The 57,671-nt window shown below is 68.4% G+C and carries 45 protein-coding genes and 1 pseudogene (2 of these 46 running past the window's edge); 37 read left to right on the top strand and 9 right to left on the bottom strand.

The features are described from left to right. On the bottom strand, window positions 1-10 hold the 5' portion of the coding sequence (locus ABD798_RS17630) for a hypothetical protein (RefSeq protein WP_344876067.1). The gene continues 119 nt to the left of window position 1, outside the view; the window shows 10 of its 129 coding nt (coding positions 1-10); its start codon is at window positions 8-10; the stop codon falls past the left edge of the window. A 69-nt stretch (window positions 11-79) separates the two neighbouring features. On the opposite strand from ABD798_RS17630, the gene ABD798_RS17625 reads away from it, so the two are divergent. The 6 genes and pseudogenes from ABD798_RS17625 (at window position 80) to ABD798_RS17600 (ending at window position 4,606) form a co-directional block, all read left to right on the top strand. Beyond that, window positions 80-331: a hypothetical protein gene (locus tag ABD798_RS17625; protein WP_344876065.1), complete on the top strand. Its 252-nt coding sequence runs from the start codon at window positions 80-82 to the stop codon at window positions 329-331. Window positions 332-520: 189 nt separating this feature from the next. Continuing rightward, entirely contained in the window at window positions 521-1,165 is a 645-nt protein-coding gene (locus ABD798_RS17620) for an HNH endonuclease family protein (protein WP_344876063.1), read from the top strand. A gap of 443 nt (window positions 1,166-1,608) precedes the next feature. Beyond that, entirely contained in the window at window positions 1,609-2,721 is a 1,113-nt protein-coding gene (locus tag ABD798_RS17615) for a TolB-like translocation protein (RefSeq protein ID WP_344876061.1), read from the top strand. 28 nt (window positions 2,722-2,749) lie between these two features. After that, window positions 2,750-3,322, top strand: a complete 573-nt coding sequence (locus ABD798_RS17610; protein WP_344876059.1) for an SUKH-4 family immunity protein — start codon at window positions 2,750-2,752, stop codon at window positions 3,320-3,322. 384 nt (window positions 3,323-3,706) lie between these two features. Further along, window positions 3,707-3,934, top strand: a pseudogene (locus ABD798_RS17605) (UDP-N-acetylglucosamine--N-acetylmuramyl-(pentapeptide) pyrophosphoryl-undecaprenol N-acetylglucosamine transferase); the annotation flags it as partial. 18 nt (window positions 3,935-3,952) lie between these two features. Continuing rightward, complete coding sequence (locus ABD798_RS17600; RefSeq protein ID WP_344876342.1) at window positions 3,953-4,606, top strand: UDP-N-acetylglucosamine--N-acetylmuramyl-(pentapeptide) pyrophosphoryl-undecaprenol N-acetylglucosamine transferase; 654 nt, start codon at window positions 3,953-3,955, stop codon at window positions 4,604-4,606. A 105-nt stretch (window positions 4,607-4,711) separates the two neighbouring features. On the opposite strand, the gene ABD798_RS17595 is transcribed toward ABD798_RS17600, so the two are convergent. Both ABD798_RS17595 and ABD798_RS17590 read right to left on the bottom strand, forming a co-directional pair. Beyond that, window positions 4,712-4,948, bottom strand: coding sequence for a DUF397 domain-containing protein (locus tag ABD798_RS17595; protein ID WP_344876057.1), 237 nt, complete (start codon window positions 4,946-4,948; stop codon window positions 4,712-4,714). A gap of 2 nt (window positions 4,949-4,950) precedes the next feature. Beyond that, on the bottom strand, window positions 4,951-5,811 hold the full coding sequence (locus ABD798_RS17590; protein WP_344876055.1) for a helix-turn-helix domain-containing protein: 861 nt from the start codon (window positions 5,809-5,811) through the stop codon (window positions 4,951-4,953). Window positions 5,812-6,041: 230 nt separating this feature from the next. On the opposite strand from ABD798_RS17590, the gene fxlM reads away from it, so the two are divergent. The 4 genes from fxlM (at window position 6,042) to ABD798_RS17570 (ending at window position 11,828) form a co-directional block, all read left to right on the top strand. Beyond that, on the top strand, window positions 6,042-7,274 hold the full coding sequence (gene fxlM, locus ABD798_RS17585; RefSeq protein WP_344876053.1) for a methyltransferase, FxLD system: 1,233 nt from the start codon (window positions 6,042-6,044) through the stop codon (window positions 7,272-7,274). 50 nt (window positions 7,275-7,324) lie between these two features. Then, a complete protein-coding gene (locus ABD798_RS17580; RefSeq protein ID WP_344876051.1) occupies window positions 7,325-7,453 on the top strand; it encodes an FxLD family lanthipeptide in 129 nt (42 codons plus the stop codon). A gap of 92 nt (window positions 7,454-7,545) precedes the next feature. Continuing rightward, entirely contained in the window at window positions 7,546-10,599 is a 3,054-nt protein-coding gene (locus ABD798_RS17575; protein WP_344876049.1) for a lantibiotic dehydratase, read from the top strand. Further along, window positions 10,596-11,828, top strand: a complete 1,233-nt coding sequence (locus tag ABD798_RS17570) for a lanthionine synthetase C family protein (protein ID WP_344876047.1) — start codon at window positions 10,596-10,598, stop codon at window positions 11,826-11,828. Before ABD798_RS17575 ends, ABD798_RS17570 begins: the two co-directional genes overlap by 4 nt. Window positions 11,829-12,148: 320 nt before the next feature. Here ABD798_RS17570 and ABD798_RS17565 read toward each other — a convergent pair whose 3' ends face one another. The 3 genes from ABD798_RS17565 to ABD798_RS17555 all read right to left on the bottom strand — a co-directional run bounded on the left by ABD798_RS17565 (window position 12,149) and on the right by ABD798_RS17555 (window position 13,687). Further along, window positions 12,149-12,715: an SIS domain-containing protein gene (locus ABD798_RS17565; protein ID WP_344876045.1), complete on the bottom strand. Its 567-nt coding sequence runs from the start codon at window positions 12,713-12,715 to the stop codon at window positions 12,149-12,151. Window positions 12,716-12,828: 113 nt separating this feature from the next. Next, the gene (locus tag ABD798_RS17560; RefSeq protein ID WP_344876043.1) at window positions 12,829-13,107 is read right to left on the bottom strand and encodes a hypothetical protein; all 279 of its coding nucleotides are present in this window, start codon (window positions 13,105-13,107) and stop codon (window positions 12,829-12,831) included. Between the two features lie 268 nt (window positions 13,108-13,375). Next, window positions 13,376-13,687, bottom strand: coding sequence for a hypothetical protein (locus ABD798_RS17555; RefSeq protein ID WP_344876041.1), 312 nt, complete (start codon window positions 13,685-13,687; stop codon window positions 13,376-13,378). Window positions 13,688-13,910: 223 nt separating this feature from the next. Here ABD798_RS17555 and ABD798_RS17550 point away from each other — a divergent pair, with 223 nt between their 5' ends. From ABD798_RS17550 to ABD798_RS17540, 3 genes are all read left to right on the top strand, one after another. Further along, the gene (locus ABD798_RS17550) at window positions 13,911-15,161 is read left to right on the top strand and encodes a helix-turn-helix domain-containing protein (protein WP_344876039.1); all 1,251 of its coding nucleotides are present in this window, start codon (window positions 13,911-13,913) and stop codon (window positions 15,159-15,161) included. Continuing rightward, window positions 15,161-16,069: a phosphotransferase gene (locus ABD798_RS17545; RefSeq protein WP_344876037.1), complete on the top strand. Its 909-nt coding sequence runs from the start codon at window positions 15,161-15,163 to the stop codon at window positions 16,067-16,069. Before ABD798_RS17550 ends, ABD798_RS17545 begins: the two co-directional genes overlap by 1 nt. 311 nt (window positions 16,070-16,380) lie before the next feature. Further along, on the top strand, window positions 16,381-17,820 hold the full coding sequence (locus ABD798_RS17540) for an FAD-binding protein (protein WP_344876035.1): 1,440 nt from the start codon (window positions 16,381-16,383) through the stop codon (window positions 17,818-17,820). Between the two features lie 116 nt (window positions 17,821-17,936). Here the strand turns inward: ABD798_RS17540 and ABD798_RS17535 are convergent, their stop codons facing one another. Next, on the bottom strand, window positions 17,937-19,181 hold the full coding sequence (locus ABD798_RS17535; protein WP_344876033.1) for a LuxR C-terminal-related transcriptional regulator: 1,245 nt from the start codon (window positions 19,179-19,181) through the stop codon (window positions 17,937-17,939). A 387-nt stretch (window positions 19,182-19,568) separates the two neighbouring features. On the opposite strand from ABD798_RS17535, the gene ABD798_RS17530 reads away from it, so the two are divergent. Further along, the gene (locus ABD798_RS17530; RefSeq protein ID WP_344876031.1) at window positions 19,569-20,723 is read left to right on the top strand and encodes a class I SAM-dependent methyltransferase; all 1,155 of its coding nucleotides are present in this window, start codon (window positions 19,569-19,571) and stop codon (window positions 20,721-20,723) included. 9 nt (window positions 20,724-20,732) lie between these two features. On the opposite strand, the gene ABD798_RS17525 is transcribed toward ABD798_RS17530, so the two are convergent. Beyond that, window positions 20,733-24,788: an nSTAND1 domain-containing NTPase gene (locus tag ABD798_RS17525; RefSeq protein ID WP_344876029.1), complete on the bottom strand. Its 4,056-nt coding sequence runs from the start codon at window positions 24,786-24,788 to the stop codon at window positions 20,733-20,735. Window positions 24,789-25,413: 625 nt separating this feature from the next. Between ABD798_RS17525 and ABD798_RS17520 the strand changes: the two genes are divergently transcribed. Beyond that, the gene (locus tag ABD798_RS17520; protein ID WP_344876027.1) at window positions 25,414-26,673 is read left to right on the top strand and encodes a GGDEF domain-containing protein; all 1,260 of its coding nucleotides are present in this window, start codon (window positions 25,414-25,416) and stop codon (window positions 26,671-26,673) included. Here the strand turns inward: ABD798_RS17520 and ABD798_RS17515 are convergent. Beyond that, window positions 26,645-27,571: a GP88 family protein gene (locus ABD798_RS17515; protein WP_425549238.1), complete on the bottom strand. Its 927-nt coding sequence runs from the start codon at window positions 27,569-27,571 to the stop codon at window positions 26,645-26,647. The genes ABD798_RS17520 and ABD798_RS17515 overlap by 29 nt on opposite strands. A gap of 616 nt (window positions 27,572-28,187) precedes the next feature. On the opposite strand from ABD798_RS17515, the gene ABD798_RS17510 reads away from it, so the two are divergent. The 22 genes from ABD798_RS17510 to ABD798_RS17405 form a co-directional block, all read left to right on the top strand. After that, window positions 28,188-28,961, top strand: a complete 774-nt coding sequence (locus tag ABD798_RS17510; RefSeq protein ID WP_344876023.1) for a hypothetical protein — start codon at window positions 28,188-28,190, stop codon at window positions 28,959-28,961. Continuing rightward, window positions 28,958-29,449 carry a hypothetical protein gene (locus ABD798_RS17505; protein WP_344876021.1) on the top strand — a complete coding sequence of 164 codons (492 nt, stop codon included), beginning with the start codon at window positions 28,958-28,960 and terminating at the stop codon, window positions 29,447-29,449. Before ABD798_RS17510 ends, ABD798_RS17505 begins: the two co-directional genes overlap by 4 nt. Before the next feature lie 310 nt (window positions 29,450-29,759). After that, window positions 29,760-31,682 carry a S53 family peptidase gene (locus ABD798_RS17500; protein ID WP_344876020.1) on the top strand — a complete coding sequence of 641 codons (1,923 nt, stop codon included), beginning with the start codon at window positions 29,760-29,762 and terminating at the stop codon, window positions 31,680-31,682. A 73-nt stretch (window positions 31,683-31,755) separates the two neighbouring features. Further along, the gene (locus ABD798_RS17495; protein WP_344876018.1) at window positions 31,756-32,739 is read left to right on the top strand and encodes a L,D-transpeptidase; all 984 of its coding nucleotides are present in this window, start codon (window positions 31,756-31,758) and stop codon (window positions 32,737-32,739) included. Between the two features lie 58 nt (window positions 32,740-32,797). Further along, on the top strand, window positions 32,798-33,463 hold the full coding sequence (locus ABD798_RS17490) for a hypothetical protein (RefSeq protein WP_344876016.1): 666 nt from the start codon (window positions 32,798-32,800) through the stop codon (window positions 33,461-33,463). A gap of 251 nt (window positions 33,464-33,714) precedes the next feature. Continuing rightward, window positions 33,715-34,875, top strand: coding sequence for a hypothetical protein (locus ABD798_RS17485; protein WP_344876014.1), 1,161 nt, complete (start codon window positions 33,715-33,717; stop codon window positions 34,873-34,875). After that, the gene (locus tag ABD798_RS17480; RefSeq protein ID WP_344876012.1) at window positions 34,872-35,402 is read left to right on the top strand and encodes a hypothetical protein; all 531 of its coding nucleotides are present in this window, start codon (window positions 34,872-34,874) and stop codon (window positions 35,400-35,402) included. Before ABD798_RS17485 ends, ABD798_RS17480 begins: the two co-directional genes overlap by 4 nt. 72 nt (window positions 35,403-35,474) lie before the next feature. Next, the gene (locus ABD798_RS17475) at window positions 35,475-36,854 is read left to right on the top strand and encodes an MFS transporter (protein ID WP_344876010.1); all 1,380 of its coding nucleotides are present in this window, start codon (window positions 35,475-35,477) and stop codon (window positions 36,852-36,854) included. Window positions 36,855-37,181: 327 nt separating this feature from the next. Then, entirely contained in the window at window positions 37,182-38,006 is an 825-nt protein-coding gene (locus ABD798_RS17470; RefSeq protein WP_344876008.1) for an inositol monophosphatase family protein, read from the top strand. Between the two features lie 148 nt (window positions 38,007-38,154). Continuing rightward, window positions 38,155-38,970 (top strand): hypothetical protein, encoded by an 816-nt coding sequence (locus tag ABD798_RS17465; RefSeq protein ID WP_344876006.1) that lies wholly within the window; start codon window positions 38,155-38,157, stop codon window positions 38,968-38,970. A 251-nt stretch (window positions 38,971-39,221) separates the two neighbouring features. Further along, window positions 39,222-39,518 (top strand): hypothetical protein, encoded by a 297-nt coding sequence (locus ABD798_RS17460; RefSeq protein WP_344876005.1) that lies wholly within the window; start codon window positions 39,222-39,224, stop codon window positions 39,516-39,518. A gap of 961 nt (window positions 39,519-40,479) precedes the next feature. After that, the gene (locus tag ABD798_RS17455) at window positions 40,480-41,079 is read left to right on the top strand and encodes a hypothetical protein (protein ID WP_344876003.1); all 600 of its coding nucleotides are present in this window, start codon (window positions 40,480-40,482) and stop codon (window positions 41,077-41,079) included. A 23-nt stretch (window positions 41,080-41,102) separates the two neighbouring features. Then, the gene (locus ABD798_RS17450) at window positions 41,103-41,420 is read left to right on the top strand and encodes a hypothetical protein (protein ID WP_344876001.1); all 318 of its coding nucleotides are present in this window, start codon (window positions 41,103-41,105) and stop codon (window positions 41,418-41,420) included. A gap of 31 nt (window positions 41,421-41,451) precedes the next feature. Then, a complete protein-coding gene (locus ABD798_RS17445; RefSeq protein ID WP_344875999.1) occupies window positions 41,452-42,303 on the top strand; it encodes a hypothetical protein in 852 nt (283 codons plus the stop codon). Then, window positions 42,300-44,300 carry a hypothetical protein gene (locus ABD798_RS17440; protein ID WP_344875997.1) on the top strand — a complete coding sequence of 667 codons (2,001 nt, stop codon included), beginning with the start codon at window positions 42,300-42,302 and terminating at the stop codon, window positions 44,298-44,300. Before ABD798_RS17445 ends, ABD798_RS17440 begins: the two co-directional genes overlap by 4 nt. Beyond that, entirely contained in the window at window positions 44,297-45,787 is a 1,491-nt protein-coding gene (locus ABD798_RS17435) for an SCO6880 family protein (protein ID WP_344875995.1), read from the top strand. Before ABD798_RS17440 ends, ABD798_RS17435 begins: the two co-directional genes overlap by 4 nt. Window positions 45,788-45,911: 124 nt before the next feature. Further along, complete coding sequence (locus ABD798_RS17430; protein ID WP_344875993.1) at window positions 45,912-47,867, top strand: hypothetical protein; 1,956 nt, start codon at window positions 45,912-45,914, stop codon at window positions 47,865-47,867. A 343-nt stretch (window positions 47,868-48,210) separates the two neighbouring features. Beyond that, window positions 48,211-49,500 carry a hypothetical protein gene (locus ABD798_RS17425; RefSeq protein WP_344875991.1) on the top strand — a complete coding sequence of 430 codons (1,290 nt, stop codon included), beginning with the start codon at window positions 48,211-48,213 and terminating at the stop codon, window positions 49,498-49,500. Beyond that, window positions 49,497-51,374 (top strand): type IV secretory system conjugative DNA transfer family protein, encoded by a 1,878-nt coding sequence (locus ABD798_RS17420; RefSeq protein WP_344875989.1) that lies wholly within the window; start codon window positions 49,497-49,499, stop codon window positions 51,372-51,374. The genes ABD798_RS17425 and ABD798_RS17420 overlap by 4 nt, the downstream gene beginning before the upstream one ends. Continuing rightward, the gene (locus ABD798_RS17415) at window positions 51,371-52,048 is read left to right on the top strand and encodes a DUF4913 domain-containing protein (protein WP_344875987.1); all 678 of its coding nucleotides are present in this window, start codon (window positions 51,371-51,373) and stop codon (window positions 52,046-52,048) included. Before ABD798_RS17420 ends, ABD798_RS17415 begins: the two co-directional genes overlap by 4 nt. Window positions 52,049-52,129: 81 nt before the next feature. Then, on the top strand, window positions 52,130-52,390 hold the full coding sequence (locus ABD798_RS17410; RefSeq protein WP_344875985.1) for a hypothetical protein: 261 nt from the start codon (window positions 52,130-52,132) through the stop codon (window positions 52,388-52,390). Between the two features lie 206 nt (window positions 52,391-52,596). Continuing rightward, window positions 52,597-57,671 carry the 5' end (the start) of an AAA family ATPase gene (locus tag ABD798_RS17405; protein WP_344875983.1) on the top strand. It continues 10,762 nt past the right edge of the window, so the window shows 5,075 of its 15,837 coding nt (coding positions 1-5,075); it begins with the start codon at window positions 52,597-52,599; its stop codon lies off the right edge, out of view.

Below are 57,671 nucleotides of genomic sequence, written 5' to 3'. Positions count from 1 at the left end.
CTGCCAACACCAATGGCGCTGCCAAGTCTGCGGACTGCCATGCCCACCGCGCGCGCAAGTCTTGCTCGACGGACACAACGTGTACAGCGACGCGCCCCTGCACACCCGATGTCTGCGGCTGAGCCTGAGCACGTGCCCGCACCTCACCGACACCACGACCCTGCGAGTCGCCGCCGTCACCACCGACGACATCCTGGCCGACGGCCACCCCTGGGCCGACACCCTGGTGACCGAGTGGACACAGGACTGGAGCGTGCCCGACAGCGTCTACACCACCGCACCGGACGTCCACGAGGTCGTGGCGTGTCCGCAACGCCCATCACGCTCGTGACGCCGCCACCGAGCGCAACGCTTGCGCGGCACGTGGCCAAGATCAGGCACCTGCCCGAGCACATCGCCGAGACGGGGGGGACGTGGTCGTTCCGTCGGGTGCACCGACCAACCCAACCTTCCACCGCGCCACTCGCAGGCGGGAACCTGGGCAACGCCGGTATTGCCTGCTGTGCCAAGGAGAACCGCTGTGCAACGCATCCGACCTCGTGCCCTCGCCGCCCTCACCGCGATCCTCATCGCCGCCACGCTGACCGCCGCACCTGCGAGCGCCGCACCACGCGGACTCCCGGAACTCCCCACCCTCGACCTCGCCCGCACCCAGCTCGCCGAACTCACCAGGGCAGAGGAACACTCGATGATGGGCTACGACCGCACCCTGTTCCGGCACTGGGGAACCCACGCCGACAACTGCGACACCCGCGAACTCGTCCTCGCCCGCGACGGCGACAACGTCACCCGCGACGCCGCCTGCCGAGCAGTCACCGGAACCTGGATCTCCCTGTACGACAAGGTAGTCATCACCTCCGCCTCCAATGTGGACATCGACCACATCGTGCCGCTCGCAGCCGGATGGCGATCCGGTGCCTGGGAATGGGACGCCGCTAAACGCAAAGCATTCGCCAACGACCTCACCCACCCACAACTCCTTGCCGTATCAGCGAAATCCAATCGCTCCAAGGGCGACCAAACACCGGCAACCTGGCGGCCTCCAGCACGTGACAGCTGGTGCGACTACTCCAAAGCCTGGTCTCACGTAAAGTCGATCTACCGACTTTCCGTCACCGAAGCCGAACGTAGCGCGTTGACCGAGATGCTCGACACCTGCACGTAACCCTGCTGCCGCACCACCGCGGAAACAGAGTGGTGTGATCATGCTGGGCGCCGCCGCCCGCTGATCTGCCGCTGCTGAGCGCGCCGAACGCGGCGCTGTCCCCGCACGCCGGTGATGTCGCGCGCGAGCCGATGTTGTCGATCGCCCAGGCAGCGCTGCAGAACGTGCGCAGCTACGCCTCGAAAACCGCCATCGCAGGACGTGGTCGCGGTCTGAAACACGCCACAGCAGCGGATTCCTCGATCCCAGAGAACGTGCTCTCGGGGGGAACCTGCACCGAACAGCACGCGCTGTCACCGCCGTTGACTGAGGCGGATGCGACCCGTGCACTCAAAGCGACACACGACGAACTCGACTTTGTGGTGCGTGTCAACTGTTTTGAGCGTAGCGGAAGCGGCTGCTGCAGATCTGTCCACAGTGGATGGTGTCGGTAGAGTACGTGGATGACCAAGGTCAAGCTTTCCGCGGTGTTCGGCGGTGCCAGTTCCGCGCCTGTGGAGCGTGTGGTGTGTCATCCGCGGTTGCCGTTGGTGGCTGCGGTTGATGGTGGGCGTCGGGCGGTGCACGTCCTGGACTGCGGGCGCGACGAGCTGGGCCTGCTCGCCAGTATCGGTAGCGGGTCGGCTGCCTACGGCGAGGTCGAGCCTTGGGAGCGGGGGATGCGGGACGCGTTCGCGGCCTGGCATCCCGTTGAGCCCCAGTTGCTGGTGGCCACGAAGGCAACCGTGTGGTCCTGGACACCCACCGAACTGCGGGAGTTGACCGCTCTGCCAGCGGGTGCCGCCTACGAGGAGCTGCTGTTCAGCCCTGACGGCAGCACGCTGTGGGCTTCGCCGTCATCGACGAGCTCGCGGGACATGGACGCCATCGACCTCGCCACCGGCGAGGTGGTCGCCGTCGGTGCGTACCCGTGGGGTGGCGCGCACCCATCCGGTGCCGTGATGCTGACGACGTCCCAGGATCAGGGCAGCTCGCGCATCGACTTCCTCCGAGTCGAACAGGGTGCGCCCGCCGATCGTCGGTTGCAGCGCCTGATGGTCGTGCTCGGCAACGACGCCTACCAGCCGCCGATCTTCAGCTCTGATGGCCGCTTCTTCGCGATCCGGGGCAACGCCTACGGCGAGACGCTCACCGCCTTCGAGTTCCCCTCGCTGGAGAAGGTGCTGCACGAGGAGTTCGACGGCACCGAGGACGACGGCTGGTGGCGCAACGACATCACCTTCGGTGCGAAGCCCGGCGCGCTGTGGGTCGGCACCCCCACCGGCGCGCTGTGGTCCTACGACCTCGTAGCCGGAACCAAGACCGAACACGGAGTGCTGACCGGACATCAAGTGACAGCGATCGGGTGCACCTCGCTAGGACATCTGGTCATCGGCTGCGACAACGGCGAGATCCTGCTCGCCTCCATCAGCGATGGCGCCGCCGCCGACCACCCCATCGACCCCGACGCCGTGCGCACCGACGTCGCGGCATTCCTCGCAGCGACCGAGGACGTGCCGGCAGACATCGACGACGTCGAGTCCTTCCTCATCGCCGCCAACGACAACGACCGCTGACGACAGTGGCAGCACAGGGTCTCCGGCAGTGGAGGCTCGGCTGCCGTGGGAACGGCGCCGCGATGACAACTATGACGAGGTGATGGTGTTGGGCACGGAAGTGGACTTGATCGCCAAGATTCGCCTTCTGTGGCAAGGGAAACTGTGCCCTTTCCGCGTCGAGGCGCTGCACCCTGCGCTCTCGGAGCAGGACCGGGACTTCCTGGTGAACGTTGGGCTTCCGCAGTACGAGGATGTCGAGTACTTCTGCGACGGGCCAGCCCCGGACCTGCTGCACGAACACGGACGCACCCTCGTCGAGATCGGACTCTTCGAGCCACCGTCGGTGTCGCTGGTGGTGGACGCGGCCGAAGGGTCGGTGTTCTCCATCGCCCGGTGGGCACCGGAGCGGCTGACCTTCCGGAACTCGTCGCTGCCGCTCTATGTCTACATCGAGGGACGACTGGAACAGCTGTACACGATGCTTCCCAATCTGCCACGGGAACAGCAAGACCAGGCGATCGAGCAGACTATGCGGGACTTCGCTGAGCTGGATCCGCCCTCGATGCTCAACAACGCGACATCCTTGGCGCATTCGCTGCACGAGCTGCTGTGGGAGTGAGCAACAGGGACCTGTCGACGACGCCGAGAGCTCGCCGAGGAAGCCGGGATCACCGCCGACCTCCTGCCCGCCCCAGCCGCAGTGGCGGTCCGTTCCTTCCGAGCTGACTGGGAGCCCACGCTGAGCCTGTCCTACGGAGCCATCGGTGATCTCAACCCCCCGCTGGGTGGGGAGAGCGGCCAACCAGCGAGATGGATGAACCTCGACGTGCCGTGGGAGAGCGCGTTCCCACAAGACCGTGACCGCATCCGGCCCTACGCGTTCAGGCTCGCGACGCACTGACGACGATCGGGAGCTGAGACGTGATGTTGCGACGTTCGGAACCGTCGCACGGATGCAGCGCAGGCTAGGTAAGGCTTCCAAGAAGCATTCGAAAGTGGAGTCGCCGCGAAGCTGTGCCGTCGTCCGCTGGTGATCCATGAACAGACCGTGCGCTTGGGGTTGGCGAACCGGACCCTGGCGCACGCCGCGACGCGCGTGGCGGTGTCCTCGGAGCCCACGTTGCCGCTGCTGTCCGAGTCCGCGCAATGCATCGCGACCGTGACCGGTAACCCGGTGCGCCCGGAAGTGCTGATGGGACAGGCGGTGAAGGCCGTGCACGGGCTCGGGTAGCACGGCTTCGATTCCACGCTGCCCACCGTCTACGTCACCGGCGGGGCGCAAGGCGCCCAGCAGATCAACACGCTCGTGGCCGAGGTGCTGCCATGGATGCTCAGCCACGCCGACGTCATCCACCAGTGCGGCCCGACCGCGTTGGAGGCTCTGCGCGGGCACGCGGAGACGTTGCCTCCGGCGTTGCGGCAGCGCTATCTGGTGACCGGGTATGTCGGGGCGGAGTTGCCGGATGTGTTGGCGCTGGCCGATGTCGTGATCTCCCGCAGCGGCGCGGGCACGATCGCCGAGATCACCGCCCTGGGCAAGGCCTCGGTGTTCATTCCGCTGGCCAGCTCCGCCGGGAACGAACAGGCGCACAACGCCCTGCACCTGCAGGACACCGGCGCGGCGATCGGGTTGACCGGCTCGCCGACTCCGCAGGATCTGCAGGCTGCGGTCGCGCCGCTGCTGGGTGATCCCGCCCGCCGCGCCGCGATGGCCGGGCATGCTCGCGCCCATGGGCGTCCGGACGCGGCTGTCAAGCTCGTCGACGTCGTGCTCTCCGCCGTCGGCGAGCAACGGCTGAGGGAACGCTCAGAGTCTATGTCTCGATGTGGCAAGCCTTTGGCCTGCCACAAGTTCGCGCCCCGGCCATGTATACGTCCTGCGTTCCATGCTGAAGGTCGGTGAGTCTGGCCAGCGGGCCAACGCCTCGGTGATCGCCATCGCGGCGGCGTGGCCGAACTAACGCCCCCAGCATCAGTCCACAGTGGACGGTGGCGGTTGGACTCCTGTTCAGGCGTCGGTCTGTTGAGGTGGGCGTTGGTCCTTGAGGGTGTCCAGGAATCGGCTCCACTGGTGCGGGGTGAAGGCGAGGATCGGGCTGGCTGCACCGAGTTTGGAGTCGCGGATGCCGACCATGCCCATCGCGGTGCCGAACTCGACGCAACCGGAACCGTTTTCTTTGCTCGCGGTGGCGGTACGCCAGTTGGTGGAGGCGGCCAGGGCGCGCAGGACGTCGTCGTTGGTCATGGTCACCACTCCTGGGCTAGCTGGCGCAGCAGCGCCGGGGTCTCATCCGGTGGGCAGGCTCGGTGCTGGAGTTCGGTCAGCGCGGCGCGGTAGGCGGCGATCTGGTCGGGCTTCTCGTAGAGATAGGAGTCCACGAGCGTCTCGGCATAGACGCATCCGGGATAATTGCCCAGCTCTGGCGGGGACGACAGGAGGGTGAAGGACCCGTCGACGCCGGGGTGGGCGCCGGTGCTCAGGGGGAGGATCTGTAGTCGGGTTCCGGGGCGTTGCGCGGCTGCGGCGAGGAAGAGCAGTTGCTCGCGCATCACCTCGTCGTTGCCGACTCGCCAGCGCAGCGCGGACTCGGCGATCACGCGGTGCACGAGCGGTGTCGGGTTGCCGCTCAGGACGAGGTCGTGGCGGCGTCGGCGCAGGGCGACCAGATGTCGGACCTCGTGCTCCTTCAAGGTGGGGTTGGCGCGGGAGATGACATCGCGGGCGAAGGCCTCGGTCTGCAGCAGGCCGGGGACGATCTGGGAGTCCCAGCTCTCCAGTTGGGCTGCGGAGGATTCCAGGCCGAGGAAGAGCGAGAAGTCGCTGGGCATCTCGCCGGGGTCGAAGTCCTGGAACCAGTCGGTGCCCGCCTTCGCGCGCAGGCGCAGGCTCTTGAACGACTCGATCTTCTCGGGGGCGCGGTAGAGGGAGAGCAGCCGTTCCAGTTCCACCGGCTTGGGCAGCGAGCGCCCGTTCTCCTGGTGGGTGATGCCCGAGACGCTGACGCCGATCTCCGTCGCGACGTCTTCCCGGCTGAGGCCAGCATTCTCGCGGAGGTGGCGCAGCGCCCCGCCGAACCACCACTTCAACGCCGTCGGACTGTCCGCCACGCGTGGCTCCTCCTTGTGCTGCTCCGGCGATCCCACCGGCCGAGGGCGCGCGAGCCACCCGGACGGGGGATCACATTGTGACGATCGTCAGTTGTACCGTCGTCATTATGATCGGCGTCACGTTCTGGATCACGGTACCGGTCGTGTCCGCAACAGGCGCCGGCATTACCTCGTCACTGCGCTGCTGACGCGGCCTTCGTGACCAGCACCTCAAGTGGAAGAGTGACCGAGTGAACACACTGAGTGAAAACGGTGCGGCGACCGCCGCGGACCTCCGGGCGCGGATGGTCGGGCGACTGCGCGAGGAAGGCGACTTCCAGTCCGAGGCGATTGGCCGCGCGCTGGCCACGGTGCCGCGCGAGGCGTTCGCGCCGGATGCCCCGCTGGAGCGGGTTTACACCCGCGAGGCCGTGGTCATCACCAAGCGCAACGGGCGGGGCACGGTCCTCAGCTCGGTGAGCGCGCCGTGGATTCAGGCCGCGATGCTGGAGCAGGCTCGGATCGAGCCTGGTATGCGGGTGCTAGAGATCGGCTCCGGCGGCTACAACGCGGCGCTGATCGCCGAGCTGGTCGGGGAGCACGGTGAGGTCACCACCGTGGACATCGACAGCTTCGTCACCGATCGCGCCCGGGAGTACCTCGCCGCCGCCGGGTACGAGCACGTGCGGGTGCTGCAGCGGGACGCCGAGCACGGAGTGCCCGAGCACGCGCCCTACGACCGGATCATCGTCACCGTCGACTCCTGGGACATTCCTCCGGCGTGGATGGGCCAGCTGGCCGAGGACGGTCTGCTCGTGGTGCCGCTGCGCGTGCGCGGGCTCAACCGGTCCATCGCTTTCGCCCGCGACGGTGATCATTTGATCAGTACGGACTACCGGTTGTGCGGGTTCGTTCCGATGCAAGGCGAAGGGGCGCACGCAGACCAGCTGACGCCCCTGGCCGGCGAGGACGTCGTCCTGCGCGTGGACGGTCAGCTCGACGTCGACGCGCCTGGCCTCGTGGCCGCGTTGGCCACGCCCGTGCGGGTGCACGGCAGCGGAGTCACCGTCGGCGGTGTGGAGGCCTTCGACGACCTCGACCTGTGGGTGGCGACCCACGTCGAGGGTTTCGGCCTGCTCGTGGCCACGTCTCCCGTGATCGAGTCCGGGACGCTCGCCAAGTCCACGCGGCTGGGCGCCAAGACGATCGTCGAGGGTTCCTCCTTCGCCTACCGCGCCCCTCGGCCCATCGCTGAGTCGGAACTCTTCGAGGTGGCCATTCACGCCCACGGGCCTGACGCCGATCACCTTGCGCAGCGCTACATCGAGGCGATCCGCGAGTGGGATCGCCAGCAGCGAGGCGGGCCCGGCGTGCGGTTCACCGTGGTGCCCGCCAGCACGCCGGATGCCGAGTTGCCCGAGGGGCACGTGGTCGACAAGCGCCACGTGCGCGTCCTGATCTCCTGGCCCGCTTCCTCGTCCTGACCGGATCGGTCGGGTTGTCCGCACCACCGAACACGAGAACGGAAAAACATATGGAACTCGACTTCGACCTCGACCTGACCTTCGTCGAATCCAGCTCCCAGCAGGGGGTGCTGCTCAGCTACACCGACGACGGCTGCGGTCAGACGTGCGAGAGCGCGTGCTCCAACAGCACCTGCTGACCCAGACCAGTCCTCGGTGGCCTGGCGACGAGCGTGCAATCACCTCGGTGCCAGGCCACCGGTCTGTCCTCACCCGTTCCGGGAGGCTCGTGATGTACACCGTGGTCGATGCTGCCCTAGCCCGACTCGCCACCTCGCAGTCCTCTGAGGACGGTGCTGAGTGGCCGGATCTCACCGCCGCCGACGGTCCTGGGCGGGTTCCGGGGTGGCGTGCGTGGCTGCGGCGCCGGTGGTCACAGCCGGAGTTCGCCGCCGCCGTCACCACCGCCAGCCCGGACCTGGCACGCCGGGTGGTCGCGGTGTGCGCGGGGGAGGAGCAGCGTGTCAAGCGGGTACGCAGCGCGGTGATCTCGGTGCTGCGCTACCAGTTGCGCGCGACTGGCCGCGCGACTCCGTTCGGCCGGTTCGCCGGAGTTGCGCCCGCGCACTTCGACACCCAAGCCCAGGTGCGCCTCGGCGGCGAGCACCACCGCGTGCATCGAGCGGACGCGGTATTCATTCACCGGCTACTCGCCGAACTGCACGCCTGTCCCGAGCTGGTAGCGCGTCTGCCAGTGGTGGCCAACGGGACCGCGTTCGTGCGCGGCGACCGGCTCGTGCTGGGCGTGCGCGCCGCCGACGCCCCGGCTGTCGGACAGCACCGAGGTGAACCGGCGGAGGTCTCCGTGCGGTACACACCCGCGCTCGCCGCCATCCTGCACGCCGCGCGGGAACGCGTGTGCGTCAACGAGCTGGCCGCGCGCCTGACCGAGCAGTTCCCCAGCGCCGCGCGCTCGTCGATCTCGATGATGCTCGCCACGCTGTGCCAACAGCGAATTCTGATCAGCAGCCTGGTCCCGCCGATGACCGCCACCAACCCCCTCGCCTACCTCTGCTCGGTGCTGCGCGAGGTCGCCGCTGCTGAGCTCCCGGCTGCCGCCGCGATTCTGGACCGGCTGGAGGCGGCGCGTGCCGCGCTGGCCGAGCCCGAGCCGACAACCTCGATCGCGACGCCCGCGGTTGCGGAGGCGATGCCGGATGTCGACGTGCGAGTCGATGCCGAGATCACCCTGCCCACCTTGGTGGCCGCCGAGACCGTCCGCGCCGCGCACCTGCTGACCCGCCTCACCCCGCACCCGGCAGGGACTTCGGCGTGGCAGGACTACCACCACCGTTTCCTGGAGCGCTACGGACTCGGCGGCGCGGTACCGCTGCTGGAACTGGTCGCTGACGGCGGCCTCGGCTACCCCGCCGGGTACCGCGATTCCCCGCTGCCGAGCACGCCGGCGCGCGCTTCGCACCGAGACACGGCTCTGCTGGCGCTGGCGCAGAACGCCGCGCTGCACCGCCGAGTCGAGGTCGATCTCGACGAGCAGACGATGACCGCCCTGGAAACAGAGAACCCGTCGCGCGCACCGCACTCGGCGAGCACCGAGCTCGCCGTGCGCGTGCACGCGCACGACCTCGCAGCGCTGGAGGCGGGGGAGTTCCAGGTCGTGGTGACCGGGGCTTTCCGCGCGGCCGGGACCACCAGTGGCCGCTTCCTCGACCTGCTCGATCCCGCCGAGCTGGCCCGCATGAACGCCGCCTATCGGAGCGTGCCGCCCCTGCAGCAGGGCGCGGTGCGGGTGCAGGTCAGCGGGCCGCCGATGTACGTCGACACCGAGAACGTCGCTCGTGCCCCGCAGGTCCTCGATCAGCAGCTGGTCATCGGCGAGCATCCATCGACCGGTGCGGCCCTGACACCCCGAGAGCTGCTCGTCGTCGCCGACAAGCATCAGCTCTACCTGTGGTCGGTGCCGCACCAGCAGGTGGTGGAGCCGGTGTTGTTCAGCGCGGTGGAGTTCACCCGCTACGCACACCCGCTGCTGCGGCTGTGCGCGGAGATCACCGGCGCCCGCACCGCCGCGTGCGGCCCGTTCTCCTGGGGTGCGGCCGCCGATCTGCCGTTCCTGCCCCGGTTGCGCAGCGGCCGCGTCGTGCTCACCCGGGCCCGCTGGCGACTGGACACCACCGACCTCCCCGACGCGAGCGCGCCGTGGGAGCGGTGGAGCGCGGCGGTGACCGCGTGGCGGCAGACGAGCATGGTCCCGGCGCAGGTAGAGATCGGCGCCGGAGACCAGCGACTGCGCGTCGACTTGGACGAGCCGTCCCACCTGTACCTGCTGCGCGCCCAGCTCACCCGGCACGGGCACGCCGTGCTCACCGAAGGCCCACCCACGGGCGCTCTGGACTGGATCGGCGGCCGTGCTCACGAGGTCATCGTCCCGCTCGCCAGCACCCAGCCCAGCGCCACACCGCCTGTCCGCGCCACGCCGCGGCCGCGCGCGCCGGAGCAGGAGCACCTCCCAGGCGCGGGAAACTGGCTGTTCTGCACCCTCGCGGTCCCTGCCGCCCGCCACACCGCGGTGCTGACCGGCCAGCTGCCCGAGCTACTGTCCACCTGGGAGAGGCCGCCGCCGTGGTGGTTCCTGCCCTACCGCGACCCCGAGGACCACCTCCGGCTCCGCATCCACCACGCGCCCGGCGAGTTCGGGACCGTCGCCGAGCGGGTCGGAGCATGGGCTGCCGAGCTGCGCCGCAGCGGCGTGATCTCCACGGCGCGGTTGGACACCTACCACCCGGAGACAGGCCGCTACGGTCACGGCCCGGTCCTGGCAGCCGCAGAGAGCGTCTTCGTCGCCGACTCCGCCGCTGCACTTGCCCACCGCAGCACAACCGCCGCCGCCGGGCTCGACCCGCGCACGCTGACCGCGGCGAGCCTGCTCGATGCGGCCACCGCCTTCACCGGCAGCCTCTCCGAAGCCGACACCTGGCTGAGAAGCACCGTCACCGCGCCCGAGGCCGCCTCACCACGACCGACCTACACCGAAGCGCTCCAGCTGGCTGACCCCACCAACCAGCACCAGGCCGTGCGCGGGCTACCCGGCGGCGAGAAGCTGCTGGCCGCGTGGCAGCGGCGCCGCACCGCGCTCACCGCCTACCGCACCGCGCTCACCGTCCACGGCGGCCCCGACCCGACCACCGTGCTCTCGGCGCTGCTGCACGTGCACTGCATCCGCGTCAACGGCATCGACCCCTCCACCGAACGCGGCGCGCACCGCCTTGCCCGCGCCGCCGCCCGCAGCCACACAACCCGGACACGCACCCCGAAGGACGCCCCATGACCAACCCCATGCCGCTCTCGGCACGCGCTTGGGCCCACGCCCTCGCGGCCGCCCTGACCGACCCGAGCGCCGAGCTGGCCACCGCCACGCACCCACCAGTGCCGCAGTCGCTGGCCACCGGCGCAGCCGGCGTTGCCCTGCTGCACCTCGAACGCGCCTACTCCGACCCCGTCCACGCCAACACCGCGCACGCCTGGATCACCGCCGCCACCGCAGAACCCGTGACGTCCAACGGAAACGCGACGCTCTTCCACGGTGTGCCCGCGCTCGCCTTCACCGTCACCGCAGCCGCCGAAGCCACCAGCGCCTACCACCACGCCCATGCTCAACTGGAGTTCGCGACCGCCAAGCTCACCCGCGCGCGCCTGGACACCGCGCACGCCCGCATCGACCGCCGCGAGCGCCCCACCCTGGCCGAATTCGACCTGATCCGAGGGCTCACCGGACTCGGCGCCCTGCACCTGTACCGCGACCCGCACAGCGAGATCACCGCCGCGGTGCTGAACTACCTCGTCCGCCTCACCCTGCCGCTGGCCGACACCGACGACCTGCCTGGCTGGTGGAGCGAGCACGGCCCGCGCAACGAACCCTCCGAACAGTTTCCGGGCGGCCACGGCAACCTCGGTCTCGCCCACGGCATCACCGGTCCCCTCGCGCTACTAGCGATCGCCGCCCGCGCCGGCATCCTCATCGACGGCCACCACGACGCGATCACCCGCATCTTCGCCTGGCTGGACACCTGGCAGCGCCACCACCCCGCCGGGACGTGGTGGCCGCGCATCATCACCCTCGAAGAAGCACGCACCGGAACCCTTCACCAGGACGGTCCGCAGCAACCCTCTTGGTGCTACGGGACCCCCGGCATCGCCCGAGCCCAGCAACTCGCCGCCCTCGCCACCGGTGACGCCGCGCGCCAAGCTCTCGCCGAAGCCGCGCTTGCCGACTGCCTGGCCGACCCCGGCCAACTCGCCCGGATCGTCGATGTCAGCCTGTGCCACGGCGCCGCCGGACTCCTGCACACCACCTGGCGCGCCGCCCACGACGCCACCACCCCCGCCCTCACCAACGCCATCCCCCGACTGGCCGAACTGCTCATCCGACGGCTCGCCGACACACCGGAACGCGGTGGACTGCTCGAAGGCAGCACCGGCGCGGCGCTAGCCCTGCATACCCTCACCAACGGGAACGCGCCCCGCTCGCTGTGGGACCGCTGCCTCCTGCTCGCCTGACACCGAGGAAAGCCCAGACCGAGAGGGCGAGGTTCGCCGTTCCATCGCTCTCACGGCCCCGGATCGGGGGCCTCGCCGTACTACCCAACCCACGCAACGAGGTGCGAGCCCGCCCCGACACGATCTCGGCGCGGTTCCCTTTAAGGCTCACCGCCGACGAGCCGAACAGCGTGATCGAACGCCGGTGATGGAGCGTGACCGGACTCCAGGCATGCGGGGACATACACCCGCGCTTCAGATGAATGAGACGAACTCGCTTGGGGAAGGCAGAAAGCGCTCGTTCGCGAGCGTGCGGCACCACCCAGCTAAGGCTGCGCCGCTCAGCCCCGACGCGTCCTAACGGCCTCGGCGAAAGCGCCGAACCACGCCGCCCGCGCGACCACCGAGGACAGCGGCACCGACTCGGCTGCGGCGGGCAAGACCACGTCAATCCGACCGACTCGAGCTAGGTCACTGCTCGCCCGCGACGTCAATGCGATCACGCGCGCGCCGCGCAGTTCGGCGGCGCTCGCGGCCGCGAGGACCTCGGGAGTGCTGCCCCGTGCGGAGATGGCGAGGACGACGTCTTCTGCGGTGACCGCGCCGATGCCGCCATGCAACACATCGGTGGCGTGCAGGAACTGTGCCGGGGTGTCGCAGCTGGCCAACAGGTGCGCACCCAACCGCGCCAGGTCAGCGGAGGTGCCGACGCCGATGGTGATCACCCGGCCGCGCAGCGACGCCACCAACTCGACCGCCGCAGCGAAGCCAGCGTCGAGGGGGACACGGCGCACCGCGTCACCGCATCGCGCCATCACCGCGTGCGCGGCCGCCGTTGCGGTCAGCGCGTACTGGCCTGGACGGCCGCACGGCACAGGCGTGGCGGCATCAGCGCGCGCGATCGTCATCAGGTCTCCTGTTGCAGTGGAAGGAGAAACAGCCTCAGACAGAAGAATCGGACAGGCATTCCAGGGGCATCGCAACTCGTGCGCGAGCGCCACGAGCACAGGGCGCGGCGTTGCTACGCCCGGGTGAGCGGGTAGAGCGCCGTGTGGTCGGCGTGGATCTCCGCGCACGCACGGCAACGCGGCGCATCCGGGGAGGCCTCGCTGTCGGAGCAGAGCGCGCCGCACTCCGCGCGGTAGACCGGCGGCGACATCCCGGGAAGCGGGCGCGGTGCGCCGTCGTAGGTCGCCGGAACGTGTGCCTCGGGGAGCGATCCGGCGGCGCTGTGCCAGGTCGGGTCGGCGGCTGGTGGCGGTACCAGGGCTGAGCGGCGGGCGGTGAGGACTGCGGTCATGGCGTGGCTCCACGAGGTTCAAGGGGAAGGGTGTTCCGCCTCGGCGCGCACCAGCCGGGCTCGGGGGCATCGCGGGCGTCTGCGATGGCGCGGGCCGCTGTTGGGCCTGCTGCTCCGGCTGGCCTCCCTGGGGCGGAGGCGGAACACCGTGGTCGTCACCGCGCGAGCGGCGGGGTGGTGTCCTGGCGGGACACAGGAGGTCGACCTCGGCCGTCGCCCGCCAGGAGTTGGGGTGCTCCGCTCGCGGTGCTCGTGCGAGCGGAGCGGGTTACGCGGTGGCGGCTGCGGTGAGAGCGCGGCGTCCGCGCTGGTGGTCGGTGAAGGCGTGATGGACCGTCGCGGCGATCGTGCAGCCGGGCGTGGGGCGGCGCAGGACGCGCGTGCGGCAGGCGCGGCAGCGACCGTCGTCGTCGAGGACGTGCCCGTCCAGCAACGCACGGAGGGCGGCCACTGCCATCGGCAACTCGGTCGCTCCCAACACGGCCAGTACCTCGTCGTCGGCAGCCGCGACGGTGGTGTCGATGGCTTCGAGTGTCTCGGTCACACGGTTGTGCAGCAGCCGTTGGGTGTAGGCGTCCATTGCTGGCTCCTGACGACATCGTCGTTGACACCGAGCCCGCCGAGGCGGGGAGCTGACTGCGGTGTTTGCTGGCGTGTTGGTGCTGGTCACCAGCTTGCGCTGCTGTCACTGCGCTGGGAATGTCGTGAGGTTGGCGTTGGCATGGCGTAACCCTGGCGTTGCGGTGCAGTCCAGGGGCGAGCTGTGCTTGCATGGCCAGAGCTGGTGGGGGAGGTGTCAGTCGATGGCGGTGGCGAAATGGACCGGACGCGAAGCGCGCGCCCTGCGCGACGTGCTGCGCATGAACGCCGACGTTTTCGCTGAGCATCTGGGGATCGGGCCTCGCGCGGTGTCGGAGTGGGACCGCCGCGGCAGCGACATCGTGCCCAGGTTCGAGATGCAAAGCGCGCTCGACACCGCGCTGGCGCAGGCCACGGAGGCAGAACGGCACGCCTTCTACGCTCGGATCGCCCAGCCCGCGACCGCGCCGCCGCTGGCGCTGGTCGGGATGGGGCAGGACGACGAGGCGTTCCTGGCCGCCCTGGATGAGGCTCGGCTGCGCCTGGACACCACGCTCACCACCGGCAGCCTCACGCCTGCGCGGCTGCAGCTGTTCGAACGGCGCGTGAGCGACCACCTAGCGGACTACCCGCGCACCTCACCAGCGGTGATGCTGCGCGCGATCGGACCCGATCTCAACGAAGTGCAGCACGTTGCCGCCGAACGCCAACGCGCACGCGATCTCGACCGCCTCCACGAAATCCTGGCCGTGCTGAGCCTGCTGAGCGCGGATGCGCTGATGAAACTCGGTGACCTCCGACGCTCCCGCTACTGGTACGACAGCGCCTGCCTCGCCGCCGACGACACCACCAACCTCGCCCTACGCGCCCAGGTCCGCGCCCAGTGCGCGATGCTGCCCTACTACTACGGCGACACCGCAGCCTCGGTGCGCCTCGCCCGGGACGCCCAAGCCCTCGGCGCCCCCTCGTGCGACGGCGTGGCGCTGGCAGCCGCAGCCGAAGCACGAGGACTGGCACGACTCGGCGATCGCAGCGCAGCCGAAGCCGCCCTGGCCCGCGCCCACGACCACCTCGACAACCTGCCCGGCGACCACCCCGACCTCGCGCTGAAGTTCACGCTCAAGCGTTACCTGCTCTACGCCTCAGGAACCTTGACCTACCTCGGCGAACACGCCCGCGCCAGCGACGTCCAGGACCAGGCACTCCAGCTCTACCGCAGCGACCCGCGCCTGGTGATCGACCCCGCGCTGATCCAGCTCGATCACGCCACTGGCAAAGCCGCTCAAGGCGAAGCCGAGGACGCCTGCACGCTCGCCATCACCACCCTCACCGGCCTGCCGACTGAGCACCGCACCGACATCGTGCGGGCCCGCGCCCGCGACATCATCACCGCCCTGCCCGCCCAAGCCCGCAGCAGCCGGTCCGTCGGCGAACTCCGCGACCTGCTCACCGACGACACCGGAAGCGACACCTGATGCTGCAGCACACCGGCCCGGACCTCACCGAAACCACCTTCACCCCCGAGGCCACGCGCCGTGTCCTCGACGCGCTCGGAGCACGCACCGGACTCGACACCACCGGAGCCCGCCTGCTGCGCCACCAAACCAACGCCGTCTACCAACTCCGCGAACCGGTGATCGTCAAAATCACCAGACCCGGCACCCGGCACGTCGCCGAAATCGTCACCCTCGTCCGCTGGCTCGACACCCGTGGTGTCCCTACCGTGTCGCTGCTGGAGATCGACCAGCCCCTGGAGATCGCCGGCTGCGCCATCACCCTCTGGCACTACCTCCCCCAAGCCGGTACGCCGACGATCAGCGCACCCGACATCACCGGGCCGCTCAAGACCCTGCACGAAGTAGGCACACCCCCGGTCACCCTCCCCGCGCTGGATGCCGTCGCCGCGATCCGCACCGCCATCGCCAGCAGCAGCTTCCTCACCACCGACGAACGCACCCGACTGCGAACCCGCTGCACTGAACTCGCCTACGCCACCGCCAACCTCACCTACACCCTCGCCCCCGGCCTCATCCACGGAGACCCTCAACACCGCAACACCCTCAGGCACCCCGACAACCACACACCCGTGCTGTGCGACTGGGAAAGCGCGGTCATCGGACCCCGCGAATGGGACCTCGTCACCATCGACGTCCACTGCCGCCGCTTCGGCCACCCACCTCAGGAGTACGAGCGCGCCGTTCAGACCTACGGATTCGACGTCCGAGACTGGGACGGCTACCGCGTCCTACGCGACCTGCGCGAACTTCGCATGATCACCACCAACGCCCGGAAAAGCAGCCCAGGCTCACCCCAGGCGCGCGAAGTCCACCGCCGCATCGCCCGCCTGCACCAACCCGCCACCGACCCGTGGAACATTCTTTGACGGCCACTGTCGAACTGGGGCACCGAGTCCATACGCTGCGCTCTGGCAGGCCGCCCTGACCTTTACGCGCTCGCATGCGTAGGCAGGCAACCCGGGAAAACACGTACGCACCACCGCGCGGTGCCGCAGAAGCTGGAGAGGCGCTTGCATGACCGCGAGCGCCCGGCAGATCCACTGTGGACGCCACGGACGGCGGCTCGCGCATCCACCCGTGCAGGGAACGGGCGCGGGCTCGTGACCGCAGTGGTGACCGTTGTGCCGCAACGGATCTGTCATCGCCGTGCACCACGTGAGCACCTCGGGGGATGCCAGTGACCCAGCAACTTTCTCTCACCACGCCTGCCGTCGCCTACGACCCGGCCACACGCCGGTGGCGCTCGGAGCTCGGCCCGGGCAGCGTCGCCGTCCCCGAACTCGACGGCCACCTTGTCCTCAACCTCACCGGGGCGGAGTCCTCCGGCGACCTCGGCCACATCGTCACCGGCGCCCCGGACGTGATCCTGCACCCGGGCTCGGCCGCCGACATCGCCGCGATGGTCGCGATGTGCCATCGCCACCAGATCCCGGTCGCCGCGCGCGGGCATCACCACACCACGCACGGCCAGTCCCTCGCCCCGGACGGGCTCGCGATCGAGATGACCGCGCTCAACCAAATCCACGGAGTTCGCGCCGGGCACCTGCACGCAGCCGCGGGGGCGAGCTGGCGCGAAGTCGTCAGATACGTTGTACTACAAGGGTTTCGTCCGGCAGGGCTGCCCGGCTACCTCGAACTGACTCTTGGCGGGACGCTGTCGGTGGGCGGGATCGGCCAGGAACACCGCGAGGGCGGATTCGTCGACCGCGTCGTCGAGTTGGAGATCGTCACCGGAACCGGCGCGCGGGTGCGCTGCTCCCGCACCCGGCACGCCGAGCTGTTCACCGGCGCGCTCGCGGGGCTCGGGCAGGTCGGGATCATCACCGGCGTCGTGCTGGAGCTGCTGCGCGCACCGGAGAGCGCGCTGGCGATCACCCTGCCCTACACCAACTCCGGCGAGGCGTTCGCGGCGATGCGCGTGCTGGCCGAGCACGAGGAGATCGACGGCGTGTTCTGCCTCATCGCCCCGCCCACCACCAGCAGCCCACCGACCTACAACGTGCTGGCACACCACTGGTACTCGGGCGCGCCGCCGAACCTCGATGCCGCGCTCGCCTCCGTCCCGGCACCGGCCAGTCCGCCCCTGATCGACACGCGCCCCTACGTCGAGCACGTGTCCCGCTTCGACCGGCTCATCGAGGACATGCGCCGCACCACCACCTGGGACGCGGAGATCAAGCCCTGGTTCGACGTGTTCCTGCCCGACCACACCGCGGAGGCCTTCGTCGACGATGCCGTCGCGGGGCTGACCGAGGACGACTGGGCCGCGCCGCTGGGATTCGTGCTCGTGCACATCCACCGCCGCGACGCGTTCACCTGCCCGCGCCTGCGGGTGCCGGAGGACACCGAGTGGGTGTGGCTCTTCGACATCCTCACCACCTCCCGCCCCGGCGCGGCCGCCGACTTCACCACGCGGATGCTGGACCGCAACACCCGCCTGCGGAAGAGAGCTGAAGCCGACGGCGGCCTCGTCTACCCGATCGGCTCGCAGATCCTCGACCATGGGCACTGGCAGCGGCACTACGGCGACACCTGGCCGGAGGTGTTGGAGACCAAGCGCCGCTTCGACCCGGCAGGCATCCTCACCCCCGGGATCGGTCTCCGCAACGACCTCTGACCCACCAGCCCCACAGTCCAGAGGCGGGTGATCTCGATCTGAGATGGCCCGCCTCGATCTGTATACCCTTGTCCCACAACACAATCACCGGCTGAACAGGTCAAGCCCCGCCCGAGTTAGTGCGACTGGGGCGGGGCGCTGTGCGCGACGGCGGCGGCGAGCGCCGCGCGGTTGGGAAGTGCGAGCGAGCGCAGAATGCCACGGACATGGCACTCCGCCGTGCGCGTCGTGATCCCCAGCGCGTCGCCGATCTCGGAGTTGGACGCCCCGTCGGCAACCAGAAGGGCGACCTCGCGCTGTCGTGCGGTCAACCCCGCAATCCCCGCCGCCGCAAGCGTTCCCGACGCCAGCGAACGACTCACCCTGCGAGGTGACCGGGCGCGACGGCGCGCGGCGAAGGGCACCTCCTCCCGCGCGCCGCGAAGTTCGCGGCGGCCGAGCAGGCGCTGCGGAGCCATCATCCGATACCGGGCACGGCCACGAGGATCACGGTCCAGCACGATCACCGACGCGGACAGCAACTCAGCCAGCAGACGCGCGATCGCATCCCGGTCGACGCGACCACCCGCGCCCACTCGCTCGGCCTCGTCCAAGTCAAACCCGCGCGAGAGCACCGACAGCTGTCGCCACAGCACGCGCTGGACCGCCGAGCACGACCAGAACTGCTCCCGAAGCCCACGAACAAATCCCGACCGCGCGCCCGGACCACCGAAGAGCACGCCATCCGGGTCCTGCGCCAACACCGCGGCGGGACGAGTCCGCAACGCGGACGCCGCGAGATCCAACGCGGCGGGCACCCCGTCCAACGCCCGACACAGATCCAGCGCCCCCGCCTCTCGCGCGGACAACCCGATGCCGACAGCTCCCGCCCGCCCAACCAGGTACCGCACCGCGGGCGAGTCCGCCCCGCCCGCGGTCGAGAATCCCCGCATCGGCACCGCGTGCTCGATTGGGCCGGACAGCAGCCGGCGACTGGTCACCAGCACCCTTGTGCCAGGTGCGTTCTCCAGCCACTCCGGTACCAGCCAACTCAGTGGCCGGACAGCCTGCTCGGCGCCGTCCAGCACCAGCAGCGTGCGACGGCGGCGCAATGCCTCGGCCACCTCCGTACGAGGCGCGCTCATCGCCTCGGCCACCAGATCGGCGGGATGACGGCCGCGCACAAGCCCGGTCATCGACACCCACAGTGCCGCGTCGACGACCCCCGTGGTCATCATGGTGTTCAGGACGTGGTGGGCCAGCCGGGTTTTGCCGGTGCCCGGCGGGCCATGCAGAGTAGTGGCACCGTAGCGCCGCAATGCCTGCGCCGCGTCCCGATGCTGCCCGTGCGAATCGGCGATTGCCTGTGGTGGCGTTGCCATAGCGCCCCCTGCGGTCGTACTTCCCGTTTCCAGTCATACCGGCTCGACAGCATCGAGCGCCACGCCACGACGTGACGACCCGTCGGCATGTCGCGCCGCGCCTCGACCCGGTTGTGCGGCGCGCTCGTAGACAAATAGATGTTGAGGCGAGATGGCTTCGTCGGTGGAGCGACAACGAACCCTCGTCCTTCTGGCGATTTGGTTGTGGTGAGCGCAGCGGGTCGTGCTCAGGCGACTAGTCCGCTATTGCGGTGACTCCATCGTGAAGTTCCTGACGTGACAGTTCCAGGCAAGCGCCTGGGGTGAGCCCGATGCCTCAAGTCAGCGCACATCACACTCTGCTACTCTGCCAAATTGACGAAATTGTGTGACGTACTAGGGGGAGTTGTGTCACTTGATGATTTGAAATTGTTGATCTCCTCTGCCGGGGCAGATCGGCGATCGGTGGAGGATTCGGTTGCGAAGATCGGTCGAGCCTCGTGTGCTGACATGATTCTCGCAGAGATCGTTGATCGATTCGACTCGCCGCTGAGCGGTGATGGCGATGGTGAGAACGTCACTATTCGGATGGTATTCGTGGAGAGGGGAGTGGAGGAATCACGAATTCTCCGAGCTTCGCGCGACGGTATTCAGGTTGTCGACCCCGACGATGCCGTGGTGGATGCGACGATCTCACATGACCTTTGCGAGCTGGCCCAACTTACTTATGGTTTCACTGGGGCGGCGGACGCGGCGTCGCGGCGCGTCGCCCTGCGAGATATTGATAAGCTCGCGTCGTACAAGAAGGCTCCTGTTCACTTCTTCGTGGTGCAGCGCATTCTTGAGGTGATAGACCGTCGCGGCGCGACCGGTCTGACTGAACTTGCCGGACGCTACGGGGCGGATAAGTGGGGTATCCACCTGTACACCGAGCATTATGAGCGGCACTTTGCTCGACTTCGTGACCGGCAGCTGACAATCCTAGAGATCGGGATTGGCGGCTTTGCTGATCCCAGCGCTGGTGGATCGTCCCTGCGAATGTGGAGGCACTACTTCCCGCGCGCGGTCGTGCACGGGGTCGACATTCACGACAAGAGTCCGCACAATGAGCTGCGCATCCAAACGCATTGCGGCGACCAGTCCGATGCATCGTTTTTTACGGATCTCGTTGCCCAGGTTGGGCCATTCGACATCATTATCGATGACGGAAGTCACGTCAGTGAGCATGTTCTCGCCTCGTTCCGCACCCTCTTCCCGCTGATGCGACCGGGGGGAATCTATGCGATCGAAGACCTACAGACCTCATACTGGCCTCGCTTCGGCGGATCGAGCCTTGATGTGAATAGCCCTCAGACGAGTATGGGATTCCTGAAAGGTCTCGTCGACGGGCTTAATCACGAAGAGTTCCTGGTGGACGCCGGTCGGGAGCCTCAGCCGTTTGACGCTGACATCAAGACCGCGCACTTCTACCACAACCTCGCAATTCTTGAGAAGGGTTTCAATCGTGAAGGCGGCGGGCCTGATTGGGCTCGATTTGGGCTGGATTCCAACGCTCCTCGGTAGTGGCTAGCGCTACTCTGGTTGCGGCTGGCCCGCTCTGGCTTCTTCCTGGCAGGGCGGGTCAAAGTCGAATTGGGGAACGTTCTGTGCCCACCATTCCGGTGTGAGCGCGCCGAAGCTGGTCGCACACGTCCGCTCGGCGACCTGGTCCACGTTCAGATTGAATAGCCTGCCAAACTTGTCATTGCTGCCCGTTGCTAGGGATTGATTGTCGTTGCTGAATGCTACAGACCAGATCGTGTCGTTGTTCCCTGCGATCGGGCCGCCGATACGTGAAGGGTGTCGCGGGTCGCGGATATCCCACAGGACGACCATCCTGTCGAAGCCTCCGCTCGCAAGCTGGGTGCCGTCGCGGTTGAAGGCGACCGCCCACACCGTATCGCTGTGCCCTCGCAAAGGAATGCCCAGTGGGCTGGCTTCGTGAGCATCGGCAACATTCCACAGGCGGATGCTCTGGTCACTGCTTCCGGATGCCAGCACCTTCCCGTCGGGGCTGAACGCCACAGACCATACTGCGCCTGTGTGATGACGTAGGACTTGACTCGACTCCTTTCCGATAGGGGCCGACAGTGGCCACAATCGCACGGTGGAATCTCCGCCAGAAGCGATCATCTTTCCGTCTGGAGAGAAGCGCACCGACCACACGATTCCGGTGTGGCCGCGCAACGGTGAGCCGATCGGTGTCACGTGGTGGAGGTCTTGGACATCCCACAAACGGATTGTTTGGTCCGTTCCGCTGCTGGCGAGAGTGTTGCCGTCTGGGCTGAACGCCACCGACTTGACTGCCGCTTCGTGCCCAAATATCGGTGCTCCGAGCTGGGCGGGTGCGGCATGATCGTTGATATCCCACAGGCGGATTGACTTGTCTTCGCTGGCGGTAGCAACAATGTTTCGTCGTGGATGGAAAGCGGCCTGCCAGATGGCATCATCGTGTCCTGCGAGTGAGCGTGGGAATGGCTTTGGGTTGGCCGGATTGGTTGCGTCCCACAGGCTTGCAGTTTTGTCTTCGCTGGTGGTGATCAGGAGATTTCCGTGTGGGCTGAATGTGGCGGACAAGACGCTCGCCGAGTGACCGTGCAGGAGTCCTGTCGGTTTGGCCCACAACCGCACTACCCCATCATCGCTCGCCGTGGCGACAAGAAAGGTTGCACTGCTGAATGTGATGGAGTAGATGACGCTGGAATCGCCCTTCAGTGGCGGTCCGATTTCTGCGGCTGTGTGAGGGTCGCGGGTATCCCACAGGCGTGTCGTCTTGTCGTATCCGCCGGTGGCCATCGTGCGATTGTCGGCGCTGAAACTAATGGAGGAGATCGCACTGGTGTGTCCGGCTAGCGGGCGGCCCTGTGGTGTTGCGCCGGTGCGGAGGTCGACCGACCAGAGCTGGGCCTTCTTGTCGTAGCCGCCGGTGCCGAGGAGGCTGCCGTCCGGGCTGAAGCCTAGTGCCCATACCGGGCCTGTATGTGCTGTGAGCGGGCTTCCCAGCAGGCGCGGCGCGTCGAAGTTCTCGGTGTTCCACAGGGTGGATGTCCGGTCTTCGCTGGCCGCTGCGAGGATCGGCTTCGTGGGGTTGAATGCGACAGCGCGCACAGTGCCTGTGTGGTGAACGAGGGGGGTGCCGACCGGCCGAGGCGTGCTTGCATCGTGGACGTCCCACAGACGAATCATCTTGTCTTCACCGGCGGTGGCGACGACAGGCGAGGTCGGGCTGAAGGCAAGCGCGCGGACGGAACCGGTATGTGCGGGAACAATCACCCCGGTCTGCGGAGGTCGTGTACCAGCCAAGCGCCATAGGCCGAGCGCACCGTCATCGCCGGTGGTGGCGAGAACGTTGCTGTCGGGGCTGAAGGCCAGGGCCCGAATTGCTCCGTGGTGGCTAGGCAGAGTGTGTTCGATGCGGCGCGGGTGGGCACGGTCGGAGAGGTCCCACAGGTGCAGGCGCTGGTCGAGTCCTCCCGCCGCGAGCAGCTTCCCGTCCGTGCTGAGCGCGACAGCGAAGACGGCTCCGCGAGCGCCAGCCAGCGACGTCGCCAGCGACGTGTGCTGCGCGGACAGCACCCGCGTCCGCACGCCGAGATCATCGGGGCGTCGTTGCCGGGCGACCAGGTTGAGTTGCGCCGATCGAGAGGGATCGGTGCCGGCGAGCCGGTCGGCCTCGGCGAGCAGCTGCCGGAACTCAGCGTCGCCGCGCTGCTCGATCGCCACGGTGCTGATGAGCCCGGACACCAAGGTCAGCACGACGAGCAGCATGACCGCGCTGCGTCGAAACAGGACTCCCCGGCGCTGGTGCCGCCCAGAGGCCGCCAGGAATGAGCTCGTCAGCGCACTCGGCGCCGTCGCCGCGTAGGCGGCTTGCTGTCGGAGCGCCGCATCCAATCGTGGCCCCCGATACAACAGCGCGGGATTGCGCTCGTGGGAATCCCACACGTCGGCGTCCTCGTCCAGGCGCTGCGCCAGCAGCAGCTCAGACCGGTTGTCATCGAGCCACCCTCGAAGCCGGGGCCAGGCGTGCAGCAGTGCCTCGTGGGTGATCTGCACGGCCTCGGCATCCAAGGTGATGAGCCTGGCGGCGGCGAGGACCTCCAGCGCGTGCTCGGCAGAGCCACGATCGCGGGTGCGCGCCAGCAGCTCGTCGCGACTCAGCCTCCGCCGGGTGTCTTGAGTGTCCGAGCCGATCTGGACCAGTTGCAGCAGCAGCGATCGCGCGGCTGCCTGCTCCAGCCCGGACAGGTCCCGCCACGCCGCTTCCGCTGTCGTCTCGATCGCACCTCGGATGCCACCGGTACTGCGGTACCCGGCGATGGTGAGTTGCCCCTGGTCGCGTTGCTGCCAGGTGGCGAGCAAGGAGTGCGCGAGCAGGGGAAGCGCGCCGACGTCGTAGGCGTCGCGACCGGCTTTGGTGCGGCCGTGGGCCTGGCGCCCGCCCAGATCGCGCAACACGAGCGTTTCCAGGCCCTCTTCCAACCGCAGGCCCACCGCCGTTGCCGGATCGTTGATTGCTGATCGAAGCTGCGCCACGGACATGGGACCAAGCACCATCTGGCGAGACTGCAACGCATCGGCCAGCTCCGGGCGTTCGAGACAGTGGCCGTAGAAGTCAGCTCGCACAGCGAGCAGAACCGCAGCGCGGGGGTGCCCGTTGGCCTCGCAGGGCGAGGCGATCTCGTGCAGCAGCGCGACGAACACACGACGTTCGTCCTCGTTCCTGCACAGCGTGAACAGCTCTTCGAACTGATCCACGACGATCAGGGTCGAGCGTTCGTCTTTCGCGTCGTCCAGGTAGCCGAGTACCGCCTCGCGCGCTCCGCCGAGCGCACGATCCTCGCCGAGCTGTCCGGGCGCCGAAGGTCGGCGCGCGGCCGTCGACGTCGTCTCGCCGAGCCGAACTACTGCCTCAGCGAGGGCGCGCACGGGATCGGGGCCCGGAGTCAGCGAACACGTCCTCCAGCCCCGCCTCGCAGTGGCGTCGAAGCGCGCCGGGCAGAGCGCGGCCTGCAAACCCGCGCTCACCAGCGAGGATTTCCCAGCACCCGACGCCCCCACGAGGGCGACAACACCACCTTGAGTCGATGACGTGCGGACGAGATCGAGCAGCTGGGCGACTTGACGATCGCGACCGAAGAAGAACCGCGCCTCCTGCTGCCCAAACGAGGACAAACCAGGAAAAGGGCACAGCCCCAGATCAGCGGAGACGCCGCTCGGGCTGTGATGACCGTGATCGGCGAGATCGGCCGGAGCGGCACGCGCCTCGCTCCACCACCCTCTCCAACGAGGGATGCTCAGCAGCTCTACCTGAGTGGTATCCAGCTGCCGCTTGTTCGCCTCACCGATCAGAATTTCCAGCACGGCCTGCAGTCCATCAAAGGTTGCGGGAACGGCGACGCCACGACGCCAGTCACTGATGCGCTGTGCCGACACCTGCACCGGGCGAGAACGGTCATCAACCTTCCGGGCCCGTTCGACAGACTGCGCTATGCGACGAAATGGAGGCGAGCCAGCAGAGATGATCAACAGCGTGAACCGGCGGGCAAACAGTTCCCGCGCACCCGCGTCCTTCTCCGTCGAACCCATGAACCGACCGTAGCCATGGCGTCCGCACGAGGTGGCCGTGTCCGGAACGGATATAAGCAGATGCCCATCTGATCAGGGACTTTGAACCCTGTCGTGCGTGAACGGTTCGTTACCCGCTGTGAGCGTGTCAGGGTCGGGCAAGCACGCGAGACGATAGAGGGGACCTTCGACGCGCCATTGTGGGAGAGCGTGGCGAGTCGGAGTCAAGGGACCGAAGTCCGTCGCACCGGGGGAACGACGCGACGGAACGACGTCAGTCTCGAATGCCGAGCGAGCGGGACGACTCGACTCTTCTGAGACGCAGCGCGGGGGAATTTCTAGTGATTAACCGACCCATTCACGATCAGCAAGGCGTTTTTGCGACGAAAACATGTGAGCCTCCTAAGGGGAGTCGAACCACGCGGCAACCGTTCCCGGCGACCGAGCCGGGAGCGATCGTCGCGCCGGGCGAGGGGAGCCGACGGTGACCCATCCCAGTGTGACGCTCCATGCGTTGTTCGGACACAACCAAATCAAGGAAATCGGACTGCGAGTTCTCCGCAGTCTGCGGGCATGGCAGTTGTGGGCGCTCCCCGCTCGGGTGCGGCGGTTCATCCTGGGTGTCCATCTAGGTGTGGGCGCTGGAGTGGCGATCGTGTTGTGCCACTACGCGCAAACGACAGGGCGTGACTGGGCGCAGGCCGGCGCAGTCGTCGGAGCCGCGCTCGTGCACGTCTGGCTGTCCGGCCGCGCCGAAAGGCACCGGCGCGCGCTGTCGGCGGACCGCTCGACGCCGCACGTCGACGTCAGCGGACTGTGGAACTTCGGCGCAGCGCTCGCCCTGCCGCCAGCCCTAGCGCTCGGAGTTCTGGCTGTAGTGCGGACGGCGAAGTGGCGGTGCACGCCCACACCGCCGCACCAGGCCCTTTTCAGTACTGCGGCGATCGCCGCCGCCCAACTCGGCGCGATCGCCGTCCTGCAGACCGCCGACCACTCGCTTCGATCCGGCAGTGAACCCACGGTCAGCCACGAGATCGCCTCCGCGCTGGTGCTGATGCTCGCTGCCGGTGTCTACGGCGTGATCGAGGCAGTCCTGGTCGGCGGAGTCATCGCACTGGCCAAGCACACGAGCCTGTTCAGCAGCGCGGCTCTGGGGGGACGCGAGACCAACATCATCGCCGTCCTGACGCTCGCGGGGGGAGTCGTTGCCGGGATCGCGATGTGCTCCCCCACAGGCCTTCTGGCACCCGGCCTCACGCTGGCTCTGGCCTTCGCCGGTGACCGCCAACTGGCACGACAACGAGACCTGGAGGTCACCGCAGGCATTGACGACTTGACCCAGCTCTCCCGTCGCAACTACTGGATGACGCAAGCCGTCGACCGCCTCATGCGCACAGCGACCGACGGCGGGAGCGTCGGCGTGGTAGTGATCGACCTGGACTACTTCAAGACGATCAACGACACCGCGGGACACCCGATGGGCGACGCGGTGCTATCCAGCGTCGCCTCCGCGCTGCGCGAAGAAACCCGGCCCGGCGATGTCCTCGGAAGACCAGGAGGTGACGAGTTCACCGTGCTGGCCGACAACGTGGACGAGACCGAGCTGGCCCGGTGCGCCGAACGACTTCGCGCGGCGATCGCCAGCGTCGAAGTCGTCGGCGACGGGATGGTGGTGCGTGGAGCCGACCTCCCCGCGCCGGAGCGCCAAGACGTTCTGCGGGTCTCGGCCTCAATCGGCGTCGCGCACTCGCGCACCCTCCGGACAGCGGTGTGTTTGGGGCGCGGTCAGCGTCGCCGAGCGCAGGAGGCGATCCAGGAGTTGATCGCCACAGCGGACAAGCAGGCGATCGTGTCGAAAACGACGGGCCGAAACCGCGTCACGACCGCTTCGGAGCTGGGGTCGTAGCGTCCGTGCTGGCACCGTTATCGAGTGCACCAGGCGAGTCGAGAGCAGCGGTAGGGCGCGAGGACTGTTCGGCGGAGCGAGTACATCCGCCGCTGGTCAGTCGTCGAGCCCTCCGTCGCCGTCGGGCCGCGTCTTCCTCGCGCTGCATCTCACCAAGTCGTCGTTGACCTTGACGCGCCCTCAGATGCGGGATGTTGTTGGCGGGCACACCGATTCGGGGTCGCCCAGACACCGCGTCGAGGTCGCAGCGAGACTGTGACGTCCATTCAGGGGTGGTGGCGATGTACTCCTCGTTCGGGAAGACGTCGGCGACCCGATCGTTGGGCGTGAGCCTGTGGTCGTGGATTCCGCCGAGGCTGTAGATCCACGACAGGTTGGGTGGCGGGTCAGGTTCCACGTGCTCGCGAAACAGAAGGATTTCCTTTGTATAGCAATAGAATCGGGTGCTGGGTGTCGCGCGAATGATCGACAACCACGCGCAAAGGTACGCCGAGGAGTAGAAGTCGCCGCTGTCGTGGATACGCACCGCTGCTCCATGGAAGCGTTGAGCCGTCAGCTCATCGCGCATCTGATGTGCCCATCCGTCGAGGTCGTCGAGAGTCAGCTGAAGGTTGCGTTGATGGGCGGCGAGGACGGCGGGCATGCGAAACCGGCCCACCAAGGCATAGCAGATGTGACGACAAGCCCCCGCACTCGGGCAGGTGTTGTAGGAGCGTCCGTCGGGGAGGCGACCGGCCCAGGCGGGCAGACTCCACTGCCAGATTCCGTGGACGCGAAGACGCGAGTTTTGGCGCAGCAGCAACGAGAATCCTCCTGGATCAGCGGCGTGATGGCCGCGTCCCAGGGGCTCGGAGCATCGCTTTCCCTTACCAGGGCGTCGATGCCCGGCCTCTCCCATCGTCACGTGTCCGGTGGCCGCCGTGCGCGGCACGGCGTTGACTCCACCGTAGACGCGCGCTGACCACGCGCGCCACCCACCAACTCCGACCCCGTTTCGTCAGGCCGAGCAGGTCGTTCGGCGGGGCTGAGGTCATCCTCCGGGTGGACAAGACCGTGGCCGCCCTCGCCGCCAAGGATGACAGAGCGTCACGTTGATCGCATGTGACTCAAAGTGATCATAATCGGCATCCGCCCAAACGTGGACTACTCCATACGGGTGCGATAGCGTCGGAAACTGAGGCAACGCCCCCGACATACTCGGGGGTATGTCACTCTCTGTACGTCAGGTCGTGATCCAACTGGATGGCTCATCTGGTGCGAAGAATTACTCTCCGTATCGGACATTCCGGGTTGGATCGGCCTTGGCGCAGGGCGTCGCGGGACGCAGGCGAGGGGTCTGATCCGCGACGTCAGGACCAGAGTCGACGGGGGCAGAACCGCGCCCACCGCGTTCGGTCCTACCGGGGGAGATCGCGCTTGCGGGAGCGCGATCAACGGGGTGCGGCGCGCCCGAGACGGCGCGCTGCACCCTCCAACGGAAACCATGTGCACCCGCCGCACCAGGGGGATCGACCATGCCAGAGCACGACTCGATTTCGTTCTGTACAGCCAATGTGGACGAAGCCCGCGCACTCGTGCGTCACCGCGACGCCAAGCGCGACCATGTCGCCCACAGCCTGACCTCGACCCAGCTGCGTGATCTGCAGCTGTGCGACGAAATGCTGCTGTGGCGACCGGAAGATTTCCGGTGCGGGCTCAGGATCGCCACGACCGACCAGCGACTACCGACCCTCATTTCCTCCATTGTGGACGGACACGTGATCGTGCGTCAGACCTGGAACGCGGTACCGCGCACGAGCTGCCCGCACATCACCAGCGCCCTGCACGCACTCTGGAACCACGTCGCGGCGGGGGCCTTCGTTGACCCGCTGTTCGAGGTGCCACCGGGCGCACCGCCGCTGTCCGCGGTGTTCGCGCTGCACCACCACATCGCGACCCTGCCCGGCCGCGAGGGCATCACCTTGGACCTGCGGATGGTCATGCCCTCTCGCTCGGCCACCGTGAAGCTGGTGATCGACGCCATCGCCGTCGACGGGCCCCCGCTGAGCCTGGGGGAGTGGAACGAGATCGCACCGATCCTGACCACCTGCGCTGCCCGCGTCCGTGTCGGCGCACCGATTCCCCCGCCCCTGCCGGAGGACGCCACCGTCCCCGGCGCGTGGGACCTGGTCCCGATGGCGCAGCGCACGGAGTGGACCTACTCGATCGTGCGCCGCCCCAACTGCCGCTGCCCGGGATGCGCGCCCCTGTGGCGCAGCCTCGACCCCGGACGGCAGGTGCGGCCATGACCACCGTCCTCGTGCGACCCGCCGTGGACGAGGTCACCGTGCATTCCCTGCCCTGCAACAACATTCTGATCATCCTCGACCCGACACGAGCACGACCACAGATCCACGCGGTCGACACCACCGGCCACCCCGGCGGCGTCACCGTCGCCACCGTCGTCGGCCTGGTCCGCCACACCCGCTTCGCCGACCCCGTCGGCCCGCCCATCGCGCCCGAGCACACGCCACCGAGGATGACCTACCTCCGGGGGCGCATGACGCGCGAGGAGCACACCTTCACGCTGACCACCGTCGAGGACGAGGACTACGTCCTGACCGGGCCCGCCGTCCGCGCACTGGACGAGGCGCTGCCGCCGGAGGCGACGACGTTCCCCCGAGCGGCCGTCTCCGGGATCGTCGACCCCGACACCGAGGCGCTGCGGCCCCGCACGCTGTTCGTGCGGACCCTGTCCGCAGCCACACCCCCGCCCCCGGAAACCGGCCCCGGCTAACACCGCCCTCTTCTTCTCCCCTTTCGCGATCGGGATTCGTCGATCGTTTCCTCGGCGACCCCGAAAAACATTGATAAATACGGTATCTCGCCGCCCCGCAGAGACCGGTTGACGACCAGCTACCTCCGTGGGCACGCTGGTTGTGCTGGCTCTTTGTCGAGCTAGCGGCGCCGGGGACTCCGCGACCACGCAGCGGGCACCTCTCTCCCAGAGGCACGCACCGGAGCATCCCCGGCGCCCCATCCCTTTCTTCCGGTCAGCGCCCGCTGGCCATTCATCGAATGCAGTCCACGATTCAGGGGGTTTCTTCATGCGCATATCCACCACGGCCCGGCGCCTCGCGGTGCTGATTACCGCGACCGCCACCGTCACCGCCACCGCGAACCTGGCGGGCGCGGCCACCGCGCAGACCGTCGGCGCGGGCGAGCGCGTCGAGATCGCCGGGTCCCCGCCCCTGGCCGCCTCCACACCCAGGACCGCGGCGAGCCCGCTGCCGACGGAGCGGCAGATCGGCATCGAGATCGTGCTGCCGCTGCGCGACCGGGCCGGCGCCGAGCGCCTCGCCCACCAGGTCGCCACCCACGCCCACGCCCCGCTCTCACCGAAAGAGTTCGCGACCCGCTTCGGGCCCACGGAGGACACCCGGCACGCGGTCGCCGACTGGGTGCGCTCCACCGGCCTCACCGTGCAGCCCAGCCCTGAGGGCAGCCAGTCCATGTCGATCACCGGCACCGTCAAGAACCTCAACACCGCCTTCGCGACCACCCTGCACGCCACCTCGCGCGCGGCCGACGCGGCGCGCGCCCCGTCCACACCCCCGAGCATCCCGAAAGCTCTACAAGGCAAGGTGACCGCCGTGCTCGGGCTGTCCACGACCGACACCGTCCAGCCGCAGCACGTGCGCGGCGCCACCTCCGCGCAGCCGGGCACCGTGGCGCCGTTGATGCCGGGACCGACCGTGCCACCCGCACCGGGTGATCAGCCGGGCACCGGGTGCGCGCGCTGGTGGGGCGAGCAGAACGCGCCCGTCCCTCAGCGCTACCGCAACCAGTCCAACCAGAACTGCGGCAACTCCGCCGCCGCGATGCGCGCGATGCACCAGCTCCACCCCGAGCACACTGGCGCAGGCGCCACCGTCGGCTTCGTCGTGGCCTACTCCAACCCCCGCATCCTCACCGACCACAACGCGTGGGCGGCGACCATGGGCTTGCCACCCATGAAACCCCACCAGCTCAACCCCACCCCGTTCCCGACGGAGAACGTCGGCGGCTGCAACCAGGCCGACTGGGCAGGGGAGGAAGCACTCGACCTGGCCGCCCAGCGCTCGATGGCACCTGAGGCGACCTTCCGCACCTTCGGCGCTTCCTCGTGCGCGACCGCGCACATGTACGCCGCACTCCAAGCCGCGATCACCTACAACGCCACCCAGATCCTGTCGCTGTCCTGGGGGGCGATCGGCGAGACCGTCAACCCCGCGCTGCACGAGCTGATCTCCAGCCTCGGCGTGCAAGCCGCCATCCAAGGCATCACCCTCATCGCAGCCTCCGGCGATGACGGCGACAACTCCGCGCGCACCCCGGACGGCAAACCGGCGCTCATGCTCCCGGCGGCCAACCCCTGGATCACCGCCGCGGGCGGCACCTCCACAGGATTGGACCGCGCCCACAAACCCGTGATCGAGACCGGATGGGCCCACACCCGCTACACCCTCTCCGGCACCACCTGGACGAAGGAGAACAACCGCTTCGAGCACGGTGACGGCGGAGGCGGCGGCACCTCGGCGGTCTACCCGGCCCCGGACTGGCAGCGCGGCATCGTCCCCGAGCAGATCGCCCAAGGCCAGCGCGCGATCCCGGACATCTCCTCGCTCGGCGATCCCTACACCGGGCTCTGGGTCTCCTGGCGCTACCACTCCACCTCTTTCGCCGGGGCGATGGGCGGCACCAGCCTGGCCGCACCGCTGCTCGCCGGGATGATCGCCAACGCCAACCAAGCCCAGGGACGCCGGGTCGGGTTCCTCAATCCCTCGCTCTACCAGCTGCGAGGCGTCGCCGCGCCGCGTGACGTCGTGTACGCCGACGCCGGGATCTGGACCCCCACCGACACCCCCGGCGGGCGGCTGCGCGGACTCGACGAACGCCCGCAAACCCTCCAGACACGACGTGGCTGGGACAACCTGACCGGACTCGGCGTCCCCTCCGGGAGTGGGTTCCTGGATCGGATCGGACGCTGACCAGCGGGGGCGGGACATCTCGGGGGGTGTCCCGCCCCCGCACCCCTTCCCCCGGGAAAACCGGAGAAACACGGTGAGCACCAACAACTCCCACGACCGCTCCAACCCCGAGTCCACACCGGAGACCGAGCCGATCGTGCACACCCTGCACCCCGCCGCACCCATCGAGCACGAACCCGACCGGCCACGGCGCCGCCACTACTACCTCGGCGCGCTCGCCGCCCTGCTGGCAGCACTCCTGGCCTTCCTCGCGATCGCCCTCAAACCCGCACCGACCCCACCCGAGCCGCCGATCCAGATCAAGACCGCCGACGCCGCCCCCCACCGCCCGGCCGACCACGTCGCGCCCCCGGTCGGCGAACTCACGCCGGAGCAGCTCGCCCAGCTGCCGGAATCCACCACCTACAGCGACATCCCGGCCGCACCTCTCGACCCGGGTAGCGCCGACCCGTCCACGATCCTGCGCCCCACCCGCACGATCGCGGTGTTCGACGCACCCCACGGAACACCCATCGCGACCCTGCCCGCGACCCAGATCGGCTCCTCGCCCACCGCCGTTCCCGTGGTGCAGCAGTGGGGAACGTGGCTGCGCGTGCTGCTCCCGAGCCGCCCCAACTCGTCGACGGGGTGGGTCTCCGGCGAGCGCGACGTCGAACTCAACCCGGTCCGCCACCTCGTAGTCATCAATCGCGCCCGCCACACCCTCACCGTCCGCACCGCGCCCCAGGGCCGGTGGAACAGCCGCGACCTCGGCACCTGGCGCGTCGACGTCGGCAACGCGGCCTCGCCCACGCCCCCGGGGCGCACCTTCGTCCTGGCGCAACTGCAAGGCGGCCCGCACTCACCCACCCCGTACTCGGCCCTGGTGTGGCCGCTGGGCACGCACTCGCAGACCCACCTCACCTACGGCGGAGGACCCGGAACCGTCGCGATCCACGGCTGGCACAACGAAACCCCGCGCGGCCTCGACACCACCGACGGCTGCATCCGCATCCCCGCCAAAGCCCGCGCCGTGCTGGAGGACCTCGACCTCGGCACCCCCGTGCTCATCACCTAACCCACCACCTCCACACCCCAGCCTCACCCGTTATCCGAGACCTCCCCAGGGGGAAACCATGTCCGTCCGCATCAGCAGCCACCTGCACCGCCCGACCTCGCTGCTCGCCCTCGGCGCACTCGCCGCCAGCGGCCTCACCCTCGGCGTCAGCGCCCTGCCGACCGCGCTCGCCGCACCCTCCCAGTCCACCGCCTCCGGGATTCACCTCTCCGGGACGACCTCACAGGAGTGGCAGCCGACGGTCACCGGCACCGCGAGCCTCAGTGAACGCGTGAGCAGCCGCGGCCCGGACAAAGTGGTGTCGGCCACCGCCGCCCTCCAGGTGAAGCCGGGCTACGCGCGGGCCACCATCACCGGGCTCACCGTCGGCGGCATGGCCCTCCCGTCGGTGTCGATCACCTGTGTCAACGGCGTCACCGGCGCGCCGCAGATCACCGGCTCCGCTCCCAGCGGGGTGTCGGTGGCACCCGGCGGAGCAGGCATCGGAGCCCGGATCACGTTGCCGGGCCTGCAGATCAGCGTCGGCAAGGTGGCCTGCGGCACGAGCGGAGGCCAGCCGACGTCCACGCCGCGCCCGAGCACGCCGAACCCGACGAGCCCACCGCCCACCAGCTCCACCACACCCTCGACCACCACACCCAAGCCCACCGCGACGCTTCCGCCCCGCGTCCCGGCGGCCAAGGCGACCGCCGAGCCCAACCACGAGCTGACGGTCACCGGGTAGAGCTCCTGCGCACCACCACATCCGGCTTCCCGGCTGCGCCTGGCGCGGCCGGGTCGCTCGTGGTGCACGGCCCACTCCGCGACCACCTCCACGGAGTGGGCCGTTTCCGTTGCACACCACACCGAAACCTGTGCGACCTCCGCTGGCCGCGTGCGCGCGCCTCCCGCGCACGCGCGGCCAGACCGCTCCGCTCCATCAGCTCCAGCGCCGCCGCGAACCTCCGCCGGTGCGCGACCTTCTCGGGGATCTCCATGCCGTTTTTTCCGTTCCTGGACGAGCACTACGGATCACCGCAGTACGAACTGCTGCCCGCCAAGGCATTCAAGCTGCACATGATGACGTGCCTGTGGTCAGCCAAGATCGGCACCGACGGCGCGATCACGTCCAAGATGTTGCGCCGCGTGTCCGGACTGAAGAAGAGCGAGCTGGACAAGCTCGTGGGAATCCTCACCAGCGAGGAGTTTCAGCTGTGGGAGACCACCGACGACGGCTACCAGATCCGCGACTGGCCACCGATGGCGATGCAAGCCCACATCGAGCACAAACGAGAAGTTGACCGTCTGCGTCAACGAAAATGGCGCAGCAAACGCCGCGCCGAACAGGCTGAGGACACCGCGGCCACCGAGGGCAACGCGGCGCCCGCGCACACCGAATCCGACGAACGCCCGAGGCATCAGCCTGCGGAGGCCCCCGACCCTGCCGAGGCCGACACCGAACCCCCTGCGGCACGCGCGGAGGAGAACGCAGCCACCGTCACGCACCTGGACGAGCATCTCCGCCGCCGCCCCGCTGAGGACGAACACCAAGCCGCGCCGAGCGAACACGACCAGCAGCCTTTCGATGTCACGCGTGAGTCACGCGGACCAGACCACACCAGTCCACTCCAGACCAACCCAGACCACCCCACTGCACACCAGTCCACTCCAGAACAATCCAGGACCACCACGACCACTCGACGAACAACACCACCGCCCCCGCGCAGCACTCCGGAGCGCGCAAGCCCGGCCGAGCGTGATCAGGCCGAGCTGCTGTGCCAGCGCCTGGCCCAGGCCGTGCGGGGCAACGGTGCCCGCGCCAAGGTCACCCACGCCTGGCGCGATCACGCCCGCCGCCTGCTCACCGCCGACAACCGGCACCTGGAGTTCGAGACGGTGGTGAACGTGCTCGACTGGGCGGCGCGCCACGACTTCTGGCACGCCCGCATCCTGTCGATGCCCAAGTTCCACCAGCACTTCGACACCCTGCTGCTGCAGTACCGGGCCGAGCACAACCGCCCGAACCGAGCAGCACAACGCGGCACGAGCGCGGACTCGATGGAAGCCAAGATCGCCTGGCTGCTCTCCGGAGGAACGCGCGTCGAGGCGGACCCGGACGTGCTGGAGGCGACCGTGGTCTACGGGGCGCTGCCGTGACTGCGCCCAAGGACGCCCTCACCCCGTGGCGGCCCATGTCGAAAGCCGACATGTGCCAGGTCTGGGCAGCCGCGACGCTGGTGGACTACCGCAAGCTGCCGACACCAGAGCAGCTGGAGATGTGGCTGCACATCGCCACCCGGGCGCGCTGGACGCTGCCCGAGGCGCTCGCCGCCGTCCAAGTCCACTACACCCACAGCACCGAATTTCTCAAGCCGGGACACATCACCGCGATCATCCGACACCACCGGCAAAAACCCCAAGCCCGAGCCGCGCTGCCTCCGGCGAACCCCGCCACCATCAGAAAGATCAACGCCTTATACCGCGCGTCCGCCGAGCGGTTCGGCTGGACCTACGAGGAGGTCCACGGCCCGCTCAGATTCTGCTGCCCCACCTGCCGATCACGGCCTCGGCGGCCGTGCACCGAGGGCAGCCGTCATCGCAGCACGCGCGGCAAACGCATCCCAGTCGAGACCTTCTGCGAATCCCGCCTCGACCTCGCCCGCGCCGAAGGCTGGACACCGTGACCCCACGCCATCGCAGACCACACCCCACCCCAATCCGTCCACAGTGGACGAAACGAGAGGAGTTGCCGACTCGTGACCGCCGTAGCCCTCACGACCACCAACCCCACCATCGACCACCCTGTCCGGCCGTACCCGCGCCTGCTGCTCGCGTTCCTGGCACTGGGAACCTGCATCCAAGCGTTGGTCTCCGCCGGATTCGCCGTAGCCCTGCCCGCCATCCGCACCGAGTTCGGGCTGAACACCGAGACCGCGTGGGTGGTCGCCGCGCTCTACCTCGCCACCGGTGTCGGCGCACCGATCATCGGTCGCCTGGCCGACCTCTACGGCGCCCGCCCCGTGTTCACCGGCGGCCTGGCCCTCACCGTCGCCGGAGCGGCACTGGGCACCTGGGCGCCCGACCTCACCACGCTGCTGATCTCCCGCGTCATCCTCGGCCTCGGCAGCGCCGCGCAATTCCCGGCCGCGGTAGCGATCCTGCGCACCCTCAACGCCGAACGCGGCACCCACCCCGCCCACGGCCTGCCGGTCATCTCCGGCGCCGTGCAAGCCGCGCTCGCGTGCGGACCGGTCCTCGGCGGCCTGCTCACCCAGCTCGCCGGATGGCGCGCCGTGACCGCCCTGGCCCTCCCGCTCGCCCTCGGCTCCGCCCTCGCCGTGCACCGCCTCGCCCCAGCACGTCCCGCGCACCGGCCGCCAACGACGTCAGCGAGCCGCGCGCTGGACTTGCCGGGCATGGTGATCGGCGCGGCGACCATGACCACGGCGCTGGTGCTGCTGCTGGAGCTCAGCCAACCACGCTGGTGGATGCCGCTCGCCCTCACCGCCCAGATCACGGCGCTGGTGTGGTGGGAACGCGGCCACGCTCACCCCTTCCTCGACCTGAACCTGTTACGCGGCAACAGAACCCTCACCGGCACGTACCTGCGCACCGCCGCCGTCTACCTCGGCCTGGACCTCATCCTCTACGGGCTGCCCGTGTGGCTGCAGGAACATCGTCACTACGCCCCCGCGACGACGGGCGCGCTGATGCTCCCGCTGGCAGCCTCCGCCACCGTCGGGATCTGGGCCGCCGGACGCGCCCTGCCTCGCCTGGGCGCCCGCCCGCTGCTGCTGCTCGCCGCCGGAGTCCTCGCCACCGCCGCGCTCGCGCTGCTGGGCATCCTCACCTCCACCACCAGCGACGCGCTGCTGGTGACGACAGTCGCGCTGCTCGGGTTCCCTGTCGGGGTGCACAACCTCGTCCACCAGTCCCGCTGCCTGGCCGCCGCACCGGAAGCGCAAGTGGCCACCTCCACCGGGCTACTGCGCGCCGGACAGTATCTCGGATCATGCGCAGCGGCAGGCATCCTCGCCGTGCTGGCCATCCCCGCGCCCACCGGGATGATCACCCTCGCCGTCCTCGTGCTCGTCCTCGCCGTCGTGCTCGGCGCGCACGCCCTTCGCCTGCGCTGAACCAGAGTCTCGACCCGGCCCCGCTCATCTCCGGAGAGCGCTGTGACCGCGCGCGTGAGGTCACGCGTGACATCCGCGTCTCCCTCCGCGTGACACCACCAGGTCTCTCAAAGAACACGTTGAGTAGTCGCAACGTCGCATCCTGGGACGGTCTGACCTGGCGACGTCAACGCGCGCAGAGTTGTTGAACAGCAACCACAATCGTGTTGCAGGCGAGGTGGTATCGATCCCGGACGTCGTCCGTTCGGCTGTGCTTTACTGGACCGTATGGGGGAACATCAATCGAACAGTTATCACGCTGGGTCACTGCGCGGGATCGCGGAAAACGTGTGCCGCGACGCGGGCGTCTACGCGATCACCCTGTACCGGATGGCATCGCGGCTCGGCGTCGGTCCGATCCGGCCGCAGCGCACCGAGAACGACCAACACACCGTGGGCGCGCTGGAGGTCACCGACGACATCGTCAACCAGGTCGGCGACCTGATCCACACCCGCCTGAGCGCCATCCGACCGGACAGCAGGATCGTGCTCCAGCACCCGGGCTCGACCTACTCCACACGCTCCAGCCCGAGCGCGGACACCGGCGGACTGTGCTGGAACGTCGATGCGGTCGCCGGAATCACCAACTACCGCAACGGTCATCACCAGTGGGCGATCTCCATCGCCGCCACCGTCGACGGCTTCGTCGTCGCCGGAGCCGTGATCGCTCCGGCACGCCAGCAGCTGTGGAGCGCAGCCCGGGGAGAGGGAGCCCGGCTGTTGCACGAGCGCCGCGCCACCGAGCTGAACCTGAACGAGCAATCCGAGAGCAGCAGCCTGTTCGCCGTCCACGATCCGCTCTCGATCCTGGAACTCCCGGACACCGAACCGGAGTGGGACCAGCGCGACCTCCGCAGCACCGGCGCGAGCACCCTCGACATCTGCGACGTCGCCAGCGGCAACCTCGCCGCGATCGTCGACCCCACGCTGCGTCCGTGGGATCACTGCACCTGGGATGCCGCCGCGCTCATCGCCGCCGAAGCCGGCGCGCTCGTCCGCCTCCCCGACACCGACTCCGCCCACCCGAGCCGGGCGAGCACGCCGCTGACGATCGCCGCGCCCCACTCCGTCAACTCGGCGCTCGCACTGAGCGAGCACCTGTTGATGTCCTGACCAACCGCCGCGCACGCGGTGAACACCACGCTGACCTCCGGGGGAGTCCGTGACCAAACGCGCCAGACAACGGTGGTGGACAAGAACACCAGCGACACGCCACGCCGACACCGCAGAGGGCCGAGACGAGGAAAAACCTGACGCCGCAGTGAAGGCGCACCTGCCGCCGATGACACCCGGCGCCCGGCTGAGGTCAGCGGCCCGAGGGCACGGGCTGTGGCAACGCGCTCCCGGCGCCCCCGCCGCGAGCGAGCAACCACAACCCATCCCGTTCGACCCTCGCCCCGACCCGCCGAACGACCCGCCCGCGCCCGCACTCGGCCAGTCACCGTGGTCCCCAGTCCACCGGCCGCTGCTGTGGCAGCCCGAACCCGGCTCCTGCGCTGGGCGCCTGGACCCCGGCCAGACGCTGCTTCCTCGCCGCCTCGTCGACGCACTCGACGGACACGTCTGGCCCTCCGCCTCACCGGATGCGCTCTCGGCGTACGCGCGAACCTGCTGCGAGCACATCGACATCGAGCACCTGTGGCACCACTACGGCCCCTGGTTCGCCCGTCGACACCAGATCGGCCCTCCTCAACTGCTTGCTCTGTGCGCGGCGAAACGCCTGCTGGCCGAGCACGGCATCCCGCTCGTGGTCGACCTGCAGATCGAACTCCTCGACGGCCTCCCCGCGTTCGCCCTCTACGCGGCAGGCGTGCACGGCCGCCTCGACGACACCCTCTGGGACGCCGTCGCGCCACTGCTCACCACCTGCGCCACCATGCTCCGCGAGCCCCGCGCCGATGCGATCCTCGGCGAACCCGCCGCGCGCCCACCGCTGACCCCGGGCCGCAGCATCCCCGAAGGCGGCACTCAACCCGACACCTGGGAAGTCGGGGACTGGATGCACACCTGGTGGGGCTGGCCCCTGCGCGGCGACCTGCGCGAGCGCTGTACCTGCCCCGCCCACCCGCAACCCTGACCTCGCGCGCGCCCAGCCCCGAGCCCACCGAGGCCACGCGCGCGCACGACCGCCGCCCGAGTCGTCCCCGGAGGCCCCCAGCCTCTCCACATTCGACTCCAGGCGGCGAGCTGGTTTCGCCGGTTCCCGTGCACACCGGGGGTGGGCCCCGAGCACGAGACCGGCGGAACCAGCGCAACCCCACCTCCCGCCGTGCCCTCCTCGCCCGCGCCCCAACTCGGTGCGCCCCAGCATCTCCAGAGGAGACGACCGTGAGCACCTCGCCCGCCCACCGCGACCACTGCCACACCTCGACAGGCTCTTCTCCCGCGCCGAGCACCACGGCACCGGTGGCCGCCGAAGCGCCGCACCATCAGCACCGTGCGCCCTGCCAGCACCCGCCGGGTGCTCGCCGTCCTCCTCGCGCAGTCGGCCCCCGAGACGCTGGAGTTGACGTCGAGCACGAACTCGATGCGCAGGAGACACAGCTCCGCTACGGCGACGCACCCGCCCTGCACGAGCAGCAGATCAACGGAATCCGGCTTCAGCGCACCACCCGGTGGAGCTGACCCACCTCCCTGACCGCCCCGGCAGTCCGCGACTGCGCGCTGCCGTGCATCGACGGCCTCCCAAGCGTTCCCGTGACGCGTCGTCGGCTTGGCCGAGCCGCGCCCGCGCGGCACTCTGCGCCGAGCACTGCGCGACAGCGGACACCCAGCGGCGACCGTCGTCGGCAGCCGGGCACGCGCACGGACTTCTCCTTCCGGCCCCTCCCACGACTTCCTCCCCAGTCTGAACGTCCTGCGCGCATCCAGCTGTCACGCGTCGCGTCACGCGAAGACCCATGCGTGACAAGCTCGCCCGCCTCTCAGAAGCAACGACCGCAACAACTGTCCACAATGGACACGCATCGTTGCACGCCTCCTCGCTTCGACTGGTGGGTGTCGCTCCGTGTCGGAAAGTGTTGCGCGGAACTCGCTCGGCCTTGTGGCGTCCACCAAGTGGGCACGCGGTGATCTCCCCGTAACTCCTTGCAGTGTAGGAACACTAGGCGACACGCTCGGGCATAACCGTTGTACAGCAACACCTCCCGTGTGAGGAGCGCTCCTGGCGCGAAGGGGCAAGAGGGTGTAGACCGGAGTTAACCCTTCGGGGGGCTGCGGCATCAGGCGATCCGCACACCACGATCCCGAAACCCACTCAACCCCGTGGTGGCACGACGAACAGGAGACGAGGAGGGGGCATGGCCGCGACAACGCTGATCCCATTGTCCGGTCTGCTCTTCTCCGGTCGTCAGCTCGTGGATCGCCCACGCCGTAGAGGGGGGTGATAGAGCTGGGCAGCGCCGAGCCCTCGCGGTCCTCGACGCTGCCCAGCCACGCACCCCCGCGCCCGCGCGCAGTAACGCGTCAGCGCACCACGCCACCGCTGGTCTGGGGCCAGCGCCAGCAACACAACCAACCGACGGGATGGCCCACCCACCCCTCGGTCTCGACGCCGAAGCGTCGTCGATCCGGCTCAGGAGAGGTCATGGGTGGGCAGAGACAACCGCTGGCGATCGCTGGCGTCGCTGGAGGCGTGGGCACCTCCACCTGGGTCCGCCTTCTGCAGCGCGCCGAAGTGGCCGCGACCGACACCGGCGTCTACCACGGCGGCGAGCTGACCATGTTGGTCACCAACACCACCGCCGCAGCCACCCGCCACATCGGCACAGCCCTCTGGCTCAGCCCTCGCCCGCCCATCCTCGTGGTACTGGCCACCTCCCCCAGAGACCTCCAAGGCGCGGCCAAGTCGTTCGTCACCGCCGCGAAACCCCACCTCGCATACCAGCTGGCGCTGCCCTACGAACGCCGCTGGGCCGGCTTGGTCGAGGCGCCCGGCCCCGGTGACCTCCGAGCCCGCACGCGGCTCGTTCTGAACCAGCTGCCCGAAGCCCTGAGGGCCTTCTACTCACAGACACCTCGACGCCCCGCGGCGACCGAGGCCGCCATCGCCCGCGCCAACCCCCGCGCCGCCACCCCGGCAACGGCCACCGGAACGTGGGCGCGCGCCGGACCGAACCCGCTCGCGACGCGGCCGACGGGGCACTACGCCGGGCCTGCGCCGCTGTCGGCATCTCGGGGGAGATAACACACAAGTCGGGGGCTTGCCACATGAAAACAGAGCTGTCGCGCGCGTTCGCGCTTTTTCTCGCACAGAATCCCACACTCATTCCTGACCCGGCCCCGGTCGCGCCTCCAGGCAGGCTCGTGGCGGCGACCACCACCATGCTCGCGTGGCTGAAATGGGGCGGACTCATCGGCGCCGTCGCGGCCCTGATCGCGGCCGGAATCATGATGGCCATCGGCGCCCGCAACCGTAACAACCTCGCCATCGAAGGCGCGATCCGCATTCCCTGGGTTGTGGCAGGGCTGGCCCTAATGCTCGGTGCGGCCTCCCTCGTGGGATTTATCGCACTACCCGAAAACTGACCAGAGTCGAAGAAGCAGGAAAGGACAAGAGATGATCAACACGAAGGGCTCGCATCTTGCGCGAGTTGTCCTCGTGTCGCTGGTGAGCCTGCTCGGCCTGACCATGATCGCCCCCGCTGGGATCGCCCAGTCGCGCGGCATCAGCGATCTCCCGGAGCAGTTGAAGCCCTACGACCCGGACTCGCAGGAGTGGGCCGATTCGCCATGGATGGCGATGCCTGCCTGCCGCGACCGTGGGGGAGACTTCGCCGTTTGGGTGGCCTATTCACTCGCTGCCACACCCACCTTCCTTCGACATTATCAACCGTCGCTTTTCGGAGACCATCTCACCGGCCAGGACCTCGAACGCCGAGACGCCATTCTCCAGGGCTTCCAGGACGTGGCCCTGCGCACGATTAACGGCCTCCCCGGTTCGCTGTGCGTCGCCGACGCTCGCCAGTGGGCCACGCCGAATCCAGCGATGAAACCGTTCGGATTCGCCTGGGGAACCAGTGCGGACAGTCAAAGCGATTTCGCGTGCACAGACCGCGCACTCACCTCGCGGCGACAGCATGAACTCAACCGCAATGTCGGTGCGGAACGCCTGGCCTGTGATGGATTCGCGATCTCCTGCACCGCCGCCCCTGAAGAGGATCTGGAGCGGTGCGCGGAATGGAACTCGCTCTCTGATCGCTACGTCGAGTCCTTCGAGGCTGCTCGGGCCGATGCCATCGGACGGTACCCCGCCGCCGTCACCGTCGCGCCGACCACGACCGAGATCAACTGGCGCAGCCTCACCTACGCACTGATCGGCGTAGCCGTACTGCTCGTCCTTGGTACCGCGAGCGCCGTCGTCATCATCCGCCGCAAGCGCCGCGCGAGGCAGGGGAGCGCGGCACAGTGACCGCCGCGAGCACGGGCCACCGACCCGCCGGACGAGCCCTCTCGCTCGGCCGCACCGGGATGTCAGTGGCCCTGCTCGTGCTGGTCCTGTTCACCAGCCTCGCCGGGCACGCCGCTGCCGCGCCGGTGACCGACCTCGCCGACCTGCCACCGAAATTGGCGAAGTACGTGCCCGCCAGTCCGGCATGGAACACCTCGCCGTGGATGACCGCCGAACCCTGCCGCTCCCGCGGTGGCGACTTCTCCCGATGGGTCGCCACCGTCCTCGCCGACACCCCGGACCTGTTGGCGCACTTCCAGGAGAGCTTCTTCGGCCCGCAGCCGCTGTACCCCGAGGACAAGCCGCGCAACGACGCGATTCTCGCCGGCTACCGCGCGCTCGCCGTCGAGCTGACCAAGGACATTCCCGGCCCGCTGTGCGTCAACGACATTCGCTCCTGGGTCGGCACCGACCCAGGAGCGAAACCGTTCGCGTTCCCCTGGGGCCTCACGCCAGGCAAGGGCACCTCGTTCGGCTGCATCGACCGCCAGAGCGGGTTCCTACGCAGCGACGATGTCGACGACGCGCATCGCTATGTGGGTGCCGAACGCGCCCCTTGTGACGCGTTCTACCTGCAGTGCACGAACACCTACGCCCACGACCGGTGGCGCTGCGAGGAATGGAACAAATTCTCCGACCTCTACGTGCGCCGCGTGGAGCAAATGCGCGGTGAAGCCATCAAGAAATACCCCGGCTCCACCTCCTCCGCAACCGGCTACGAAATGAAGTCCATCCCGGAGGTTGTCGACGACATCACCGGCGGCTGGTTCTCGAACATGACCCGAGTCCTCAACGAAGGCGCGGTCAGACTGCTTTCCGAAGCGATGACGTACTGGACGAAAACCGACCGACGCGACATGCTCACCAACCCCGCCATTCCTGCGATCCAGAACCTGCTCTACTACGTCGGAATCTCCTTGCTCGTTGGCAGCATGATCTGGCAAGGAATTCAGATCATGTTCCAACGCAAGATCGACAACCTCATCAGCATTGCAACTGGGCTACTTGCCTTCGTCGGATGGTCCACCCTCGGCGGCACGCTCGCGCTGCTGGTCTACGAAGCTGGCATCGCCCTCGCCGAACACGTACTCGACAACAGCATCAATCTCTTCGCCAAGCGTATCGGCGACGCGATGCAGGGCCAGATCGGTCCTGCCCCCGGCGCTATCTTCCTCCTCAGCTTTCCCCTGTTCCTCGTCGGTGGAATTCAATGGGCGCTGGGCTTCTTCCGCATGGGTGCGTTGGTCATCCTGCTGTGCCTGCTCCCGCTCGCGGCAGCTGGACAGTTGAACAAGGCCACCAAGCCCTGGCTGTTGAAAGTGTTGAGCTGGTGCCTCTCGCTGATCCTCTATCAGCCGATCGCGGCGATCATCTTCTCCATCGGCCTTCAGCTCCTCGGTCACGGAACCGATTTCTCCACCATTCTCGTCGGACTCACCATCCTCGTGATGGCCGTGATCAGCATGCCCACCATGATGCGATTCTTTGACTGGGGCGGACAACAGCTAGTCAATTCCGGAGGTAGTGGGTCGGCAGCGGCGGGAATCGGCGCCGCCGCATCCTCGCTCGGCAATCTCGGCATCGGTGCCAGCCGCACCCTCGACGGTCCCCAGCCCCAAGGAGATGTCGGCAACTCCTTCCCCGCAAGTGCCTCCTTGAGCCCCGCGAACCAAGGAATCGGGCCGGGCCTGCCCGACGGCAGCACCTCTGCGGCATCGGAGCCGCCGAGTCCCGGACGCGCCGAATCCGGCCCGCGCAGCCTCGTGAGCGTCGCCGACGGTGCCGACCAGTCCCCGAGCGGCGCAGCACAGACGGACACCACCGGCGCGACGGGCACGAGCGCGTTGCCCATCGGCGCCAGCACGCAACCGTCCCGTGGCGCCTCGCCGCCCGACACCCCCAACCCGCCCGCTCTCGCCGTCGCAGATGGCGCGGATACCCAGGCAGGTGCGCGATGAGCAAACCCCGCACTTACGGAGGATGGCGCCCCCGCAAGGGATTCGGCGTCGGCTTCCTCACGGAGCTCCAGACCGCAGTGCTTGCCGGATGCATCGGCATGCCGTTGGCGCTGTGGATCGCGACCACCAGCTTCGGCCTGCCGATGGTGATCATGCCCATCGCGGTCGGGGTCGCCGCGCTCACCGCCGCGCTCACTCTGATTCCGAACCGAACGCATGGCACGAGCCTCGCCGGAGCCCTCGCTCTCTTCTTGCGGACCGCCACCGCGCGCCGGCACCGGTGGATGGACTGGGAGCGCGAGGTGTTCACCCGGCACCCGCGAGGCCGCGAACTGCCCGGCGTTCTCGCCCCACTCATGCCGCTGTCCACACAGGACGGACTCGGTCAGCCCTACGGGCTGCTGTGGTGTCGCCGCACCGGCCGGATGACCGCCGCCATCGAACTCGCCCCCGTCGGTCTCGCCCTGGCCGACCAGGACCGCGCGGATGCCTGGATCGGCAACTGGGCCGCCTGGAAAGCCGCCCTCGGCTACGAGCCGATGGTCGAGTGGATCTCCGTCGTCGTGGAATCCGCGCCCTCCGCAGCCACCACGATCTCGGACTACCTCACCACCAACCTCGCACCGGACGCGCCAACCATCGCCCGCGAGACGCTGCTGGAGGTCGCCGACGCACACCGCGGCACCACCGCCGAGATCTCGGTGCGCCTGAACCTGCACCTGCAACCCAACCGCGCCCGCCCTCAACCTCGGACCGACGCTGACCGCGTGGCTGAGGTCAGCCGCGTCTGCGGCGCGCTCGAAGCAGACCTGCCCCTGTGCGGAGTGGCCTCACTCGGCCGCGCCTCCGCCGCGCACTTCGCACTCTGGCTGCGCGGCGCCTACGACCCCGCCTCCCGCAGCGAACTCCCTCGCCTGCGCGAGGAGGAGCACCTGCTCGCCTGGCGCGAAGCCGGACCCGTCACCGCCCGCACCCACTACGACCACTACTGGCACGACTCCGGATGGAGCGTCTCCTGGGCTCTGGAGGCCCTGCCCAACCAGCTCGTCACCTCCACCATCCTCGCCCCGCTCACCGCGCCCGGCCGCTACCACCGCCGCGTTTCCGTCAACTACCAAGCCTTTCCCGCTGACGCAGCCGCCGACGCGGTCGGCAGGGAAGCGGCGGGCACGACCTTCCGACGACGACTGCGTCGCCGCCGAGGACTCGACGACACCGCCCGCCACCGCCTTGATGAGGCCCGCGCCAACCAAGCCGCCGACGAAGAAGCCCACGGCGCCGGAGTCGGCCTGTGGACGCTCTACGTCACCACCACCGTCACCGACCCCGACCACCTTCCCGACGCCGTCGCCGACGTGGAATCCCGCGCCCGCGCAGCCAAACTCCAACTCCGCCGATGCTGGGGCTGGCAACACGTCGGCTTCGCCGCCTCCCTCGGACTGATCTACCCCAGCGAGCTACGCCGCCGAGACAGGCGGGCGCGATGACCAGCCCGCCCCGCACCGACCGCCGCCCCCGGCCGTCCGCGCTCGGTCCCCTCCGGTCCGCACACCGCGCCATGCCACCGGCCGAATCGCCGGTGCTTCGTCGAGGACACCGGAAGGACCCCAAATGAGTTCACCCCAGCTCTCCCCCACACCGAAGGCCGCGGTCCACGTCATGCGAGACAGCGTGCAACAGCTCGGCTTCCTCTCGCTGGAGGACATCGCCGACCGACTGCACGTCCCCATCCACGATGCCATTGCGGCGCTGGAGAACCGGGTGTTCCACGACCCCTACGTGCGAGCGTGGCGTCAGGCCGAGGAGTACTTGAGTGGCAACGTCGCCGAAAAACTCGCCGTTGCCGCCAGCGCCGCGCAAGAGCGACCAGAGCGATACCAGGCCAATGTGGCTGCGCTGCAACGACTGCAACCGGGGGTTCTGCTGCCCTCGCAGATCACCGCTCAACTCGGGGCAGCCTGGATTCCTGTTGAGGTTCATCAACAGTTCGTTCGTGAACTCCTCGATGACCCGCGCGCGAGCGTCAAGCGGGAGAACGACTCCGTGCCTTGGCGAGTGCTCCCCGGCTCCATCCCCACTCCCGGCACGGCCCGATCCGGAGTCGTGACCAACTGGAGCATCGACCGTGCCGACGCCTATCAGCTGATCGAGCTGTCCCTCAACAGCCGAGGTGCCGCCTTCACGCGCCAGGCCGACAACCGCAACGTCCGTGACCTCGCGGGCACGATCGAAGCAGTCCGGATGCAACAACGCATCCACAGCGCGTTCACGAAATGGGTGTGGCAGGACCCCGAACGCGCCCGCCAGCTCGCAGCCGCCTACACCGACCGCTATGCGAGCACACTCGCCCGGCCCTTCGACGGCTCAGCCCTGTCGCTGCCCGCGGCCTCCTCCGGTCGCGTCCGCGTGACCGCGCAGTCTCGCGCGCAGATCGAGCGGTCCTGCACCCTGCCCGCATCGTTGACCAGGGCCGGTCATTCCACCGAACGCACCCACACCATGGTCACCACCGCCCTGACGCTCAAGGAACGCGAGCACGCGGCCAAGCCGATGATCGTCGTCGATCCACTGCAGTTTGCCGAATTCGTGATCGTTGCCCGACGGGACTTCCCCAACGCGAACTTCATGGCCATCAGCCACCACCAGCTCTCCTCGGCCAACAGGACCGCCGCTGTCATCGCGGACTGCGCAAACCACAACTGGGACGCCGTGCTCATCGACCACGACGCCTTCGACGCGATTCCCCTGTCCTCCCACACCCATGCGCGCATCCTCCGCGAGCAAATCCGCGACTACGCACACGACATCACGCAACTGCATCACATCGACCCGCGCCACGCCAGCCTGGCCCACCGTGGCATGGGCATGCTCAGCCACGTCAGCCGCGTGGAGAACGCGGGAATTCAAGCGCAGCACGGATTCGACGGGCTCCACGTCGACCACCTACAGGTCAGCGACGCCGAGCGCTACCTCGGCCTGAGCAGCCCGACTCACATGGATGGCTGGCCCGGCTCCGGAGACAACCGCGCGCACCGCTTCGAAGCGAAAATGCTCTACCTCCGAGGCACCAATCCCGACCACGTCGCCACTCTGTACACGAAGCAGAGCATCGAAGGAATGTCTCAACTGCATTCCCTGCAACGCCTTCTACAGCCGCAGCGCCTACGCGAACTCGGGTTGAGCGCTCCCGACCGTTTCGCCGCGACGTTCTTCAACCGGGAGATGACCGTCGCCACGACCCGTGCCAACGCGCCGGGCACGGTCACCTTCTCCGTCACCGACGTCATCAACCTCCCCGAACTCACCGCGCTGTGCCATGAAGTCGGTGACAACCCCGCCGTGGGATGGATGCCGCCCGCGCCTACGCACATCGGCGGTGCACCGCACCGGGAACAGGATCGCAGGCACAGCATCGCCCCCGCCTCGACGCAGCCGCACGGCCGACATCGCGCCCCCGAGGGCGATCCCCGCTGGGAAGCCCGAGCGCGCCTGCCCGCAGAGAAGCCAGGACGACACCGCGCACCCGGGCATTTGGCCCCCACCAACCACGTTCACCGCAGCCGCTGACCACCACACACATCCACGAAAGGAGTTGCACCACAACCACATTCAGCTGACACCAGGGGGGAAACCGGTGCCACTACTGACATGGAGACGTCGACACCGCTGTACCGACAGCCGACGCGACACCACCACGCCTGAGTCCACCACGACATCAACTCCGAGGACCTCGACCACACGCCGAACACAACTCGACACCGCAGACGCAGATCCGTTGCGCGACATGCGGTCCTGGCCACTCCCACCCGCACGCGGATGGAAGAGCCCGCGCGGAGGACGCGATCACCACGTTGGCGCCGCCACCCAGTTCCAAGGCACCACCACACAACTCGCGGGTCTCTTCCCGTTCGTGTGCGGCTCCGGCGCGACCACGCGCGGTGTCCCGCTCGGGCACGACGCCTACACCCACGAACCGGTCGGGCTGAACGTCACCGATTGGCTGCGCGACGGGCACATCACCAACACCGCCCTCTGGCTGCAAGCGCAACCCGGCGTCGGCAAAAGCGCGATCGCCAAACGACTCGGCACCGGACTGTGCGCCCTGGGCTGGACGATGATGGTCCCGGCCGACATCAAGGGCGAGTACACCCCGCTCGTGCGGCGGCTGGGCGGCACCGTGATCACCGTCGGCCCCGGGCACGAGGCAATCAACCCGCTGGACCCCGGGCCGCTGCGCGCCGTGCTTGCCCGCGAACCCGTCGGGACACGCCGGGACGCGCTGCGCGAGTCCATCCGTACCCGCCAAGCCGCGCTGCTGGAGGCGCTCCTGGCCATCGAACTCAGCCGTCCACCGAGCACCACCGAACGCGCGATCCTCAGCCGCGCCCTGGACATCGCCTCCGACTCAGACCCGCACGGGCAACCCACGATCCCCGACGTTCGCGCCGTGCTCGCCCTGCCCTCGCAGCCGATGCTGGACGCCGCCCGCGTCGGCAAAGTCCGCGCCTACTTCGACCTCATCCGCGAAGCGTTGTGCGCGCTCGACCTCCTCGTCGACGGCCCACTCCGCGGGCACTTCGATCGGCGCACCACAGCGGGATTCGACCCAGACACGCCCGCCATCTCGCTGGACATCAGCGCACTGAACACAGGACCGGACTCGGTGGTCTCCGCCGCGATGCTGTGCTCGTGGGCGTGGGGCGCCAGCCTCATCGAGTCCCGCCGCGCGGGCGATGGCCGAAACCTCTTATGGGTCCAAGACGAAGCATGGCGCGCGCTGCGAGCCGGACCGGGACTGGTCGAACGCGGCGACCGCATGACCCGCACCGGCCGACACGAAGGCATCGCCTCCCTCAACATCACCCACTCCATGCTGGACCTGCAAGCACTGCCCACCGCCGAGGACCGCGCAAAAGCAGCGGGAATCGCCAGCCGATCGGCGATCCACATCTACGGCGGCATGGCCGCCACCGAGCTGGACTCGCTCGCCATCCCTTTGTCCACCAGGGAATCCAACCTCATCACCTCCTGGCAGGGCTCCGGCACCTGGGTCCCGGGGCAGCAGCACCCCGGCCGAGGACGGCTGCTACTCAAGACCGGTCAGCACATCGGGCTGCCCGTGCGGATGCGCCTGACCCCACGCGAACGTGAGCTCTTCAACACCGACACCGCCTTCACCGGGCCGCAGGCGGCGTCATGACCTCGCCCACCGGTCGCCGCCACGCCAGCGGAGCGATGCCCGTCATGCCGTGGATCATCTGCGCGGTCATCGGGCTGTTGTTCGCCGGTATGGGTTTCGTGTGGTTGGCCGCCCAGCTCACTGCCGAATCCGGCTTCGCCGTGCCCGGCTACCTCGACCTGCCGACCGCGCTGCGCCGAAGCGGCCTGGACGGGGTGATCGGAGCGGGCGGATCACGAGCATGGTTCGCCATCGTCGTAGTCGTCCAAGTCGCGGCCCTGTTCACGGCCGCCATCACGGGGATGGTGTGGTGGGCACGCCGCCGTCGACCGCGCGACGGACGCCTTGCGATGAACACCCCGCGGCAGTTCGCCGATCTGCACCAAGCGGCAATGGCCGAGCGCGCACAGAATCTCAACGCTTCCCTGGCACGCGTCGACCGTGCATCGCTGACACCGCAACAGATCGGAGCCAAACTCGGCGACATCGGCGGCACGAACGTCTACAAATCCCACGAAGACGTCGAACTCGTGATCTGCGGTCCACGCAGCAACAAAACCTCCGCCAAGGTCGTCCCCGAAGTGCTGGCCGCGCGCGGGCTGGCGGTAGTCACCTCGAACAAACCCGACGTGTGGATTCTGACCGGAAGGCTGCGCGCCCGGGTCGGCCCCGTCTACCTGTTCGACCCGATGCGCATTACCTATCAGCAGCAAGGGTTCTGGGTGGATCTGCTCGGCCTGGTCACCGACGTGGAATCCGCCACCCGCGTCGCCACCTACTTCATGCGCGAAGTCGGCGGCGGCTCCGGCCAAGCGGGCGGCGATCGCGCCGACCCGTTCTTCACGCCAGCCGCAGCGAAAACCCTACGGCAACTGTTGTTGGCGGCGGCGTGCGCGAAACTGACCCTGCGCGAAGTGCAGCTGTGGGTCGCCACCCGGTCCGCTGAACCCACTGTCCACTTGGAACGCTCGGGGCATGCCGCGCAAGCGGCGAGTCTGCGCAGCACACTGGAACTGGCACCCGAAACCAAGGGCGGGATATTTGAGGGTGTCTCGACGGCGCTGGCGTGCCTGGACTCCGAGGCACTGCTGCGCTGGGTGACTCCACCGGCGTCCTGGCAGCAACCGCCAGATGACCCGGACTCGGTGCTACGCCTGGATCTCTGGACGCTGATCGCCGAACGCGAGCACCCCGCGAGCCTGTATCTGCTGAGCCGCGAAGGAGAAAGCAGCGGTCGACCGGTCGTCGCCGCGATCGTCGGAGAGCTGGTGAACGTCGCCGTCCAAGCCGCCAGTGCCCGAGGTGGACGGCTCGATCCTGTTGCCACGCTTCAACTTGATGAGGCAGCGAACATCTGCAGAATCCCCGATCTGCCGAGCTGGTACTCGTGGTTCGGGAGCATGGGCTTGATGGTCACGGTCATCTTGCAGAGCCGCGAGCAAGGCCGATCTGTATGGGGCCGCGAGGGATTCGACGCCCTGTGGTCAGCCGCGACCATCAAGACGATCGGCGCCGGAGTCCAAGACGCCGACTTCGTGGAAGAACTCTCCCGGCTCATCGGTGACCACAAGATCGAGGAAACCTCGACCAGCTACTCCAACTCCGGCACCTCCACGTCGCGATCCCTGCGCACGGAACGGATTCTCACCGCAGCCGACATCGCCGCTCTGTCCCGCACACAGGCATTGCTGTTCACCAGCGGACGCCGCCCCGCCCAGCTGTCGCTGCACCCCTGGTACAGCGGCGATGACGAGGACAAGCACGAGATCACCGCCAACTCCCAGGCCGCCACCGCACAAGTGCAGGACGCCGCAATCACCTATCTCGGCCCGGACAACCCCGTCGCCGCCGCACTGCAGCGCGAACGCCAGCACCAGCGCAAGGCGGCCGGATGAGCGAACACGAGCGCATGGACGCGCTGGAGCGGCGAGTCGGGGCCGTCGAAGCCGAGCAGCTCGAACTCGTCGAGCAGACCCGGCGCGCCAACGAAGCCTCCCAACGCAACGCCGTCGGCCTCGACGAACTCGAAGACGTGCTCACCGAAATGGCGCTCGCCGCGCGCGATCCCGACGCCCTGAACTCCGCTCTGGCCCTCGACACAACCACGAGCGACGTTGCCGACCCTGAGCACGCTGACATCGCTGCTCCCGATGGTTCGGCACCGATCAGCGCGACAACCGCACAGCAGGATCAGGACGAACCCGCCGCAGACGTGACTCCGCAACTGCTGGTGCTGCACGAGTGGGTCGGCCACCACCTGGCGCCATGGGCTCGCAAGGTCACCGTCACCGGCGAGGGTGGCGGGATTCGTTGGTGCCGCCGATGGTGGGAGCACCCGGATGCCGTCGTGCGCATCACCGCGCTGTTTCTCGCCTACAGCGAACTCTGCACAGAGGACTCCGCGGTGTGGCTGTCGGTGTTCCTGCGCGATCACATGGACCCGCACGTCGGGGTGCTCACCAGCCCGATCGGACCGTTCAACTCCTGCACGCCCACCCGGCACTCCTCCGCCGTCGAGCAACTCGGCCAAGACTCCGTCCCTGCCGCCTCGGCGGAGCAGTCGCCATGACCGAGCACGAGAACAGGCCGAGCCCGCCGCCCACCGCGCACGACAACCCGCACACCCCATCCAACGACGTGGAGGGCCGCGATGCCGATCAACCACTACGGGCTGCTGGCGCAGCGGCACTGGAGCCGCTACCGCGCACAGGAGCTGGCGGAGATCCCGGACCCGGAGGAGTTCTTCACCGAGCTGGGGGAGCAGATCCAGCAGGAGATCCTGCGCCGCGAGGACGAGCTAGAGCCGATCGGGACCGGCCATCACCTGACGGACTACGCCGAGCTGGAGACGATCAGCCAGCAGGTCCGCGACCAAGTGCTGAGGGACATGGTCTTCGTCGAAGCGGAGTAGCCGATCCATCCATCCCCGCACAGCAACCCGCCCGATTCCGCCCCAGCTCCCACGCGGACCTCGCGCGTTCCGGCGCCAAGACCCGCGTTCGCGACAACCTCGCCGCCCTGCGCCTGCTGACCGCGCTGCGCGAGCAACAGCGGAGCGCGACACCGGAGGAGCAGCGGGTACTGGCCCGCTGGAGCGGCTGGGGAGCCACTCCGCAGGTGTTCGACACTCACCTGCCTGCCTTTGAGGCCGAGCGCGCCGAGCTGGCCAGCCTGCTCGACAAGGACGCCTACGCCGCCGCCTCCGCCTCGACCCTCAACGCCCACTACACCCACGCCGGGATCGCCCAGGCCATGTGGAGCGGGCTGACCCGCCTCGGATTCACCGGCGGCGACGTCCTGGAACCCGGGTGCGGCGCCGGAACATTCATCGGCGTCGCACCCGCGCCGGCGCGGATGGTCGGTGTCGAGCTGGACCCCAGCACCGCCGCCATCGCCCGCATGCTCTACCCCGACGCTGAAATCGTCACCGGCGACTTCGCACGTCTGGACGCACCCGAAGGGCGCTTCGACGCGGTGATCGGCAACGTCCCCTTCGGCGACTGGCGCCCGCCCGATCCTCGCCACAACCCCGGCCGCCGCCTGGTGCTGCACGACGCGATGATCGTCAAAGCCCTGCACCTCACCCGCCCCGGCGGCCTGATCGGCGTGATCACCTCGGCCTACACGATGGACAAGCGCAACCCGGAGGCGAGGTTGCGCATGCACGAGCTGGCCGATCTCGTCGGCGCGATCCGGCTACCCAGTGACTCCCATCAGTCCACAGCCGGCACCCACGTCGTCATGGACATCCTGTTCTTCCGTCGCCGCGGGCCCGGTGAGCGAGAGCGGGTCTCCTTCAGCAGCTGGGAGAAAGCCGTCTCGACCCGCCTCGGCGCCCACGAGGAGATGGTGCCGGTCAACCAGTACTTCCTCGACAACGCGCACGCCGTGCTCGGCGAGATGGATGCGGCCCCCAGTCGGTTCGAGCGCCCTGAGCTCGTCGTGCACGGAGACCTCGCGAATCTGGAAACGACTGTCACCGAGGCGGTGAATCACCTCGCAGCGGATGCGACGTGGGTGCGGATGGCGCCCCCACCGCCACCTGAGCAAGCCCAGGGCCAAGCTCCGCTGCGGCCCCTGGCGCTCGTCGACGAGGACGCGCGCAGGTTCGCCGGATACCTCACCGCTCACCCCGACGGAAGCTTCACCCGCCGCGTGGGCACCGACGAACAGCCCTACCGGCCCCCAGCCGAGGAAGCACGGGAACTACGGGCTCTGCTGGAGCTGCGTGACGTGCGCATGGCGCTGATCGGTGCCGAGAACGCCACCCTCGACGACACCGCCGACATTCGCGATCTCCGTGCCCGCTTGAACACCGTCTACGACGCCTACATCTCCGAGTACGGCCCGGTGCGGCGGTTCACCACGCGGCGCATCAACCGCCAGGGAATGCACGTCTTCGGTGACTGGTGCGACGACAACAACCACCCCAAGGCCCCGACCACTCCGACTGCGGTCGCACAGTTCCTCACCGACATGCGCGACAAGGGACTCGGCCAAGACAAACTCCGCAGCCTCTATGAGGCGATCGAGAAGGGCCACACCACCGCGCGCAACCGGCGCATCCGCTCCGCCAAGGCCAAGATTCTCAAGCTGGCCAAAGAGAAACTCGGCCCCGAACCCGAGAAACTGCTGGAGCTATGGGCCGCCACGCGACCGGAGAGCTTGATCTTCGAGGCGGGACTGCACGACATCACCTTCCCGCCGGGCGCGGCCAGCGCAGCGGAGGCTGTCATCGCCACCGCTCCCGAGGCCACCGACCCAACGCTGGACTGGGACGAACTCGGCCTGCGCACCACCCAGATCGTCAGACCACAGCAAGGCGGATTCCGCACCGACCCGTTCGCCAACGCCGTCCGAGCGCTCGAAACCTATGACCCCGCAACCAATACCGCCACCCGGGCGGATGTGTTCACCACCCGCCAGATCAACCCGACACCGCGACGCCTCGGCGCGGACACCCCCGAGGAAGCCCTGTCGATCTGCCTGGACCGCCACTCAGGCATCGATCTGGACGAGATCGCCACCCTGCTCGGCCTCACCTCCTCGCACGAAGCCCGGGAAGCCCTCGGCGAACTTGTCTACGACGACCCCGACACCGGCGAGCCGATCTGGGCACGCCAATACCTCTCCGGCAACGTCCGCGCTAAACACGCACGGGCGGCCACCGCAGCGGAAGCAGACCCGCGCTACCAGGTCAACGTCGATGCCCTGCGCGCCGTCATCCCGCGCGACCTCGGACCTGGTGAGATCGTCATCCGGCTCGGCTCGTGGATCGACGCGGAATTCGTGCAGCAGTTCCTGCGCGAGTTGGTCTCCGACCCCGTCGTGCGTGTCGAGGAAGCCGCCGGCCGCTGGGTGGTCTCCGGTGGCAAGGAGACCGTCGCCGCAACCACGGTGTGGGGAGCGGGCGGGCTCAGCGCCTTCGAGCTGGTCGAGCATCTGCTGACCGGCCAGGAGATCCGCGTGATGAAAGACGTCGACGGGTCTCCCACTTTCGATCCCGTCGCTACCGAACTCGCCCAGGACAAGGCCGAACAGATCGGCGACCGATTCGCCCGCTGGGTCTGGGAGAACACCGCGCGCGCGAACGAGCTCATCACCCACTACAACAACACCTTCAACGCCGAGATCCCACCGAACTTCGACGGAATCGAACTCAGTCTTCCCGGGCTCTCCGTGGCGTTTCCGTTGCGGCCACACCAGATAAACGCGGTCGCCCGGGTTATCTACCAGCCCTCCGTCGGCCTGGTGCACGACGTCGGCGCGGGCAAGACCCTGGAGATCATCGTCGGCATCATGGAACGCCGACGCCGCGGCCTCTCCGACAAGGCCATCGTGGTGGTGCCCAACGACAGCATCGCCGAACAGTTCGAGCGCGAGTGGATGCTGGCCTACCCCAACGCCACCGTGCTCACCGGCCTGAGCAGCGACCTCGCTGACGACCCGAAGAAGGGGCGAGATGGTCGCCGCGCGTTCGTCGCCACGGTAGCCAACCAGTCCTGGGACGCGGTCATCATGACCAAGGAATCGTTCCAACGCATCCCCGTCCCGCCTGATGTCCACGAGCGTTTCATCAACGACGAACTCGACGCGATCCGTGAAGCCAAGGAACGCCTGGAATCCAGTGCATCCCAATCGATGATCAAACGCCTCGAAAACGAGATGGCCAAGCTGGAAAGCCGCGTCGAAGGGCAAGCGTCGGCGATCCGCCGCGACGTCAAAGGGTTGACGATCGCGGACATGGGCGTGGACTTCCTCGCCGTCGACGAGGCGCACACCTTCAAGAACGGCATGATCATCAGCGAGCTGCCCGACCTCGCGATCCCCGGCGCGCACCGCGCGATCGACCTGGACATGAAGCTGCGCTGGCTCGCCGAGGAACAGGGCGGGCCGCGGGTCATCCTCGCCAGCGCGACACCGTGGACCAACAAGATGTCGGAGCTGTACCTGTGGCAGAGACGCCTCGGGCATCCCCTGCCGCGCTTCGACTCCTGGGTGCGCACCTACTGCACTAGCGAAGCGTTCATGGAGCAAAGCCCCAGCGGCCTGCTCGTGCAGAAGCACCGGATGCGCGGCACGATCAACGAACCCGAGTTGTGGCTGGCGCTGCGGTTGACCGCCGACATCAAAATGAAGCACCAACTCGACCTGACCTTGCCCACGCTCAAGAACGGCAAGATCACCATCACCCCGGTGCCGAGTCCGGACGAAGGGCGCGTCTACACCCTCGACATCGGCCGCCGCGAGCGCATCACCCGCACCCAGGCACGAGCAGATCGTGGGCGCGAGAATGTCCTGACCTTCCACCACGAAGGCGCGCTGGCCGCCCTCGACGTGCGCTTGGTCGGGCTCACCACCAGCGCACCGCAGAAGGTCGACGTGGCGGCTGAGCGGATCTTCAGCAAGTGGGAGGAACACCGCGACACCGTGTACCGCCAGCGCGGCGGCGCCGAGCACCCCGTCCGCGGCGGCGTGATCCTCCTGTTCTGCGATCTCTCCACACCCGGCAAGGGGTGGAGCATCTACGACGAACTCAAGCGCCTGCTCGTCGAGCGCGGGATGCCCGAGGAGAGCATCCGCTTCATCCACGAAGCCACCAGCCCGCAACAGCGCGCCGACATGCTGCAAGAGGCGCGTACCGGCGCGATCAGCGTGCTGATGGGCTCCACGATGAAGCTCGGCATGGGCGTCAACGTTCAGGACCGGGCCTACTACGGCTTGGAGATCACCCACGACTGGCGCCCCGACGTGACCGTGCAGGCCATGGGACGCCTACAACGCCAAGGCAATCAGAACCTGGAGTTCGCATACGAGAAGCTCGTCACCAGCCCGTCGATGGACGCCAAGAAGCTTGAGCTTCAGCGCCAGAAGCACGCGATGTTCGCGCCTCTGTACTCCGAAGAGATCCCAGCCCGCGAACGCGTGATTGACGCCTCCGACGAACAGAGCCTGTCGGAAGCTCTCGTTGCGGCCACCGGAGACCAGCGCTACCGCGAAAAGGAAATGCTGGACAAGGAGTACAAGAGCCTGCACCGCCGCCGCGAGGCTCACCTTCGCGACCAACAAGGCTTCTCCTACCAGGAGATGAGCATCGCGGTCCGCATCGAGCAGCTTCACGACCGCGAAGCCACGCTGACCGCGCTCGCCAATCGCATCCGCGACACCCGCGGCGCCGAGTTCGAGATGACACTGCAGGACAGGACGTTCGTCCAACGGACGAAGGCAGCCGATGCGCTGCTGGAACTCTTGCGCACGTTGTACCGGGACACACCGCGCGACAACAAGATTCACCAGCGTGACATCGGCCTGCTCGGCGAGATGCGCATTGCTGCCAAGTTCTGCCGCCGCGTCGAGGAGCCGGACGTTGTCAGCCTGGAGTTCCCGGAGTGGTCGGAGTGGACCGTCGGGGTGCAGCTGGACATGGCTGAGTTGCCCGAGCGACACGGGATCATCACCCGACTGGAGAACCACCTCGACACCCTCGCGGCTCAACCGAACTACACCCGACAATGGATTGCGACGGCCGAAGCCGACCTTGCGCAAGTTCGCGCGGCACAAGGGCAGCCCTTCCCCTACGAGGACCGCCTGCGCACGGTCACCGCCCGCCGAGCGGAACTCCTGGCGGTCCTCAGCGATCCTTTCGATTTCACACCCGACCCCTCCCTCGCGCCGGACTCGCCGGAGGCGAA

Origin of the sequence: Allokutzneria multivorans (assembly GCF_039537405.1) — a bacterium.
Lineage (GTDB): Bacteria > Actinomycetota > Actinomycetes > Mycobacteriales > Pseudonocardiaceae > Allokutzneria > Allokutzneria multivorans.
This window is presented reverse-complemented; position numbering and strand designations above follow the sequence as displayed.

What these genes read in the sequence shown, in the direction of transcription:
- ABD798_RS17615 (WP_344876061.1), top strand. Translation starts at nt 1,609, where the DNA reads ATGACCAAGGTCAAGCTTTCCGCGGTGTTCGGCGGTGCCAGTTCCGCG.
- ABD798_RS17595 (WP_344876057.1), bottom strand. Translation starts at nt 4,948, where the DNA reads ATGACCAACGACGACGTCCTGCGCGCCCTGGCCGCCTCCACCAACTGG.
- ABD798_RS17580 (WP_344876051.1), top strand. Translation starts at nt 7,325, where the DNA reads ATGGAACTCGACTTCGACCTCGACCTGACCTTCGTCGAATCCAGCTCC.
- ABD798_RS17575 (WP_344876049.1), top strand. Translation starts at nt 7,546, where the DNA reads ATGTACACCGTGGTCGATGCTGCCCTAGCCCGACTCGCCACCTCGCAG.
- ABD798_RS17570 (WP_344876047.1), top strand. Translation starts at nt 10,596, where the DNA reads ATGACCAACCCCATGCCGCTCTCGGCACGCGCTTGGGCCCACGCCCTC.
- ABD798_RS17565 (WP_344876045.1), bottom strand. Translation starts at nt 12,715, where the DNA reads ATGACGATCGCGCGCGCTGATGCCGCCACGCCTGTGCCGTGCGGCCGT.
- ABD798_RS17560 (WP_344876043.1), bottom strand. Translation starts at nt 13,107, where the DNA reads ATGACCGCAGTCCTCACCGCCCGCCGCTCAGCCCTGGTACCGCCACCA.
- ABD798_RS17555 (WP_344876041.1), bottom strand. Translation starts at nt 13,687, where the DNA reads ATGGACGCCTACACCCAACGGCTGCTGCACAACCGTGTGACCGAGACA.
- ABD798_RS17550 (WP_344876039.1), top strand. Translation starts at nt 13,911, where the DNA reads ATGGCGGTGGCGAAATGGACCGGACGCGAAGCGCGCGCCCTGCGCGAC.
- ABD798_RS17545 (WP_344876037.1), top strand. Translation starts at nt 15,161, where the DNA reads ATGCTGCAGCACACCGGCCCGGACCTCACCGAAACCACCTTCACCCCC.
- ABD798_RS17535 (WP_344876033.1), bottom strand. Translation starts at nt 19,181, where the DNA reads ATGGCAACGCCACCACAGGCAATCGCCGATTCGCACGGGCAGCATCGG.
- ABD798_RS17525 (WP_344876029.1), bottom strand. Translation starts at nt 24,788, where the DNA reads ATGGGTTCGACGGAGAAGGACGCGGGTGCGCGGGAACTGTTTGCCCGC.
- ABD798_RS17515 (WP_425549238.1), bottom strand. Translation starts at nt 27,571, where the DNA reads ATGGGAGAGGCCGGGCATCGACGCCCTGGTAAGGGAAAGCGATGCTCC.
- ABD798_RS17510 (WP_344876023.1), top strand. Translation starts at nt 28,188, where the DNA reads ATGCCAGAGCACGACTCGATTTCGTTCTGTACAGCCAATGTGGACGAA.
- ABD798_RS17505 (WP_344876021.1), top strand. Translation starts at nt 28,958, where the DNA reads ATGACCACCGTCCTCGTGCGACCCGCCGTGGACGAGGTCACCGTGCAT.
- ABD798_RS17500 (WP_344876020.1), top strand. Translation starts at nt 29,760, where the DNA reads ATGCGCATATCCACCACGGCCCGGCGCCTCGCGGTGCTGATTACCGCG.
- ABD798_RS17490 (WP_344876016.1), top strand. Translation starts at nt 32,798, where the DNA reads ATGTCCGTCCGCATCAGCAGCCACCTGCACCGCCCGACCTCGCTGCTC.
- ABD798_RS17485 (WP_344876014.1), top strand. Translation starts at nt 33,715, where the DNA reads ATGCCGTTTTTTCCGTTCCTGGACGAGCACTACGGATCACCGCAGTAC.
- ABD798_RS17455 (WP_344876003.1), top strand. Translation starts at nt 40,480, where the DNA reads ATGGGTGGGCAGAGACAACCGCTGGCGATCGCTGGCGTCGCTGGAGGC.
- ABD798_RS17450 (WP_344876001.1), top strand. Translation starts at nt 41,103, where the DNA reads ATGAAAACAGAGCTGTCGCGCGCGTTCGCGCTTTTTCTCGCACAGAAT.
- ABD798_RS17445 (WP_344875999.1), top strand. Translation starts at nt 41,452, where the DNA reads ATGATCAACACGAAGGGCTCGCATCTTGCGCGAGTTGTCCTCGTGTCG.
- ABD798_RS17435 (WP_344875995.1), top strand. Translation starts at nt 44,297, where the DNA reads ATGAGCAAACCCCGCACTTACGGAGGATGGCGCCCCCGCAAGGGATTC.
- ABD798_RS17430 (WP_344875993.1), top strand. Translation starts at nt 45,912, where the DNA reads ATGAGTTCACCCCAGCTCTCCCCCACACCGAAGGCCGCGGTCCACGTC.
- ABD798_RS17420 (WP_344875989.1), top strand. Translation starts at nt 49,497, where the DNA reads ATGACCTCGCCCACCGGTCGCCGCCACGCCAGCGGAGCGATGCCCGTC.
- ABD798_RS17415 (WP_344875987.1), top strand. Translation starts at nt 51,371, where the DNA reads ATGAGCGAACACGAGCGCATGGACGCGCTGGAGCGGCGAGTCGGGGCC.
- ABD798_RS17410 (WP_344875985.1), top strand. Translation starts at nt 52,130, where the DNA reads ATGCCGATCAACCACTACGGGCTGCTGGCGCAGCGGCACTGGAGCCGC.